This window comes from Thiobacillus denitrificans ATCC 25259, assembly GCF_000012745.1.
Taxonomy (GTDB): domain Bacteria; phylum Pseudomonadota; class Gammaproteobacteria; order Burkholderiales; family Thiobacillaceae; genus Thiobacillus; species Thiobacillus denitrificans_B.
The window spans coordinates 623,456-680,233 of sequence record NC_007404.1; the positions used below are offsets into that span (position 1 = coordinate 623,456).

Here is a 56,778-nt window from a genome sequence, read left to right on the forward strand (position 1 = left end):
ATCTGGCGCAGCCGCTACCCCGGGGTCGAAACCATGCAGGTGGCGGTCATGGGCTGCGTCGTCAACGGCCCTGGCGAATCCAAGCACGCGAACATCGGAATCTCGCTGCCCGGCACGGGCGAAGTGCCGGTCGCGCCGGTCTACGTCGACGGCGAAAAGACCGTGACGCTCAAGGGCGACCGCATCGCCGCGGAGTTCCAGGCGATCGTCGAAGACTACGTGCGCACGCGGTACGGCAGCGCCTGAGCCCGCCCTTGACCATCCAGAATTTATGAGTGAGAACATCCAATCCGTCCGCGGCATGAACGACTGCCTGCCCGACGCGGCCGACGCCTGGCAGGGTTTCGAGGCGATCGTGCGCGACTGGCTGCGGCGCTACGGCTACCGCGAGATGCGCACGCCGATCCTCGAACACACGGGCCTGTTCAAGCGCGCGATCGGCGAGGTGACCGACATCGTCGAGAAGGAGATGTATACCTTCGTCGACGAACTCAACGGCGAATCCCTGACCCTGCGTCCCGAGGGCACGGCGTCGAGCGTGCGCGCCGTGATCCAGCACAACCTGCTTTACGACGGCGGCAAGCGTCTCTGGTATAGCGGTCCGATGTTCCGTCACGAGCGCCCGCAGAAGGGTCGCTACCGGCAGTTCCATCAGGTCGGCGTCGAGGCGCTCGGCTTCGCCGGTCCCGACGTCGACGCCGAGCTGATCGTGATGTGCGCCGACCTCTGGCGCGAGCTCGGCATCGCGCCGACGCTGCAACTCAATACGCTCGGTGACCACGGCGCGCGCCAGCGCCACCGCAGCAAGCTGATCGCGTATTACGAGGCGCATCGCGACGTGCTCGACGCCGACGCCCAGCGGCGTCTGCACAGCAATCCGCTGCGCATTCTCGACAGCAAGAATCCGGCAATGCAGGCGCTGAACGCCGAAGCGCCACGCTTGCTGGACGAACTCGAGGACGAGGCCCTGAATCATTTCGACGCGCTGCAGGGCCTGTTGCGCGCGAACGGCATCGCCTTCGAGATCAACCCGCGCCTGGTCCGCGGACTGGACTATTACAATCGCACCGTTTTCGAGTGGGTCACCGACCAGCTTGGCGCGCAGGGCACCGTCTGCGCGGGCGGTCGTTACGACGGCCTGGTCGAGCAACTCGGCGGCAAACCCGCGCCCGCGGCGGGCTTCGCGATGGGCATCGAACGCCTGCTGGCGCTGGTTGAAACGAGCGGCAAGCCGATCGTCCCGGCCGTACCCGACGCCTACATCGTCCACGCCGGCGACACGGCCGACGCCTTCGCCTGGCAGGCAGCGGCTACACTGCGGGGCGCCGGCCTCGCGGTGGTCTTGCATTGCGGCGGCGGCAGCTTCAAGTCGCAGATGAAAAAAGCCGACGCGAGCCGTGCGCGCTACGCGGTCATCATCGGCGACGAGGAGGCGGCGGCGCAGCAGGTGAGCGTGAAACCGCTGCGCGGCACGGCGGAGCAGACCCGCGTCGAACTCGCGCTCGCAATCGAATATCTGAAAAAGGCATAAGCACCCATGGCAACCTACGACCTCGATGAACAGGAACGGCTCGACGAACTGAAAGCCTGGTGGAAACGCTGGGGCAGCGTCTCAATGATCGGGCTGGCGGTGTTGATCGCCGCCGCGGCGGGCTGGCGCTACTGGCAAAACCGCACCGTCACGCAGAGCCTCGAGGCCGCGGCGGTCTACGACCAGCTCGCGCGCTCGGTCGCGGCGAACGAGGTCAAGGGCGCACGCGAAGCCGGCGCGATGCTCATCGACAAATACAAGGACACGGCCTACGCTCCGCGTGCCGCGCTGCTTCTGGCCAGGCTCAACGTCGGCGCCAAGGACGCGAAGAGCGCGCAGACTCAGCTCGAGTGGGCCGCCAGCCACAGCAAGGAACCGGCGATCAGGGATTTGGCCCGCCTGCGTCTCGCCGCCGTTCAGCTTGACCAAAAGCAATACGACGTCGCGCTGAAGACGCTCGCGGCGCGTCACAGCGACGCCTTCGGCCCGCGCTTCGACGACCTCAGGGGTGACGTGCTCGTCGCACAGAACAAGCCTGCCGACGCGCGCAAGGCGTATCAGGCCGCCCTGGGCGCGATGAGCGCCGACAATCCCTACCGCAACGTGGTCGAACTGAAGCTCGACGGCGTAGGAGGAGAAGCCAAGTGAAAATTCGTCTGCTCGTCGTCGCCGGCATCGCGCTGGCCACCTCCGGCTGCACCACGATCGGCGGCTGGTTCGGCTCCGGTCCGTCCCGCCCCGAGCCGGCCGAACTCGTCGCGTTCCAGCCCCAGGCCGCCCTGGCCGAAGCCTGGAAGGTCAAGACCGACGACGCCGACGGCTACCTGTTGCGCCCGCAGGCGGAAGGCGACGCCGTCGTCGCCGCGGGTGGCAGCGTCATGGTGCGCATCGCTGTCGCCAACGGCGCCGCGACGTGGCGCAGCGAGCTCGGCGCGAAGCTCTCCGCCGGCGCCGGCGCCGGCGGCGGCGTCGCGCTGGCCGGCGGCGGCAAGGGTGAATTGCTGGCGGTCGACATGGCCAACGGGCAGACACGCTGGAAAACGACGCTGTCGAGCGAGGTGACCGGCCAGCCGCTCGTCGCCGCGGACATCGTGGTCGCGCGCACCGGCGACGGACGCGTGCACGGGCTCGCGCTCGCCGACGGCAGCCGCAAGTGGGTGTACAGCCGCAATCTTCCGGTCTTGAGTCTGCGCGGGTCGGGCGGCGTCACGCTGCGCGACGGCGTGTTGTACGCGGGCTTCCCTGGCGGCAAGCTCGTCGCGCTCAATGCGGCCAACGGCGCGCAGTTGTGGGAGGCGACCGTCGCGTTGCCGCGCGGTGCGACCGAACTCGAACGCGTCGCCGACGTCATGGGCGATCCGGCCGTCGACGAACGGCAGGTCTGCGCAGTCGCCTACCAGGGACGCGTCGCCTGTTTCGACCGCCGCAACGGTTCGCTGCTGTGGGCGCGCGATACCTCGAGCAACAGCGGCCTGGCGATGGACGAGCGCAACGTCTACGTCACCGACGACAAGGATGCCGTGACGGCGTACGACAAGGCGAGCGGTCGCGCCGGCTGGCGCCAGGACAAGCTGGCGCGACGCCAGGTCAGCGCGCCGCTCGCGCTCGGCGCCTGGGTCATCGTCGCCGATGGGGAAGGCTACGTGCACGTGCTTTCGTCCGACGATGGCAGCTTCGTCGCGCGCCACAAGGTGGACGGCCCGGTGCGCACGGCGCCCGTCGATATCGGCCCCGGCTTCGCGGTGCAGACGAGCGACGGCAGCGTCGTCGCGTTCAGGCTGCAATAGCGAGGTTCACACGGCCGCCGGTGCGCCGGCCGGCATGCTACAAGGACAGCCATGCTTCCCACTCTGGTTCTTGTCGGACGCCCGAACGTCGGCAAGTCCACGCTCTTCAATCGCCTGACCGGCACCCGCGACGCGCTCGTCCATGACCTGCCGGGCATGACGCGCGACCGCCACTACGGTCGCGGCCGCATCGGCGGCAAGCCCTATCTCGTGGTCGACACGGGCGGTCTCGAACCGGTCGTCAAGGATGGCATCCTGGCCGAGATGGCGCGCCAGACGCTGCAGGCCATCGACGAAGCCGACGCGATCATCTTCATGGTCGACGCGCGCGCCGGCGTGACCCCGCAGGACAAGGTCATCGCCGACCGACTGCGCCGCGTGACGTCGCCGGTCCTGCTCGCGGTCAACAAGGCCGAAGGCATGAATCGCGCCGTGGTGACCGCCGAGTTCCACGAACTCGGCCTCGGCGAGCCGCTCGCGATCTCGGGCGCGCACGGCGACGGCATCGCCGACCTCGTGGCCGAGGCGCTGGCGCCCTTCCCCGAAGAGGAAGAGGCGAGCGACGATTTCGGCGTGCCCAAGATCGCGCTGGTCGGCCGACCCAACGTCGGCAAGTCGACGCTCGTCAACGCGCTGGTCGGCGCGGAGCGCGTGATCGCCTTCGACCAGCCGGGAACGACGCGCGACTCGATCTACGTCGACTTCGAGCGGGGCGGCAAGCCCTATGTCCTCATCGACACCGCGGGCGTCCGTCGCCGCGGCAAGGTGTTCGAGACCGTGGAAAAATTCTCGGTCATCAAGACCCTGCAGGCGATTGAGGACGCCAACGTCGTGGTGCTCGTGCTCGACGCGCGCGAGAACATTTCCGAGCAGGACGCGCATCTCGCGGGCTTCGTGCTCGAAACCGGGCGCGCGCTGGTCGTCGCGATCAACAAGTGGGACGGTCTCTCGGCCGAACAGCGCGACGACGTCAAGCGCGACATCGGACGCAAGCTCGCTTTCCTCGACTTTGCGCGCTTCAATTACATCTCTGCGCTCAAGGCGAAGGGCCTGGAGAACCTGCTCAAGGATATCGAGGCCGCACACGCCGCGGCCTTCATCAAGCTGTCGACGCCCAAGCTCACGCGCGTGCTCGAAATGGCCGTCGAACAGCATGCGCCGCCGAAGAACGGGCTGTTCCGTCCGAAGCCGCGCTACGCGCATCAGGGCGGCAAGAACCCACCCGTCATCGTGCTGCACGGCAACGCGCTCGAAGGGCTGCGCGACGACTACAAGCGCTATCTCGAAAGCAGCTTCCGCAAGGCGTTCAAGCTGCAGGGCACGCCGCTCCGAATCCAGATCAAGGAGGACGAGGGCAAGAATCCGTTCGAAGGCAAGAAGCGCGCGCCGCTCAGCGAAAGCGAGGCGACGCGGATGCGGCGCAAGAAGCGCGTACGGCGCAAGGTCTACGGCGCCGACTGAACGCCGTCAGCGCTGGCGGGCCGGGGCGCAGCCGTGCTCAGGCTCAGTCCAGCCAACGCACTAGGTAAAACAGCCTGAACCCTTCGGACGAGCGCGACGGCCCGCTCGCGACCGCGGCGTGCCGGTGCTTCGCCGGATCGGCGTGCGCCAAGGCCTCGCCTTCACTGGCGTAGACCTCGACGACGCCCTCGGGGAAGCGCTTGCGGTTCTTGCCCGCAGGCGAATAGATCACCACCGCCGCGGTCCCGACGACCGTGGCTTCCACGTCGGAAAAGAGGCTGCTCGTCTGCGGCATTCGGCCGGCTTTAAACGATGCCGCGCTGAAGACGCTGCATCAGTGGGTCTTTTTCGGGATGCTGCTGATCTTGACCGCGTGACTGGTCGGCGTCTCATCGGTGAAATGCGGGCGCTCGTCGAGCGTGCGTCCGGTGAGCCGGGCGAGTTCGGTCTCGCGGCTCGAAATCACCACCAGACAATCCTTGATCCCGAGAACCGTGGCTTCGGAGAGCGGACTCGGGTTGCCGTCGCGCGGCGCGGTATCGCGCACGATAGACGTGAGGGTCTTGCGCATCATGCGCATGAGGCGCTGTTCGTCATGCAGGGCTTTTTCGTCCATGGGGGGACTCCGGGAATACGGCGGTGAACCGGCATTGTCGGCGTGGCGGCGCAGCCCGTCAACGCAAGCCCCCGATCGGTGCGAGGATAAACGGGCCGATTGGGGGCATAAGCAGATTGAACCGCGCGTGGGCGGCGTCTGTTTTATGCTTGCCGCTGAAGGAGAAGCAGCATGTCAGATGCATCAAAACCCGACAGCAACGAAGTCCGCGAGATCCGCATCAACCCCGTCGTGCCGGGCGAATCGGTCCTCGTTGCCACGGCGCGCAGCATGCGGCCGAAAAAGGCCGAAGAGCTCGCGCCGCGCGACACCCGCAAGCACGTCGAGACCTGCCCGTTCTGCCGCGGCAACGAGCACAAGACGCCACCTGCGATCCTGACCTGGCCCGACACCGGGGACTGGCAGATCCGCATGGTCGAGAACCTCTACCCCGTCCTCGGCGACGACCGCGCGCAGGCGGGATTCACGTTTGGCCTGCAGCAGACGATCGACGGCTACGGCCGGCACGAGGTCATCATCGATCACTCCGAGCATGGCATCGCGGTCCAGGACATGGCCGAGACGCATCTCGCCGCGCTGTTCGGCGTCTACCAGACGCGCATGCGCCAGCTCTTCGACTCCGACGAGCGCCTGAAATACGTGCTCGTGTTCAAGAATTTCGGCCCGGCGGCCGGGGCGTCGATCCCGCATACGCACAGCCAGGTCATCGCGATGCCCGTGGTCCCCGAAAACGTCGACGCCGAGGTCAGGAACAGCGCCACCCACTACGCCAAGCACCACCACTGCATCTTCTGCGCGCTCATCGATGAGGCGCTGACCTTCGAAGCGACGATCTACGACCGCAATTCCGGTGCGGTGCGGCGCAAGATCAACGTCGGCCAGTACGTCGTCGAGCGCGGCGAGAAGTTCATCGCCATCAAGCCGTTCGCGAGCCGCTACGAATGGGAGGTGCACATCCTGCCGCTCGCGCATCAGGCCGATTTCCTCGACGTCCGCGGCGAGGACCTCGCCGACCTCGCGCGCGTCATGAAACGCACGATGGCACGGCTCGACGCGGTCATCGGCGGCGCCCAGTACAACTTCTTCCTGCACTCGGTGCCGCACGATGCCCAGCAGGCGACGCACGCGCCGAGCTATCACTGGCACCTCGAGATTTGCCCGCGGACCTCGATCCCGACCGGCTTCGAGTTAGGGTCGGGCCTTTTCGTCAATACGATCAATCCCGAGGAGGCCGCGGAGCGGCTGCGCAGCGTCGAGCTGCCGGCGCGCTGAGGTCTGGCGGGGGGAGCGGCGCGGCGGCGGCCGCGCGCCGCCACTTCGACTAGAATGGGAGCCGCCCCGAATTTCGTTTCCCTGCGGCTCGATGAACGCCAAGCCTGTGTTTTTTCTCTCCCCCTTCCCGCTATCGCCTGTCGGTGCACCGGGCTCGAACGTCCCGTCCGACGCCTTCGGGAGGCCAGCGGGTGATGCCCGCTCGCGGATGAAGCAGCCGCGGAGGCGGGGAATCAGCGTTGTTTGATCGACACCAGGGTGGGGAGCGCGTCGTTCTCGCCGCGCTCGACCTGGGTGACCCCGATTTCGCCGAGAGCATGGCCGAACTGCGGCTGCTGGCGCGCGGCGCGGGCCTCGACATTCGCGGGGAAGTCCAGGGCAGACGCAGCCGCCCCGACGCGGCTCTCTTCGTCGGGAGTGGTAAGGCCGACGAAATTGCGGCGCTGGTCGCCGCGACCGATGCCGAAGTCGTGATCTTCAACCACGAACTCTCACCGGCGCAGGAACGCAACCTAGAACGCCGGCTGCATTGCCGCGTCATCGACCGGGTCAGCCTGATTCTCGATATCTTCGCGCGGCGCGCACGCAGCGCTGAGGGCAAGCTGCAGGTCGAACTGGCCCAGTTGCAGCATCTGTCGACGCGTCTCGTGCGCGGCTGGACCCACCTCGAACGCCAGCGCGGCGGCGTCGGGATGCGCGGACCCGGCGAAAAGCAATTGGAGACCGACCGCCGCCTGATCGGAATCCGCGTCAAGGCCTTGCGCGAACGGCTCGCCAAACTCGGCAAGCAGCGGCGGACCCAGCGTCGGTCGCGCAGTCGCCACCGCGTGCTGTCGGTCGCGCTGGTCGGCTATACCAATGCTGGCAAATCCACGCTGTTCAACGCCTTGACGCGCGCCGGCACCTACGCTGCCGACCAGCTGTTCGCCACGCTCGACACCACGACGCGGAAGATTTTCCTCCCGCGCCTGGCCGATGCCGACGAGCCGGGGAGCGGAGAAGTCGTGCTGTCCGATACCGTGGGCTTCATCACCCGTCTGCCGCACGATCTCGTCGCGGCCTTTCGCGCGACCCTCGAAGCGACGGCCGAAGCCGACCTTCTGCTGCACGTGATCGATGCCTCGAGTCCGGTCCGCGAGCGCCAGATCGAGGCGGTCGATCAGGTGTTGCGCGAGATCGGCGCCGACGCCGTGCCACAGCTCAGGGTCTACAACAAACTCGATCTGACGGCCGCCGCGCCGGGCGTCGGGCGCGATGAGTATGATAGACTGCAGAGCGTTTATGTGTCCGCGCAAACCGGCGCCGGGCTTGAACTTTTACGCGATGCCCTGTCAGAAACGCTGCTCGCGGCACGCGAAACGGGTGCATCGGAAACGCCTTCTTCCCCATCCACAGTTCACTCTGCATAACAACATATGGCCTGGAACGACCCGCAATGGGGCAACAAGGGCAACCGCAACAACAGCGGTCCGCCCGATCTGGACGAGCTTTGGCGGCGCCTGAACCAGCGCCTCGGCGGCATGTTCGGCAACCGCTCGCCGCGCGGAGGCGGGGGCGGCGACGGCCTGCCTTCCAACATGCCGGGGGGCGGCAACTTCGTCGGACTGCTCATCGGCGCGCTGGTGATGATCTGGATCGCGAGCGGGTTCTACATCGTCGACACCGGCCAGCGCGGCGTCGTCCTCCGCTTCGGCAAGTACGTCGAGACGACCGACCCGGGACCGCGCTGGCATCTGCCGTGGCCGATCGAATCGCGCGAGATGGTCAACGTCGACCAGGTGCGTACGGTCGAGATCGGCTATCGCAACAACGTCCGCAGCAAGGTGCTCAAGGAGTCGCTGATGCTGACCGACGACGAGAACATCATCGATCTGCAGTTCGCGGTGCAGTACATTCTCAAGGACCCGCAGGATTTCCTCTTCATCAACCGCGCCCCCGAAGACACGGTGCTGCAGGTTGCGGAAACCGCGATGCGCGAAATCGTCGGCAAGAACAAGATGGACTACGTGCTGTACGAAGGCCGGGCGGACATCGCCGCGCGCGCCAAGCTGCTGATGCAGCAGATACTCGACCGCTACAAGACCGGCATCAGCATCAGCCAGGTGACGCTGCAGAACATCCAGCCGCCCGAGCAGGTGCAGGCCGCGTTCGACGACGCCGTCAAAGCGGGCCAGGACCGCGAGCGCCTGAAGAACGAAGCCGAGGCGTATTCGAACGACGTCGTTCCGCGCGCCCGCGGCCTTGCCTCGCGCCTCAAGGAGGAAGCCGAAGGCTACAAGCTCGCGGTAATCGCCAACGCCCAGGGTGAGGCGAGCCGCTTCGCGCAGATACTCGACGAATACCAGAAGGCGCCGCAAGTGACGCGCCAGCGGCTCTACCTCGACACCATGCAGACCGTCATGAACAACAGCAGCAAAGTGCTCGTCGACCAGAAGGGCGGCAACAGCCTGTTGTATCTGCCGCTCGACAAGTTGCAGCAGATTGTCGGCCAGCCCGGCAGTGCGCTGCCCGAAGCCTTGGGATCGCCGACCGCGGCGCCGCCCGCGGCGGCTGCGCGTACGCGCGACAGCCTGGGCGGACGTGACCGGGAGGAGCGGCCATGAGCAGGAATATTGGTACGCTGCTGATCGCGCTGGTCGTGGCGCTGGTGATCCTGAGCGGAAGCATGTACACGGTCGACCAGCGGCAGAACGCGCTGGTGTTCCAACTCGGTGAAGTGGTGGCGGTGAAGAAGACGCCGGGCCTTTATTTCAAGCTGCCGCTCGTGCAGAACGTGCGCTATTTCGATACGCGCATCCTCACGCTCGACTCGGCCGATCCCGAACGTTTCATTACCTCGGAAAAGAAAAACGTCCTCGTCGATTCGTTCATCAAATGGCGCGTCTTCGATGCCAAGCAGTTTTACGTGTCGGTCGGCGGCGACGAGATGCGGGCGCAGATCCGGCTTAATCAGACGGTCAACGACGGGCTGCGCGCCGAGTTCGGCAAACGCACGGTCAACGAGGTCGTTTCGGGACGCCGCGAGGAGATCATGAGCATCATCCGCGCCAAGGCCGATACCGACGCGCGCAAGATCGGCGTGCAGGTGGTCGACGTCCGCATCAAGCGCGTCGACCTGCCCGAAAGCGTTTCGGAAAACGTCTATCGGCGGATGGAAGCCGAGCGCAAGCAGGTCGCCAACGAACTGCGTTCGACCGGTGCGGCCGAAGCCGAAAAGATCAAGGCCGACGCCGACAAGCAGAAAGACGTGATCGTCGCCGAAGCGTATCGGGACGCGCAGCGAGTGAAGGGTGAAGGTGACGCCAGAGCGGCCTCGGTGTACGCCGCGGCCTATGGCAGGAACCCCGAGTTCTATGCGTTCTACCGCAGCATGCAGGCCTATCGCGACAGCTTCAAGAACAAGAGCGACGTACTGGTGCTCGATCCCAGCGCCGACTTCTTCAAGTACATGAAGAACCCGCGGGCGTCCGGCGCGCAGTGAGCGGCATCGACTGGCTGGCGGCTGCCGGGCTGTTGCTTCTGCTCGAAGGTCTCCTGCCGTTCGCCGCGCCGGCGCTCTGGCGCGAGGGTTTCAGCAGGATGCTGGCACTGCGCGACGGTCAGCTGCGTTTCATTGGAGCCACCTCGATGCTGGGTGGCGTTTTTTTGTTGATGTTGTCGAATTGAAATGACTGCCTGGTTGCTGCCCGAAAACGTCGAGGATGTGCTGCCGCCACAGGCCTGGCGCCTCGAAGCGATGCGGCGCGCGCTGCTCGACCTGTTCCGCGAGCGCGGCTATCAGCTCGTGATCCCGCCGCTCATCGAGTACGTCGAGTCGCTGCTGACCGGCGTCGGCGCCGATCTCGACCTCAAGACGTTCAAGCTGGTCGATCAGCTCTCCGGCCGTCTCATGGCGGTGCGTGCCGACATCACGCCTCAGGTCGCGCGCATTGATGCCCACCTGCTAGGTGCCAACGCGATCAACCGCCTGTGTTACACCGGCAGCGTCCTGCACACCCAGTCCGACGGCTTTCACCGTTCGCGCGAACCGATCCAGATCGGCGCCGAGGTCTACGGCGACGCCGGCATCGAAGCCGACCTCGAAATCCTCAGCCTGATGCTGCAGGGGCTGGCGGCGTGCGGGGTCGAGGGCGTACAACTCGACGTCGGGCACGTCGGCGTCTACCGCGCGCTGGCGCAGGAAGCCGGGTTCGACAACGCGACCGAGCACGAGCTGTTCTGCGCGCTGCAGGCGAAGGACGCGAGTGCGGTCGACGTGCTCACGGCAGGTCTGCCGATGGCGCTGCGCGACGCGTTCGCGGCGCTGCCGCAGCTGTATGGCGGCCGTGAGGTGCTGGCCGAGGCGCGTGCCCGCTTGCCGCACCTCCCGGCCGTCGCCGCGGCGCTCGATACGCTGGTGTCGCTCGACCAGGCGCTCGGCGGTGTCGAACTCGCCTACGACCTTGCCGAGCTGCGCGGCTACGGCTACCACAGCGGCGTGGTGTTCGCGGCCTATACCCGCGGACGCAGCCATGCCATCGCACAGGGTGGGCGCTACGACGAGGTCGGCCGCGTGTTCGGACGGGCGCGTCCGGCGACCGGCTTCAGTATGGATTTACGCGAGCTGGTCGTTGCCGGCTCGGCTTCAGAATAAGGGAGATTCCAACCATGGCAGCAAAAAACGTCGTCGTCATCGGCACCCAATGGGGCGATGAAGGCAAGGGCAAGATCGTCGATTGGCTGACCGACCGCGCGCAGGGCGTCGTGCGCTTTCAGGGCGGCCACAATGCAGGCCACACGCTGGTGGTGGGCGGCAAGAAGACGGTGCTGCACCTGATCCCGTCGGGCATCCTGCGCGACAACGTCACCTGCTACATCGGCAACGGCGTTGTGCTTGCCCCGGATGCGCTGCTGAAGGAAATGGACATGCTCGAGGCCGCGGGCGTCGACGTCGCGAGCCGCCTGAAGATCAGCGAGGCCTGCCCGCTGATCATGCCGCACCACGTTGCGCTCGACCAGGCGCGCGAGATCGCCAAGGGCGCCGGCAAGATCGGCACGACCGGGCGCGGCATCGGGCCGGCCTACGAGGACAAGGTCGCACGCCGCGCGCTGCGCCTGCAGGACCTGTTCCATCGGGAGCGCTTCGCCGCCAAGCTCGGCGAGGTGCTCGACCACCACAACTTCATGCTGAAGAACTACTACAAGGTCGAAGTGGTGAGCTTCAACCAGACGCTCGACGGCATGATGGCGATGGCCGAGCGGCTGAAGCCGATGGTCGCCGACGTGCCGCGCAGCCTCTACGAGGCGAACAAGGCGGGCGGCAATCTCCTGTTCGAGGGCGCGCAGGGCACGCTGTTGGATATCGATCACGGCACGTATCCCTTCGTGACCTCGTCGAACTGCACCGCGGGCGGTGCCGCGACGGGGTCCGGCGTCGGCCCGTCGGCGATGCACTACGTGCTCGGCATCACCAAGGCCTACACGACGCGCGTCGGTTCCGGCCCCTTCCCGACCGAACTGTTCGACGACGTCGGCCAGTATCTGGGCGAGAAGGGCCACGAATTCGGCGCGACCACCGGCCGCCAGCGCCGCTGCGGATGGTTCGACGCCGCCGCGCTCAAGCGCTCGATCCAGATCAACGGCGTCTCGGGTTTGTGCGTGACCAAGCTCGACGTGCTCGACGGGCTGGAGACCGTGCGCGTCTGCGTCGGCTATAAAATCGACGGCGAGGCCTGCGACATCTTGCCGGTCGGCGCCGAGTCGATCACCAACGTCGAGCCGATCTACGAAGATCTGCCCGGCTGGAGCGACACGACGGTGGGCGTGCAGATGTTCGACAAGCTGCCGCAGAAGGCGCAGACCTATCTCAAGCGGATGGAAGAACTGTGCGAAGTGCCGGTCGACGTCGTCTCGACGGGGCCCGACCGTGTCGAGACGATCGTGCGTCGTCACCCCTACGAGGCCTGATGGCTAGAATAGAGTCCGAAAAAGTAAAAAGCCGACACGAGGTCGGCTTTTTACTTGCAGCGTCTGGTGCCCAGAAGAGGACTCGAACCTCCACAGTGTTGCCACCGCTAGGACCTGAACCTAGTGCGTCTACCAATTCCGCCATCTGGGCATGAAGGCGCGCATTTTAGAGAGCCATAAATCAATTGTCAACGAAGAAGATGTCTTCCAGTAAATCACGCAGCCGCGGCGCGAAACACCAGGTCCCCGCGATCCGTCTCGCCGATCCGTTCTATGCGCGCGAAACCGAGCGCTACGAATCACCGCTTCCGAGCCGCGAGTACATCCTGCAACTGCTGAGCGACGCGGGCTGCCCGCTCGACGTCGACGCGTTCGCCGAACAGCTCCAGATCACCGAAGCCGAGCGCGACTTGTTCCAGCGCCGTCTCGGCGCGATGCAGCGCGACGGCCAGCTGATGCTGAACCGCAAGCGCCAGCTCTGCCTGCCCGACAAGCTCGATCTGATCAAGGGCCGCGTCGAGGGTCACCCTGACGGCTTCGGCTTCGTCGTTCCCGAGGAAGGCGGCGACGACCTCTTCCTCTCGCCCAAGGAAATGCATCGCGTGCTGCACGGCGACAAGGTGCTCGTGCGCGTCGCCGGCTTCGACCGCCGCGGGCGGCGCGAGGCCAAGATCGTCGAGGTGCTCGAGCACGTCAACAAATTCGTCGTCGGCCGTTACTACCTCGAGGGCGGGGTCGGCTTCCTGATCGCCGAAAACCGCCGTATCAACCAGGACATCCTGGTGCCGCCCGAAAACGCGGGGAACGCCAAGTCCGGCCAGGTGGTGACGGTCGAGATCGTCAGCCAGCCCGGCGCGCACAACGAGGCCGTCGGCCGGGTCACCGAAGTGCTCGGCAGTTTCACCGGCCCCGGCATGGAAATCGAGATCGCGTTGCGCAAGCACGATCTGCCCTACGTCTTCCCACCCGAGGTCGAAGCGCAGGCGTCGAAGTTGCCGAACAAGGTGCTGAAAAAGGATCTTGCCGGGCGCGAGGACATCCGCCAGCTGCCGCTCGTCACGATCGACGGCGAGACCGCCCGCGACTTCGATGACGCCGTCTACTGCGAACCGCTCGGGCGCAGCGGCTACCGCCTGGTCGTCGCGATCGCCGATGTCAGCCATTACGTTCATCCGCGCGACGCGCTCGACAGCGAGGGCTTCAACCGCGGCAACTCGGTCTACTTCCCGCGCCGCGTCATTCCGATGCTGCCCGAGGCGCTGTCGAACGGCCTGTGCTCGCTCAACCCCGAGGTCGACCGCCTGTCGATGGTCTGCGACATGCGCATCACGACCGCCGGCAACATCAAGGAATACCGCTTCTATCCGGCGGTCATCCATTCGCACGCGCGCCTGACCTACAACCAGGTGTGGGACTGGCTCTCCGGCGCTGCCAAGCCGGAAAAGAAACACGCCGCGCTGATGCCGCACCTCGAAGCGCTCGACAAACTGTTCCGCACGCTGCTCAAGGCGCGCGCCAAGCGCGGCGCGATCGATTTCGGCTCGACCGAGACGCAGATCGTTTTCGACGACAACGGCAAGATCAAGGAGATCGTGCCGGTGATCCGCAACGATGCCCATCGCATCATCGAGGAATGCATGCTTGCGGCCAACGTCTGCGCGTCTGACTTCCTGCACGAGAACAAGCAGCCCGCCCTGTTCCGCGTGCACGAGGGGCCGACGCCCGAAAAGCTGACTGCGCTGCGCGGCTTTCTGGCGGAATTCGGTCTCGATCTCGGCGGCGGCGACAAGCCACACGCCAAGGATTACGCCGCGCTGCTCGAAAACATCAAGGACCGGCCGGACCACGGCCTGCTGCAGACCGTCATGCTGCGCTCGCTCAGGCAGGCGATCTACAGCCCCGACAACAAGGGCCACTTCGGCCTGGCCTACGAGGCCTACACCCATTTCACCTCGCCGATCCGGCGCTATCCTGACCTGCTGGTGCACCGTGGCATCAAGGCCGTGCTCAACGGCGAGAAACTGCCGGCCAAGGGCCTCGCGGAAATCGGCGCCCACTGCTCGATGACCGAACGCCGCGCCGACGACGCGACGCGCGACGTCGACGCCTGGCTCAAGACCTACTTCATGCAGGACCGCATCGGCGACGAATACGACGGCACCGTCAGCGCGGTGACGAGCTTCGGCATGTTCGTCGCGATCGACGAGATTTTCATCGAGGGCCTCGTCCACGTCTCGGAGCTCGGCCAGGATTACTTCCACTACGACCAGGCCAAGCACATGATGCTCGGCGAACGGACCGGAAAAAGATATCGGCTCGGCGACCGCGTGCGCATCAAGGTGATGCGCGCCGACATCGAGACCAGCAAGATCGACTTCAGCCTCGTCGAGACGATCGAGACTGCGACCCAGCCCGAGGAGAGCGTCGCGCCGAAGAAGAAACGCAGCAAGACACGCGGCGGCGGCAAGAAGAAATGAGCGAGAAGCCTGCCGAAAGACTCATCTACGGTTTCCATGCCGTGCTCGCCCGGCTCCGGCACGATCCGGCGGGCGTGCTCGAAATCTACCTCGATCTCACGCGGCGTGACGCCCGCGCCCGCGATCTCGTGCATCAGGCGCGCGACAGCGGAGTCAAGCTCGCCCAGGTCGAGGCCGACCGTCTCGGGCGCCTGGTCGGCAAGGCCGCCAAGCACCAGGGCGTCGTCGCCCGCGTCAAGCCGGTCGCGCTGACGCACTCGCTCGACGAAGTGCTCGAAAGCATCGAAGGCCCGCCGCTTCTCGTCATCCTCGACGGCGTCACGGATCCGCACAACCTCGGCGCGATCCTGCGCTCGGCCGACGCCTTCGGCGCGCATGCCGTCATCGCGCCGAAGGACAACGCGGTCGGCATCAACGCCACGGTCGAGAAGGTCGCCTCGGGCGCGGCGGACACCGTCCCCTACCTCATGGTGACCAACCTCGCGCGCACGATCGAGGAGTTGAAGGAACACGACATCTGGGTCATCGCGGCCGACATGGACGGCGAGCAGCCGCTGTCCGGCATCGACGTCAGGAGCGGCGTCGCATGGGTGCTCGGCGCCGAGGGCGCGGGCATCCGCCGCCTGGTCAAGCAGCGTTGCGATCAGGTCGCGCGCATCCCCATCGGCGGCACGGTCGAGAGCCTCAACGTGTCGGTCTCGGCGGCGCTCTGCCTGTACGAGACCGCCCGGCAACGAGGACACGCGTCGACGCGGCAGTAGACGGCGGCAGCTGCGCCGTCGCGCGGGGGCAGTCCTCCGATTCCGACTCCAAAAACGGACTATGTTGAAAGCTTGTCCGGCTCGTCAAACGAAGTCCGGGGTCGGACCCTGTGCCCGAAGGGCGTTCAACGTAAAGGAGAAGAGTGATGCGTACCCAGTGGACGATCGCAGGGATGACGGTGCTCGCGCTCGCCGCCCCCATGGCGGCTGCGCAAGCGCCGGCGAAATCAGGTAACGCGACCGCCGCAGCGCCCAGCGATGCGGAGATGGAGAAGTATTACGCGGCGATGCAGGAACGCTACAAGAAGATGCAGGACCAGATGCAGCGCCTGAGCAAGACCCAGGATCCGAAAGAACGCCAGAAAATCCTAGAGGAGCACTGGACGACCATGCACGAAGGCATGAACGCGATGATGGGCCGCGGAGGTATGGGGCGAGGCATGATGATGGGGGGGATGGGCATGCAGGGCGGAATGGGCCCCGGCGGAGCGATGGGGCCGGGCGGCCGCATGGGCCCGGGTGGCGGCATGGGCGCGGGAAGCGGCATGGGGCAGATGTCGCCCGAGATGATGGAACTGCGCCAGCGCCGCATGGAACAGCGCATGGACATGATGCAGATGATGATGGACCAGATGATGCAGCACCAGGGCATGAGCGGTCCAATGCCCCGCGCCAAGTAAACTGGGCTGAACCCGAGCCATACGCCCCGGCCGAACCGGGGCGTTTTTACGACAGTTCCTGCAAGCGCAACAGGCGCGCCGCCTCTTGCTCTCGCGCGTCGTCGATCTCCCGCATCACGCCTTCCAGATCGACCGGCGGCATTTCACACTCGAACTGGCCGCTGAGCGCGACCTCGGGATGCAGGCTGCCGTGCTCGTAGAGTGCCCAGATTTCCTCGGCGTAGCGCGTGGTGAGCAGCGCCGGCGCGAACTGCCCAAAGTATCCCCTTAGGTTGTGTACGTCGCGCATCAGCATCGCTTGCGCGTGGTTGTTGCCGGCCGCGTCGACCGCCTGCGGCAGGTCGATGATCACCGGGCCGTCGGCACCGACGAGGATGTTGAACTCGGACAGGTCACCGTGGACGACGCCCGCGCACAGCATGCGCACGACTTCCCTGATTAACGTTTGGTGGTGGGCGAGCGCTTCGCCTTCGGTGAACGACACGTCGTTGAGCCGGGGCGCGGCGTTGCCGTCGGCATCGGCGACCAGTTCCATCAGCAGCACGCCTTCATGGAAGTTATAAGGCGTGGGCACGCGTACGCCGGCAGCGGCGAGTCGGTATAACGCGTCGACTTCGGCGCTCTGCCAGGCGGCTTCCTGCATCTGGCGGCCGTACTTGCTGCCCTTGGCCATGGCGCGTGCCTGGCGGCTGTTCTTGGTCTTGCGGTTCTCGGTGTAGTCGACGGCCTGGCGGAAGCTGCGCTTGTTGGCTTCCTTGTAGACCTTGGCGCAGCGGATTTCGTCGCCGCAGCGCACGGCGAAGACCATCGCCTCCTTGCCGCTCATGAGCTGACGCACGACGCCGTCGATCAGGCCGTCTTCGAGCAGGGGTTCGAGCCGCCTGGGGATCTTCATTTGGGCTTTAGCCGCGCACCTTGCGGTACGCCTCCAGCAGGCGCCGGTGGATCGCGCTGCCCTCGAAGTCGTCGCCCAGCGTGGTCAGCCCGAAGAAACGCTCGTCCTGGTTGTAGAGCGCGAACGCCTGTGCCAGCGTCTCGCGGCCATACAGCAGCGCCAGCGCCGGCTCGAACGCACCCGGGTCGTCGAGCTGGACGAGGTCGGCGATGCAGCGGTAGACCTTGAGGCGCGTATCGCTGCGCTGGCCGTACTGGGCGATCCAGGCGCAGCCTTCGAGGATCGCGTCGTCGTCGCCGATCGCCAGCGCGAGCAACAACTTCAACTCGCCGACGCGCAGGTCGGTCCACGGCGAGTCGGGATCCGGGGCGAGGCCGATCAGCACGCTCACCAGGCGGTCGTCGGCGAGTTCGAGTTCGCCGATCAGATCGAGCAGCTCGGCGCATTCGTCGTCGGAAAGCTCGGGCAGGCGCGCGAGCGCCGGACGGATCAGGTTGCCGACGCTGTTGTTCTCGAATTCGAGTTCCTCGAAGGGGTAGATCTCGGATACCCCCGGCACCAGGATGCGACAGGCGTAGACGCCGAGGTGGGTGAAATCCGCGACGTAGATCTCGTGGCCTTCCGCATGCAGCGCGTCGACCGACCAGCGGTAATCCTCGTCGGTGGTGGTGGCGAAATTCCAGTCGACGAATTCGAAGTCGGGCGTGTCGCGCAGGAAGCGCCAGGAAATCACGCCGCTGGAGTCGACGAAGTGGATTTCCAGATTCTGCGGATCGGCGATCTCCGACTCGTCGAAGCCCGGCGCCGGGAAGCCCTCGAGCGAATCGAGCGCGCGGCCTTGCAACAACTCGGTCAAGGCGCGCTCGAGCGCGACCTCGAAGCGCGGGTGCGCGCCGAAGCTCGCGAAGCAGCCTTGGTCGTCCGGATGCAGCAGGGTGACGTTCATGACCGGGTAGCGGCCGCCGAGCGAGGCGTCCTTGACCAGAATGCCGAAGCCCGCTTCGCGCAGCCCGCGGATGCCGGCCGCGATGCGTGGATAACGGTCGATCACGGCCGCGGGGACGTCGGGCAGGCAGAGGCCATCGCGGATGATGCGGAACTTGACGTTGCGCTCGAAGATTTCGGCGAGCGCCTGCGCCCGCGCTTCCTTCAGCGTGTTGCCGGCCGACATGCCGTTGCTGACGTAGAGGTTGCCGATTAGGTTGACCGGGAAATACACGGTTTCGCCGTCGGCGAGCCGCTGGTAGGGGATGGCGCAGATGCCACGATCGGCGTTGCCGGAATTGAGGTCGATCAGTTGGGCGGCGCGCACGGCCCGATCCGGGTCGTAGAGCCTCTGCAGTTCGGGCGTGAGCAGGCCTTTCGGCCAGGCGTTGCCGTCGCCCAGTTCGAACCAGCGCTCCTCGGGGTGGTGGACGTAGTGCCGGTTGGCGATCGTGTCGCCCAGATAGAAGTGGGTCCAGAAATAATTGGTCGACAGCCGCTCGAAGAATTCGCCGAGTGCGCTCGCCCGCGCCGCGAGTTCCGAGCCGCCCTTGCCGTTGGTGAACAGCAGGGGGCAGTCGCGGTCGCGGATGTGCACCGACCACACGCCCTCGACCGGGTTGAGCCAGGAGCGCTCCTCGACATGGAAGCCGATCGCCTCGAGCTTGGCATGCAGGGTGGCGATCGAGGCTTCGAGCGAGGCGTCCTTGCCGGGAATGAAATGTTCGGGGGCGTTCATTGCGTCATCGATGGAAGTCATGACCGACAGCATAAGCGACGCGTCAAGCGCGGCGTAAAATCAAGCCGATCTCCAGGTCCGAGGAAGCTGATGTCCAAGCGATTGTTCGTGTTGCTGGCTCTGTGCGCGTTGCTCCCGGCCGCCCCGGCCGTGGCCGAGGTTCGCACCTTCGCGCTCGACGGCGACGAGGCCGCCCTGGCGGCCCGGCCGCAGGCGGAGTGGGTCCGGCACGCGCGGGTCTTCGAAAAACGCCGCGACTGGGCGGGCCTGTTGGCGTGGGGCGAGAATTGGGCGCGCGGCGACCCCGACAACCCGCTCGCGTGGTTCATACAGGGGCGAGCGCTCGCCGAACAGGGTCGCTACCCGGAGGCGATCGAGGCGTATCGGCAAAACCTGCGTCTCGCGCCGGGTGACGTCTTTGCCCTCAACAACCTCGGCAACGCCTACCGCGACAGCGGCGATTCGCGCGCGGCGATGCTCGCCTATCGCGCCGCGGCCGAGCGTGCGCCCGACTACGTCGCCGCGTGGCACAACCTCGGGCTCACCTTCTATCTTGCGAAGGGAGACGCGGGCGTCGCCCGCGCTCTCGACCGGCTGCACGCGACCGACCCGCAGCTCGCGGCCGTGTGGCACGCGCTCGCGCTCGAATACGCGATCACGCGCGACGAACGCGTCGCTCGCGACGCGCTGCGCGTGCTGCGCTCATTGAGCCGCGCCGAACGCAAGCGCATGTTCGATATCCTGCTCGAAACCGGCTAGGGACGCGGGCGTCTTCTCGGCTGCCGCTGCTCGAATTCGGCGACGACCTGGCGCAGGCGGCTCGCTTCGTGCTCCGGCCGCATCAGCGAACGGCGGCGGCGGGCGTGTTCGACGAGCGCCGAATAGAAGTCCGGATCGTTCTCGGCCTTCGACAGCAGCTTGGCGAGTTCGCGTTCGTCGCCCACCGGAAAATAGCCGGGATAGTCCTCGCCAAGCATGCCGATGTTGCCCGGCATGTAGGACGCGAGAACCGGTACGTCGGCGGCGAGCGCTTCGCAGATCACGTTGGCGCCGCCTTCCATCACCGAGCTGATGACCATCAGGTGCGCGCGCGCCAGGTGCTCGAGCACCGACCGGTGCGGTACCTCGCCGCGCCAGGTCCAGCGCGGGAGCTTGTATTGCGCCATTTCCGCCGTCGCCGCCATCTCCTCGCCGAGGGCGCTGCCGAGGTGAGTCACCCGCGCCTGCGAGTGCTCGGGCAGGTAGGCGGTGGCGAGCGCCGCCCGGAAGGGATCCTTTTCCGCGCGCAGGTGGCCGATCACGACGACGTCGAACACGTCGCGCGTCGCGCGGCGGCGGCTGATGTCCGGCGCGGACTGATAGATCACGCGCGTACGGGCCGTGAGATGCGGCGGGAGCTCGTCGGCGCCGCGCTCCTGCAGCACGATCAGGCGGTGCGCGAGCTCGAGCGACTGCTGGGCATTGGCGTCTTCGTGAATGTCTCGGTAGAGGTCGGTGCCGGTCAGGGCCACCAACAGGGGGCGGCTCGGAAAGCGGTCGGCGAACGCGCGGATCGAATCGAAACTGCGGCGCGCGTGCAGCGCCAGCATCAGATCGGCCGGACGGCCGTCCCAGGCGACCTGCACCCGGACCTCGTGTCCAGCCTCGCGCAGGAAGCGCGCCCAGCGCGCGGCCGTGTGCCAGTTGCCGTTGCGATGCTCCCGGCCGTAAGGGGTGATGAGGGCGATGCGCATGGCTTCCAGTGTAGCGTGCGCAACGGATCGCGGATAATTCGAGGATGACCGAAACCGCCATCCGCTCACGCGACAATCCGATCTTCAAACGCCTGAAGAAGCTCGCCGAATCGAGTCGCGCGCGGCGCGAGGCCAGGATGACGCTGCTCGACGGCGAACATCTGCTGGCGGCCTACCTCGCCGCGGGCGGCACGCCGCACACGCTGGTGCGCGCCGAGTCCTGCGACGCCGCGCGCCTCGCCGCCGTCGCCGACTGCCGGCAGGCCAAGACGGTCGTCGTGCCGGACGCGCTTTTCGCCGAACTCGCGCCGGTCGCGACGCCGACCGGCGTGCTGGCCGAGGCCGCCTGGCTGACGCCGCAGGCGCCCGTCGACCTTGCGCTCGTCGTCGTGCTCGAAGACATCCAGGACCCCGGCAACCTGGGCGCGATGCTGCGCACCGCTGCGGCCGCTGGCGCCACGCTCGCCGTGCTGTCGAAGGGCTGTCACGATGCCTGGTCGCCGAAGGCGCTGCGCGGCGGGCAGGGCGCGCAGTTCGTACTGCCGATGCAGCTTGCCGCCGACCCGGGCAGCTGGCTGCGCGATTTCTCCGGCACGAGCGTCGCGCTGGCGCCCGAGGCGGCGCACGATCTTTACACGCTGGACTACACTGGGCCTACGGCGCTAGTCGTCGGCAACGAGGGGGCGGGGCTGAGCGCGGCGACACTGGCGGCGGCGACGACGCGCGCACGCATCCCGATGCCGGGGCGGGTCGAATCGCTCAATGCCTCGGCCGCGCTCGCCGTCGCGGTGTTCGAGGCGCTGCGGCAGCGCGGCGTTCGCCGCTAGGCCACGGCGCCGCCGAGCACTTCGTGCCAGTCGCGGCGCAGCAGCGCGGTCAACTGCTCGGCCGCGACCGGCTTGCTGACGAGATAACCCTGGACGATGCGGCAGCCGAGCTGCCGCAGCCGCGCGAGCTGTTCGATGTTTTCCACGCCCTCGGCGACGGCGTCGAGATGCAGCCCGTCGCTGAGCGCCAGGATCGATGCGACGAGCGCTTCGTTGACCGAGGCGGTAGGCAGTTCGTTGATGAAATAGCGGTCGATCTTGAGGACGTTGACCGGAAAGCGCTTGAGGTGGGCGAGCGACGAATAGCCGGTGCCGAAGTCGTCGACCGCGACCGCGACGCCGAGCGCCTTGAGCGCCTGAATCCGCGCGACGGCATTGTCGATGTCCTTCATGAAAATGCTTTCGGTCAGTTCGATCTGCAGGAATTGCGCGGGCAGGCCCGACAGCTTCAGTGCCTCGCTGATCGAGCTGATCAGCGAACCGTGCCAGAATTCCTTGCCCGAGAGGTTGACGGCGACGTCGAGATCCTTGAAGCCGGCGGCGTGCCACTGTGCGGTCTGTTGGCACGCGGCGAGCAGAAGCGCACGGCCGACGTCGAGTATCTGGCCGGTCTCTTCGAGCATTTCGAGGAACGACGCGGGCGCCAGAACGCCTTTCTGCGGATGGTTCCAGCGGACCAGGGCCTCGACCGCACAGACGCGGCCGCTCGTGAGATCGATCTGCGGCTGGTAGTGCAGCACGAACTCGCCGCGTTCGAGCGCGTAGTGCAGGTCGGTTTCGAGTTGCAGCCGCTCCTCGGCCATCGCGTTCATGCCCGCGTCGTAAAGCTGGAAACGGTCCCGTCCGCTGCCCTTGGCGTGGTACATCGCGGTGTCGGCGTTCTTCAGCAGACTGCTGCAGTCGGCGCCGTCGTTCGGAAACACGCTGATGCCGATGCTGCTGCAGCAGAAGAGTTCGCGTTCGCCGACCCGATACGGGGCGGCGAGTGCCGCGCGGACCTTTTCGACGATATGGAGGATCTGGCCGACGCCGCGCGCATCGTTGGCGACGACGACGAACTCGTCGCCGCCGAGCCTCGCCACCGTGTCCTCGTCGCGCGCGATCGCGCGCAGGCGCTGGCCGACTTCGCAGATGAGTTCGTCGCCGCTGGCGTGGCCGAGGGTGTCGTTGACGCGCTTGAAGCGGTCGAGGTCGATGAACATCACGCCGACGAGCGTGCCGCGCCGACGGGCGCGTGCGAGTGCCTGCTCGAGGCGGTCGCGCAGCAGCATGCGGTTGGGCAGGCCGGTGAGCGTGTCCTTGGTCACCAGACGTTCGCGCTCGCGGCTGAAGCGCGCGGAATAGAACAGCACCGCGGCGGCGACGACGAGGCCCACGAGCAGCGCGATGCCGGAGAGGAAGTACATCCAGAAGCGCGCCACGCGATGCGCTTCGTAGGCCCTTTCGCTCGCCGCGATCGCGACCCGATGCACTTCTTCGTCGAGACGCGAGAGAAGCACCATGACGCTGTTCTGCGCCGGGATGGCCTGCCTGAGCGCGAGGTCGACGCCGTCCTGGGTGAAATCCGCGCTGATCAGCTCGATGACTTCCTCCTGGATCGGCTGGGCGAAAGCGATGCGTTCCTTATGGAGGTCGATCAGGTGCCGTTCGCGGGCGCTCAGCGGCAGTTCGAGCAGTTGCAAGCGCGCGGCGACGAACTCCGACCCCTTCTCGCGGAAGCGCAGCAGCAGCTGGTCGCGCTCGAACGGGTCGTCGATCTTGGTCAGCATGAACATGATCAGCGTGCGCTCGCGCGCCGTGAGAACCATGGTCTTGGTGAGGTTTTGCTTGCGCATGTGGACGTCGACCACGGTCTTCAGGTTTTCGGTGGTCATACGCAGTTGCTGCAGCCCGATCGCCGTGACGAACAGGATCAGGAACAACTGGATGACGAAGCCCGCGAGCAGCGCGAGCTTCCAGATTTCGGCGCGCTTGAAGCGTCCCCCGCACGGCGACGAGATGGGCTCGGTACACTCAGGCATGGGTATCCCGGGGAGTGGGGGAACGGCCCGGCGGGGTGGGGACGAGCCGGGCAATGGGCAGGCAGGCGCCCGCACGCGCCGCATGACCGAGCGTGACCCCTAGAAAATGCTTCTCCCCCATAGGGAGCTTATCGGCATGTCGGCGCGGAAATGAAGCCGCCCGACGATGAGGTGCGGTAGGCGCCGTTTTCCTCGGTCGGCTGGGGCGGCTAGGACGCTCTCAGGCGGGCTGCGATTTCCTCGACCGACATGCGGCTCGTGTCGATGAGGGGGATCGCGTGCGCGGCTAAAAGGCGTTCGGCGGCGTCGAGTTCGCTTCTGCATTGCGCGACGCTCGCATAGCGGCTACCTGGGAGCCGCGCCTCGCGGATCGCCGCGAGGCGCTCGGGGGCCAGCGTGAGGCCGCGCAGGCGCGGCAGGTGCGGTTGCAGCGCCCGCGGCAAGCCGTCGTTCGCGAGGTCGTCCGGGGTGAGCGGGTAGTTCGCCGCGCGCAGCCCGTAATGCAGGGCGAGATACAGCGCGGTCGGCGTCTTGCCGACGCGTGAGACGCCGACCAGGATGAGGTCGGCTTGGCCGAGGTGTTCCGGGCTCAGGCCGTCGTCGAGCCGGAGCGCGAAATTGACGGCGTCCATGCGCGCCTCGTAGTCGCTCGCCATGCCGTGCGTGTGGCCGCCGCTCGGCGTCGCCGGCTCGCCGAGCACACGTTCGACCGCGGGGCTGACGTGTTCGAACAGGTCGAACACGTGCAGCCCCGCGTCCTTGAAGTGCGCACGCAACGCGGGGTCGGTCAGCGAGGAAAACACGAGGGCGCGAGCGGTCACCGCGACCCGCCCGGCGGCGGCGCGGGCCTTGGCCGCGTCGTCGATGAAGGGCAGCGTAATCAGGCTAAACTCGATACGTGGGAACTGCGCCAGCACACTCTTGGCGACCGCCTCGATCGTGAGTCCCGTGTGATCGGACACGCAAAATACGCTGTAGCCATTCATGGAGTTCACCTATGTCTCGTGACTATATTGTGCCGCTGGATGCGCTGTCGATGGCGGACGTGCCGCGCGTCGGCGGCAAGAACGCGTCGCTCGGGGAAATGATTTCGCGGCTCGCCGATGCCGGGGTCAAGGTGCCGGGCGGCTTCGCGACGACCGCGCAGGCATTCTGGGACTTCCTGGATCACAACGGCCTGCGCGCACGGATCGGCGCCGTTCTGGACGCGCTCGACGTCACGGACGTAACGGCGCTCGCCGCCGCCGGCGCCGAAATCCGCGCTGCGGTCGAAGGCGGGCGTCTGCCGCCGGCGCTGGAAAGCGGGTTGCGCGAGGCCTACGCGGCGCTCGGCGACGACGTATCGGTCGCGGTGCGTTCGTCGGCCACTGCCGAAGACCTGCCCGACGCGTCCTTCGCCGGGCAGCAGGAGACCTATCTGCACGTCCGCGGCGCCGAGGCCCTGCTCGCGCACCTGAAGAAGGTCTTCGCCTCGCTCTACAACGACCGCGCGATCGCCTACCGTGTCCATCACGGCTTTGCGCACGCCGACGTCGCGCTCTCCGCCGGTGTGCAGCGCATGGTGCGCGCGGACACCGGCTGTTCGGGCGTGCTGTTTACGCTCGATACCGAATCGGGCTTCCGCGACGTCGTCTTCATCACGGCGGCCTACGGTCTCGGCGAAACCGTTGTGCAGGGCGCGGTCAACCCCGACGAGTTCTACGTCCACAAGCCGACGCTGGCGCTTGGTTTTCCGGCGCTCGTGCGGCGCGAGCGCGGCGAGAAGGCGATCCGCATGGTCTGGCGCGACGGCAAGACGGTGATCGAGGACACACCGCCCGAACTTCGGCAACGGTTCGCGCTGAGCGACGCCGAGGTGCTGGAACTCGCGCGCCAGGCCGTGCAGATCGAGCGCCACTACGGGCGGCCGATGGACGTCGAGTGGGCCAAGGACGGCGTGAGCGGCGAGTTGTTCATCGTCCAGGCGCGTCCCGAGACGGTCAAGGCGCGCGCCGCCGCCGGCGGCGAGCGCTACGTGCTCGGAGGGACCGGCGAGGTGCGCGTCAGTGGCCGCGCGATCGGTCAGAAGATCGGTGCGGGGCCGGTGCGGGTCATCGCGACCCCGGCCGAGATGAACCGCGTGCAGCGCGGCGACGTGCTCGTGACCGACATGACCGACCCCGACTGGGAACCGGTCATGAAGCGCGCCGCGGCGATCGTCACCAACCGCGGCGGGCGCACCTGCCACGCCGCCATCGTCGCGCGCGAACTCGGCATTCCTGCCGTCGTCGGCGCGGGCGACGCGACCACGGTGCTCAGGGATGACGAAGCGGTCACGGTCTCGTGCGCCGAGGGCGACACCGGGTTCGTCTACGCGGGCAGGTTGCCGTTCGAGGTCGAGACGCTGGCGAGCGAGTCGCTGCCCACGCCGCCGGTCAAGCTCATGATGAACGTCGGCAACCCCGAGCGCGCCTTCGAGTTCGCGCAGATCCCGAATCACGGCGTCGGCCTCGCACGGCTCGAATTCATCATTGCGCGCATGATCGGCGTCCATCCGCTGGCCTTGCTCGACCATGCCGGGCAGCCGCAGGGCGTGCGCGACGAGATCGCTGCGCGCGCCGCAGGCTACGCGGACCCGGTCGCGTTCTACGTCGACAAGCTCGCCGAAGGCATCGCGACGCTCGCCGCCGCCTTCTGGCCGCAGCCCGTGATCGTGCGCCTCTCGGACTTCAAGTCCAACGAATACGCCAATCTGGTCGGCGGCGAGCGCTACGAGCCGAAGGAGGAGAACCCGATGCTGGGCCTGCGCGGCGCGGCGCGCTACGTCTCGACATTGTTCCGCCCGGCGTTCGAGCTCGAGTGCCGCGCGCTGAAAAAGGTCCGCGAGACGCTCGGTCTCGGCAACGTCGAGGTCATGATCCCGTTCGTGCGCACGGTCGAGGAATGCGCCGCCGTCGTCGCGCTGCTCGCCGCGAACGGCCTCAGGCGGGGCGAACACGGCCTGCGTCTGATCATGATGTGCGAGATCCCGTCCAACGTGCTGCTCGCCGACGATTTTCTGCGTCACGTCGACGGTTTCTCGATCGGCAGCAACGACCTGACCCAGCTGACGCTCGGCATCGACCGCGACTCGGGCCTCGTCGCGGAAGGCTTCGACGAGCGCAACCCGGCGGTCAGGAAGCTGCTCGCCGAGGGGATCGCGGCGTGTCGGCGCAACGGCAAATACATCGGCATCTGCGGGCAGGGGCCGAGCGACCACCCCGACCTCGCGCAATGGCTCGTCGAACAGGGGATCGGGTCGATTTCGCTTAATCCCGACACGGTCGTCGCGACCTGGAAACGGCTCGCGCACGGCTGATGCGGGGGCGGCCATCGCGGGCGGTACGCTGCCCGCGCTGTCATTGAGCGCTCATCGGGGATGAAGTAAAATCCGCCATCACCCGCCCCCGCCCAGAAAATGACGAAGTATGTGTTTGTCACCGGTGGGGTGGTTTCTTCCCTCGGGAAAGGGATCGCCTCCGCTTCACTCGCTGCGCTGCTCGAATCGCGCGGCCTCCGTGTCACCCTGTTAAAGCTCGATCCCTACATCAACGTGGATCCGGGCACGATGAGCCCGTTCCAGCACGGCGAAGTGTTCGTGACCGACGACGGCGCCGAGACCGACCTCGACCTCGGTCACTACGAGCGCTTCTCGAGCGCGCGCATGAGCAAGCGCAACAACTTCACGACCGGACAGATCTACAAGTCGGTGATCGACAAGGAGCGCCGCGGCGACTACCTCGGCGGCACCGTGCAGGTCATTCCGCACATCACCGACGAGATCAAGCTCTCGATCCGCGAGGGCGCGAAGGGTGCCGACGTCGCGCTGGTCGAGATCGGCGGCACGGTCGGCGACATCGAGTCGCTGCCGTTTCTCGAAGCGATCCGCCAGATGGGTTTCGAGGACGGCCCGGCGAATACCTGCTTCATCCATCTGACGCTCTTGCCCTATATCCCGACTGCCGGCGAGCTGAAGACCAAGCCGACCCAGCACTCGGTCAAGGAGTTGCGCGAGATCGGCATCCAGCCCGACATCCTGCTGTGCCGCGCCGACCGCGAGATTCCGCTCGACGAGCGGCGCAAGATCGCGCTCTTCACCAACGTGCGCCCCGAGGCCGTGATCGAGGTGCTCGACGCCGATTCGATCTACAAGATTCCGGCCATGCTGCACGAGCAGATGCTCGACGAGATCGTCTGCCACAAGCTCAACATCCTCGCGCGCGCCGCCGACCTTTCGGTATGGAAGAGGCTCGTCGACGCACTCGAGCATCCCGAGCATACGGTCAACATCGCCTTCGTCGGCAAGTACGTCGACCTGACCGAATCCTACAAGTCGCTGTCCGAAGCGATGATCCATGCCGGCATGCACACCAAAAGCCGCGTCAAGATCCATTACGTCGACTCCGAGCAGATCGAGAAATCCGGCGTCGACTGTCTGCGCGGCATGGACGCGATCCTCGTGCCCGGCGGCTTCGGCAAGCGCGGCGTCGAGGGCAAGATCGCGGCGATCCGCTACGCGCGCGAAAATCGCGTGCCGTATCTGGGCATCTGCCTCGGCATGCAGCTCGCCGTGGTCGAGTTCGCGCGCGACGTCGCCGGCATGGCCGACGCGCAGTCGACCGAATTCGATCCGACTACGAACCATCCCGTGATCGGTCTCATCACCGAATGGCTCGACCGCACGGGTCAGGTCGAAAAGCGCAGCGAGCAATCCGACCTCGGCGGCACGATGCGCCTGGGCGGCCAGCCGTGCACGCTCAAGAACGGCACGCTGGCCCGCGAGATCTATGGCGCCGACAGCATCGTCGAGCGGCATCGCCATCGCTACGAGGTCAACAACACGCTACTGAGCGAACTCGAGGCCAAGGGTCTCGTCGTCGCGGGACGCGCGCCGGGTACCGAGCTGTGCGAAATGGTCGAGCTGCCGCCGGCCGTCCACCCCTGGTTCGTCGGCTGCCAGTTCCATCCGGAATTCACCAGCAACCCGCGCAACGGACACCCGCTGTTCATCTCGTTCGTGAGAGCCGCGCTGGCGCATCAGCAAAAGGACTCCGCATGAAGCTGTGTCATTTCGAGGCGGGCCTCGACCAGCCGCTGTTCCTGATCTCGGGCCCTTGCGTGATCGAATCCGAGCAGCTCGCGATGGACACCGCCGGCCAGCTGAAGGAAATGTGCGCCGGGCTCGGCATTCCGTTCATCTACAAATCGTCGTTCGACAAGGCCAATCGCTCGTCGACGAAGTCTTTTCGCGGCCTCGGCCTGGAAGAAGGGCTGCGCATCCTGGCGGACGTGAAGGCGAAGATCGGCGTGCCCGTGCTGACCGACGTGCACGAGGACACGCCGCTCGACGAGGTGGCGGCCGTGGTCGACGTGCTGCAGACCCCGGCCTTCCTGTGCCGGCAGACGAATTTCATTCAGAACGTCGCCCGCGCGGGGCGTCCCGTCAACATCAAGAAGGGCCAGTTCCTCGCGCCGTGGGACATGCAGAACGTCGTCGACAAGGCGCGCGAGGTCGGCAACGACCAGATCATGGTGTGCGAGCGCGGCGTCTCCTTCGGCTATAACACGCTGGTGTCCGACATGCGCGGCCTCGCGATCATGCGCGGCACGGGGTGCCCGGTGGTGTTCGACGCGACGCATTCGGTGCAGCAGCCGGGCGGCCAGGGCGCGACGAGCGGCGGGCAGCGCGAGTTCGTTCCGGTGCTCGCGCGCGCGGCGGTCGCGAGCGGCGTTGCCGGGGTGTTCGCCGAGACGCATCCGGACCCGGCGTGCGCCCTGTCCGACGGCCCGAACGCGTGGCCGCTCGGCATGATGCGCGAACTGCTGGAAACCTTGAAGGAAATCGACGCGCTGGTGAAACAGCGCGGGTTTATTGAACACAAGCTGATGAAGGCTTGAGCGCCGCGGCAGGCACGGGCTCGCGGCCCGTGCTGTTGCAGCGCGGACTGATAAAGACTGAGGAAAAAGATTGAGCGCCATTATCGATGTCATCGCCCGGGAAATTCTCGACTCCCGCGGCAACCCCACTGTTGAAGCCGACGTGCTGCTCGAGTCCGGCGTGATCGGGCGCGCCGCCGTGCCCTCGGGCGCGTCGACCGGCTCGCGCGAGGCGATCGAACTGCGCGACGGCGACAAGTCGCGCTACCTCGGCAAGGGCGTGTTGAAGGCGGTCGAGCACGTCAACACCGAAATCTGCGAGGCGATCATCGGCCTTGATGTCGAAGACCAGGCCTTCATCGACCAGACCATGATCGAACTCGACGGCACCGAGAACAAATCGCGTCTCGGCGCCAACGCGCTGCTCGCGGTATCGATGGCGTGCGCGCGCGCCGCCGCCGAGCAGGCGGGCCTGCCGCTGTACCGCTATCTGGGCGGCGCCGCACCGATGCAACTCCCGGTGCCGATGATGAACATCATCAACGGCGGCGCCCACGCCAACAACAACATCGACATGCAGGAATTCATGGTGATTCCGGTCGGCGCGCCGAGCTTCCGCGAGGCCTTGCGCTACGGTGCCGAAGTCTTCCACGCGCTGAAGAAGCTCCTGGACGACGCGGGTATGACGACGACGGTCGGCGATGAGGGCGGGTTCGCTCCCAACCTCGAGTCGCACGAGGCCGCACTAAAGCTGATCGTGCAGGCCATCGAGAAAGCCGGGCTGCAGCCCGGCATCGACGTCGCGATCGGCGTCGACTGTGCGAGCTCGGAGTTCTACAAGGACGGCCTCTATCACATCGATTCCGAAAACCTCAAGCTCACGTCGGCCGCGTTCACCGACTATCTCGCCGCCTGGTGCGACAAGTACCCGATCATCAGCATCGAGGACGGCATGGCCGAGGGCGACTGGGACGGCTGGAAGATCCTGACCGACCGGCTCGGCCGACGCGTGCAGTTGGTCGGCGACGATCTTTTCGTCACCAACGCGAAAATTCTCAAGGAAGGCATCGAAAAGGACATCGCCAACTCGATCCTGATCAAGGTCAACCAGATCGGCACCTTGTCCGAGACTTTCCAGGCGATCGAGATGGCCAAGCAGGCGGGCTACACCTCGGTGATCTCCCATCGTTCGGGCGAGACCGAGGACACGACGATCGCCGATCTCGCCGTCGCGACCAATGCGCGCCAGATCAAGACCGGCTCGCTGTCGCGCTCCGACCGCATGGCCAAATACAACCAGCTGCTGCGCATCGAAGAAGAACTCGGCGACACGGCAAGCTACCCCGGCCGCGATGCTTTCCGCCAGCGCGGCTAACCGGATTGCACGCATTCGAAGACGCAGCCTCACCTGGGGCCTGGCGGGCGCTGTCGTGTTGCTGCAATACCCGCTGTGGCTCGGCGAGGGCGGCTGGTTGAAAGTCCGCGAGCAGGCGCACAGGATCGAGTCGCAGCATGCGCTGAACCTGCGCCTGCAGAGCCGCAACGCCGGGCTGCAGGCCGAACTGGGCGACCTCAAGCAGGGGCGCGACGCGGTCGAGGAACGCGCGCGCAGCGAGCTCGGCATGATCGCGCCCGACGAATGGTTCGTTCGCATCGTGCCTACCCACTCCGTACGGTCGGGAAAAACGCATGAGTGATCTGCAAATCGGCTTGTTGGTGATCGGTGCCGCCGTCGTCATCGGCGTGCTGCTGTTCAACTGGCTGCAGGAACGCCGCTTCCGCAAGCAGATCGGCGCCGCTTTCCAGGCGCCGGTCGCCGACCCTCTGATGCAGCCGGCCGCCGCGCCGCACGAGTCCCAGGAGCGAATCGAGCCCGCGCTACGTGAGCCGGTCTTCGACGCCGCCGAGGAGGCCGTCGTGGTTCACATTCAGCGCCCGGTCGAACCCTCCGCGGCCGCCGCGCTGCATCCGGATCGTGCCGAGGCCGCCTTCCGCGACGTCACGGCGACGGCCGCGCCGTCGCCGGTGACCCACGCTGCCCCCGCGCCGTACGACGAACTGATCGAATACCGGGTCCGCGTTGCGGCGGACGGTGTCGCCGCGGCTGCCTTCGTCGACGCATTCAACAAGACGCGCACGCTCGGCAAGCCCGTGCGCTGGCTGGGCCTGCCGACCGGCGCGGCGGCGTGGGAAGACATGCAGCCCTGGCGTGACGTGCGCTACCAGGAGATCGTCGTCACGCTCCAGCTCGCCGACCGCAACGGCGCCGCGCAGGAAGACCAGTTGCTCGCGCTGTGCGAGCTCGTCAAGGCCGCGGCGCAGAGCCACAATCTGCGCGTCGCCTGCGACGACCTCGGCGAGGCGCTCGAGCGTGCGCAGGCGATCGACCGTTTCTGCGTCGATGTCGACGTCCTGATCGGTCTGAACGTCGTCGCGCGCGGCGAGGGCGCCGTCAACCTCGCCCGCATCGTGCGGCAGGCCGAGTCGAGTGGGATGGTGCTCGGCGAGGATGGCGTGTTCCAGTTGCTCGACAGTCGCGGCGAGCCACTCTACGCGCTGTGCAATCACGACGCCGAACCCTTCGGCGGCGAGCCCGTCGAGGGGCGCAATTCGCAGGGCGTCACCTTGCAATTCGACGTCCCGCGCGTGCCCGACGGCCTCAAGGTCTTCGACGGCATGGTCGCCTTCGGCCGCAGGCTCGCCAACGAGGTCGGCGGTGTTCTCGTCGACGACAACCTGCGTCCGCTGACCGACAGCGGTATCGAAAAAATCCGCAGCCAGCTCACCGAGATTTACGCGCGCATGGAGGCGCGCGGCGTCCCTTCCGGGTCCCGGCGTTCGCTGCGTCTGTTCTCCTGATGGCCGACCGCGATGTGCAGGCGCGCGCCGCCGCGCTGCGCCGCGAGATCGAGCGCCACAACTACGCCTACTATGTCCTCGACGCGCCGACCATTCCCGACGCCGAGTACGACCGGCTCTACCATGAACTCGAAGCGCTCGAAGCGGCGCATCCCGAGCTTGTCGCCGCCGACTCGCCGACGCGCCGCGTCGGCGGCCAGCCGCTGGCCGGCTTCAAGCCGGTGCGGCACGCGGTGCCGATGCTGTCGATCCGTACCGAGACCGACACCACGGCTGCCGGGGCGCGTGCCTTCGACGTGCGGGTGCGCAAGGAACTCGGCCTCGCGCCTGCCGACCCGCCCGTCGAATACGCCGCAGAACTGAAATTCGACGGCCTCGCCATCAACCTGCGCTACGAGGCGGGCGTGCTCGTCGCGGCCGCGACGCGCGGCGACGGCGAAACCGGCGAGGACGTCACGCAGAACGTGCGCACGGTGCGCACGATTCCCCTGCGCCTGCACGGCGACGCACCGCCTGCGGTACTCGAGGTGCGCGGCGAGGTTTTCATGCGCCGCGACGACTTCGAACGCTATAACGCGCAGCAGCGCGCCGCCGGCAAGCCGACGCTCGTCAACCCCAGGAACGGCGCGGCGGGCAGCATCCGTCAACTCGATCCGGCGATCGCGGGTCAGCGGCCGCTGTCCTTCTACGCCTACGGGCTCGGCGAGGTCGTCGGCTGGCCCGATGCCCCGGCGACGCACGGCGCGACGCTCGACGCGCTGCAGGGGCTCGGGGTTCCGGTCAGCGCCGAGCGCTGCGTCTGCAACGGGGTCGACGACCTGATCGCTTTCCACGACGACATCGCCGCGCGTCGAGACCAGTTGCCGTTCGACATTGACGGCGTCGTCTACAAGGTGAACGCGTTCGCCTTGCAGCGCGAACTCGGTTTTCTGACGCGCGAGCCGCGCTGGGCGGTGGCGCACAAGTATCCGGCGCAGGAACAGCTCACCACGGTCCTCGGCATCGGCGTCCACGTCGGCCGCACCGGCGCGCTCACGCCGGTCGCCCGGCTCGCGCCGGTGTTCGTCGGCGGGGTCACGGTCACCAACGCGACGCTGCACAACCAGGACGAAATCGACCGCAAGGACACGCGCGTCGGCGACACCGTGATCGTGCGCCGCGCGGGCGACGTCATCCCCGAAATCGTCGCGACCGTGCTCGAGCGCCGGCCGCAGCCCGAGCCGCCTCGCTTCAACATCCTGCAGAGCTATCCGGTCTGCCCCGAGTGCGGCTCGCACGTCGTCCGGCTCGAGGGCGAAGCCGTCGCGCGCTGCACCGGCGGCCTCTACTGCCCGGCCCAGCGCAAGCAGGCGCTGCTGCATTTCGCCAGCCGGCGGGCGATGGACATCGACGGCGTCGGCGAGAAGCTCGTCGACCAGCTCGTCTCCCGCGAACTCGTGCGCACGCCGGCCGATCTCTACCGGCTCCCGCTCGAGACGCTCGCCGGGCTCGAGCGCATGGCCGAGAAATCGGCGCGCAACCTGATCCAAGCGATCGAGACGAGCAAGTCGACGACGCTCGCGCGCTTCATCTACGCGCTCGGCATACGCAACGTCGGCGAAACGACGGCGCGCGACCTCGCGCGCCATTTCGGCGCGCTCGATGCGCTGCTCGGCGCGAACGAGACCGCTCTCCTGGGCGTGCGCGACGTCGGCCCCATCGTCGCGCAGTCGATCGCGCAGTTTTTCGCCGAACCGCACAATCTCGAGGTCGTCGGCAAGCTGCGCGCGCTCGGCGTGCACTGGCCCGAAACAACGGGTATGCAACAATCAGGGGGTATCCTCTCCGGCAAGACCCTCGTATTGACCGGAACGCTGCCGGCGCTGACGCGCGATCAGGCCAAGGAGCGGATCGAGTCGGCCGGCGGCAAGGTGGCCGGCTCGGTGTCGAAGAAGACCGACTACGTCGTCGCCGGCGAGGAAGCAGGCAGCAAGCTCGCGAAGGCCCGGGAACTCGGCGTCACGATCCTCGACGAAGAGGAGCTGTTGGCGCTGCTCGGATCGAATAAAAAGAACGGATAGCGCGGGGATTTTTGAACCAAGACCTTACCTGGGAAGAGACATGCAACAAGTCAGAAAAGCAGTATTTCCGGTTGCCGGCCTCGGCACCCGTTTTTTGCCGGCGACCAAGGCCAGCCCCAAGGAGATGCTCCCGATCGTCGACAAGCCGCTGATCCAGTACGCAGTCGAGGAGGCGATGGACGCGGGTATCACCGACATCATCTTCGTCAGCAGCCGCACCAAGCGCACGGTCGAGGACCATTTCGACAAGGCCTACGAACTCGAAACCGAACTCGCTGCGCGCGGCAAGAACCGTGATCTCGAACTCGTGCAGTCGATCCGCCCGGCCGGGGTCAATTTCATCTACATCCGCCAGGCCGAGGCGCTCGGGCTCGGCCATGCCGTGCTCTGCGCGCGCCCCGTCGTCGGCGAGGAACCCTTCGCGGTGATCCTGGCCGACGACCTGCTCGACGGCGCGACGTCGGTCATGAAGCAGATGGTCGACCAGTACAGCTATTACCAGTGCTCGGTCCTCGGCGTACAGCAGGTCGCGCCGGAAGACACGGCATCCTACGGCATCGTCGACGCGACTCCGCTCGCCGATCGGGTGTCGCGCGTCAACGCGATCGTCGAAAAACCCAAGCCCGAAGAAGCGCCGTCGACCCTCGGCGTCGTGGGTCGCTACATCCTGACGCCGCGCATCTTCGACCACATCCAGCAGATCACGCCGGGCGCGGGCGGCGAACTGCAGCTGACCGACGCGATCGCCGGGCTGCTGAAGGAGCAGCAGGTTCTCGCTTACGCCTACGACGGCGTGCGCTACGACTGCGGAAGCAAGCTCGGCTACCTGCAGGCGACCGTCGAATACGCCCTGAAGCACAAGGAAGTCGCAGCCGACTTCGAGGCCTACCTCAAGACGCGGATGTGCTGATGCTCGGGCCGGTCTGCGCCGTGCAGCCAGACCGCGGCCTCGAGCGCATTTCCGGTTTCCATTCCCTGCCCTAAAAGCGCGGCGACCATGCCGGTTAGGCGGTCTCCCGAGCCCGCCTGCGCGAGCCAGGGGCCGCCGCTCGTGTTGATCGCATAGCGCCCTCCCGGATGCGCGATCACGGTGCCGGCGCCCTTCAGCGCGACGTGGGCGCCAAAGCGCGTACTCAGTTCATGTGCTGCGCCGACGCGGTCGGCCTGGACCGCTTGCGTGTCGACGCCGAGCAGGCGGCCGGCTTCGCCGGGGTGGGGCGTGAGCACCGTGGCCGCGTTGCGCTGTGCCGCGGCGAGGCCGAGTTCAGGGTCGGTGGCGATGAGATTCAACGCGTCGGCGTCGAGCACGAGCGGGCAGTCCGCGCCCAGTGCCGTCTGCAAGAGTGCGCGGGCGCGCGGGCTGCGACCGAGCCCGGGGCCCAGGGCGAGAACGTCGAGCGATGCCTCGACCAGCGCTTCTGCGCTGGCGAACATCAAACGCGGCGCGCCGTAGTCGACCGCGACCCGATCGTCCAATACCGCCACGCTGACGCTGCCGGCGCCCTGCGCGAGCGCCGCGCGTCCGGCGAGCAGGCAGGCGCCGACCATGCCCGGCGCGCCGCCGACGATGGCGACGTGGCCGAACTGCCCTTTGTGGCTGTTCTGCGCACGCGGCGGCAGACGATGGCGCGCGTCGAGGCCGGTGAGCGCAATCCCCTTCACCGACGGCATGTCGGCCGGATCGATACCGAGGGTGTCGAGATGCACCTGCCCGGCGTAGTCGGGGCCGTCGGCGGTCAGGAGCCCGGGCTTGAGGCCGAGGAAGGTGAGCGTGTGGTCGGCCCGAAACGCGCAGCCGCGCGCGCGCCCGCTGTCGCTGTCGAGCCCGCTCGGCACGTCGAGCGCGAGTCTTGGACATCCGAGCGCGTTGGCCTGCGCGATCCAGTGCGCCTCGTTTCCCGCCACGTCGCGCTGCAGTCCCGCGCCGAACAGGCCGTCGACGACCAGACCGAAACGGCGTGACGGGATCTCGCGCTGCAGGGTCCCCCCTGCCTGCCGCCAGGCCGCGTGGGCGCGTGCCGCGTCGGCTGGCAGACGGGCCGGATCGGCGCCGCCGACTGCATGCACGGGCGAGCCCTCTGCGGCGAGCAGGCGCGCGGCGACCAAGGCGTCGCCGCCATTGTTGCCCGGACCGACGAGGACGAGGACCGGGCCGCCGGCCTCTCCCGCGAGCGAAGCCGCCAGTTCCGCCGCCGCGGCGCCCGCCCTTTCCATCAGCCCGTCGGCGGCGAATCTCGTCTCGACGGCGCGCAGCTCGGCGGTCGTGTAGAGCGGGGGCGAGAGCGGGGCGGACAGGGGCGACATGGCACGGCAGCGGGGCGGAGGTCGGAACATCTTAAACCCGCGTGACCGGCGCGCGTGTCCCGGCATGGTCCGAAATAACCATTCGCGTCAAGTCTCCAGCGACGGCGACAGGTGCCGTAGTAGTGAGATGCCCACCCGACCGGTCCGAGACATGCAAAGACGACGTTTCCTGGCAGGCCTCGCGCTGCTTCCCGTGCTGCCACTCGCCGCCCATGCCGGCAAGAGCGAATTGAACATCGGCATTTATCCCGGCACCGGCAAGGCCGACATCCTGACCGCCGACTTTCGTGCCCTCGCCGGGCCGTTTGCCACGGCACTCGGGGCAGCGCTCGGCCTGAGCGCGCACCCCATGCTGTTCCGCAGCATCAAGAGCGTGGCCCGATCGATGCAAGGGCGCCGTCTCGACGCCTATTTCGTGCCGCCGTCGGTCGCGGTGGCGGCGCTCGACAACGGCTATTCGCCGGTCGTGCGCGTCCGTGACCAGGCGAGCGGGGCGCTCGTGCGGCGCAAGGACGCCGCCCAGGTCGCGACCGTCGCCCTGACCGAGAAGGAGTCGTGGCTCGACGTCATGGCGCGCTACACGCTCAAGCGCCAGGCGCCGGAGGCGGCCCGCGTCCTCAACTTCAAGACTCAGGAAGAGGTCGCGTTGGCCATGCAGCGCGGTTTCGCCGAGGCCGGCAGCCTGCGCGCCAAGGCCGCCGACGCGCTCGTTGCGAGCGGCAGCTTCGAGGTCTGGCACGCGCTGCCGACGACGCCGGACTTCACGCTCATGGCGAGCGACCGCATGAGCGCGGCCGACCGTGACAAGATCGGCGCGGCCGCCGTCGCGCTCGACGCCGCGGCCATCCAGGCGCTGCAGAAGACCATCCACAGCAGGGTCAGCGGCTTCGTCGTCGACAAGGAGGCCGATTACAAGGTGATCAAGCAGGCAATCGAAGAAGCCGGCTACTGAGCTTGCATGGCCGGTCGACGGGCGTACACTCTGGAACCATAGCAAGCTGCAGGAGACTCATCATCATGGACAAGCCGCATCGCTCCGTCACCGGCGCCGTCGTGGCCCCGTGCTCCGACGACGACACGTGCGAGATCTCGCAGTGTGAACTGTGCCTGAAGGAACTTCCCGCCGACGCGGTCAAGGTCGCCGACGCGCAGGACTACGTGCACCATTTCTGCGGTCTGGATTGCCTCGCCGCGTGGCAGAAGCGGGCCAAGGCCCGCCAGTAACCGTCCCGCCAGCAAGCGCCGGGCGGGCGCCTCGATCAGGCTAAAATAGCGTCTTTGCCTCGTTCGCAAAGACGCCATGTCTTCCATTGTTTCGCTCCCCGGCAGTGCCGCGCTGTCCGCTTTCCGTATCGACAAAATCCGCGCGCAGGCCGCAGCCATGGGAGTGGCACTCGGTGAACTGAGCGCGCGCTACTGGCACTTTCTCGAACTCGACGGCGAACTCGACTCCGCCGCCGATCGGCAGCTCGCGGCGACCCTCGACTACGGCACCCCGACCGACGCGCCGGCTGCCGACGCGGTGCATCTGCTCGTCACGCCGCGTCCCGGCACGATTTCGCCCTGGTCGTCGAAGGCGACCGAAATCCTGCGCAACAGTGGCCTCGGCATGCTGCGGCGTATCGAGCGCGGCGTCGCCTATCGCCTGTGTAATCCCGACGGCGAGGTGCTCGCAGCCGCTGCGCGACAGATGCTGCTGCCGCTTCTGCACGACCGCATGACCGAGGCCGTCATGGCCGGGCTCGGCGACGCCGCAGCGCTGTTCCAGCACGTGCCGCCGCGCCCGCTCGAGACGGTCGACCTCCTCGCGGGTGGGCGCGGCGCGCTCGTCGCCGCCAACCGCAGCCTCGGCCTTGCGCTGTCCGACGACGAACTCGATTATCTGGTCGAGAATTTCGTCCGCCTTGGACGCAACCCGACCGACGTCGAACTGATGATGTTCGCGCAGGCCAATTCGGAACACTGCCGGCACAAGATCTTCAACGCGTCCTGGGTCATCGACGGCGCGGCGCAGGACAAGTCGCTGTTCGGCATGATCCGCGACACCCATGCCGCGCATCCGGCCGGCACGGTCGTCGCCTATTCGGACAATTCGTCGGTCATCGAGGGGGCGGACATCGACCGCTTCTATCCGCACGCCGACAGCAGCTACGGCTACAACCGCGAACGCACGCACGTCCTGATGAAGGTCGAGACGCATAACCATCCGACCGCAATCTCGCCGTTTCCGGGCGCGGCGACCGGCAGTGGCGGCGAGATCCGCGACGAGGGCGCGACCGGCATCGGCTCGAAGCCGAAGGCCGGCCTGTGCGGTTTCTCGGTATCCAATCTCGATATTCCCGGGTATCCGCAGCCCTGGGAGAGCGGGGCCTACGGCAAGCCCGAACGCATCGTCACCCCGCTCGCGATCATGCTCGAAGGCCCGATCGGTGCGGCGGCGTTCAACAACGAATTCGGCCGGCCCAATCTGGCCGGCTACTTCCGTACCTTCGAGGAGACCGTCGCCGGGGAGCGCCGCGGCTATCACAAGCCGATCATGCTCGCCGGCGGCGTCGGCAGTATCCGCGACGAGCACGTGCACAAGAAGCTGCTGCCGACCGGCACGCTGCTGATCCAACTCGGCGGCCCCGGCATGCTGATCGGCCTCGGCGGCGGCGCCGCGTCGTCGATGGATACCGGCGCCAACGCCGCCGACCTCGACTTCGATTCGGTACAGCGCGGCAATCCGGAAATGGAGCGGCGCGCGCAGGAGGTGATCGACCGTTGCTGGCAGCTCGGCGAGCGCAATCCGATTCTGTCGATTCACGACGTCGGCGCCGGCGGCCTGTCGAACGCCCTGCCCGAGCTCGTGCACGGTGGCGGTCGCGGCGGCCGTTTCGAATTGCGCGCCGCGCCGTCCGAGGAAAGCGGCATGTCGCCGCGCGAGATCTGGTGCAACGAGGCGCAGGAGCGCTACGTGCTCGCGATCCCGCCGGCGCGGCTGGCCGAGTTCCGCGCGATCTGCGAGCGCGAGCGCTGCCCGTTCGCGGTGCTCGGCGAAGCGACCGAAGCGAACCATCTGCTCGTCACCGACACGCATTTCGACAATGCACCGGTCGACGTCAGTCTCGACGTCATCCTCGGCAAGCCGCCGCGCATGACGCGCGAGGTTGCACATCAGCAGGCGTTGCCCGCGCCTCTCGCGCTCGACGGCATCGAACTCCGCGACGCGGTCTATCGCGTGCTCGCGATGCCCGGGGTCGCGTCGAAGATGTTCCTGATTTCGATTGGCGACCGCAGCGTCGGCGGCCTGACCGCGCGCGACCAGTGCGTCGGCCCCTGGCAGGTCCCGGTCGCCGACTGCGCGATCACCCTCGCGGGCTACCGGACGACGCAGGGGGAAGTCTTTTCGATCGGCGAGAAGGCGCCGCTCGCCTTGATCGACGCCCCCGCGTCGGGTCGGATGGCGATCGTCGAGGCGATCACCAACCTCGCCGCCGCGCGCGTGGAGGGCCTCGGCGAGATCAAACTGTCGGCGAACTGGATGGCGCCTGCCGGCCATCCGGGCGAGGACGCCGCGCTGTTCGATACGGTCGCCGCGGTGTCGCAGTATTGCCAGGCGCTCGGCGTCTCGATTCCGGTCGGCAAGGACTCGATGAGCATGAAGACCGTGTGGCAGGACGGCGACGAGAGGAAAGCCGTGATATCGCCGATTTCGCTGGTGGTCTCGGCCTTCGCCACGACACCCGACACGACCGCTCACCTCACCCCGCAGTTGCGCGTCGACGCCGGCGAGACCGATCTCGTGCTGATCGACCTCGGGCTCGGCCGCAACCGCCTCGGCGCCTCCAGCTTCGCCCAGGCCTACAAGCAGGTCGGCGACCGCTGCCCGGACGCGCCGAGCCCCGATGCGCTCAAGGCCTTTTTCGACACGGTCCAGTCGCTCAACGCGGCCGGCCGGCTGCTCGCCTACCACGACCGCTCCGACGGCGGCCTCTTCGCCGTGCTGTGCGAAATGGCCTTCGCCGGCCACTGCGGGGTCGAGGTCGACGTCGACGAACTCTGCTCGGAAAAAATCCGCCTCGACGTCGAGGACGAAGGCCTGCCCGAGCCCGATCTCAAGGACCCCTGCGGCTACTCCGAGCGGATCTTCAACGTCCTCTTCAGCGAGGAGGCCGGTGCCGTGCTGCAGGTGCGCCGCGCCGACAGCGCCGCCGTGATGCAGGCGTTCTTCGACGCCGGCCTGCGCGGCGAGTTCTACATCATCGGCCATCCCGCCGCCAGCGACCGCGTGCGCGTGCTGCGCCGCGGCCGCGTGATCCTCGACGAGGCGCGCAGCGATCTGCAAAGCGCCTGGGCCCGGACCAGCTACGAAATGGCGAAACTGCGCGACAACCCGGTATGTGCGGAACAGGAATTCGCGCGCAACGCCGACGCCGACGAGCCCGGCCTCTACTACGCGCCGAGCTTCGATGTCGATGACGACATCGCCGTGCCCTTCGTCGCCAGCGGCAAGCGTCCGCGCGTCGCCGTGCTGCGCGAGCAGGGCGTCAACGGCCAGGTCGAGATGGCGGCGGCCTTCGACAGCGCGGGTTTCAGCGCGGTCGACGTGCACATGAGCGACATTCTGGCCGGACGCGTTGACCTGGCCGATTTCGCCGGCCTCGCGGCCTGCGGCGGCTTCAGCTACGGCGACGTGCTCGGTGCGGGCGGCGGCTGGGCCAAGTCGATTCTGTTCAATGCGCGGGCGCGCGACGCGTTCGCGGCGTTTTTCGCGCGTCCCGACAGCTTCGCCCTCGGCGTGTGCAACGGCTGCCAGATGATGAGCCAGCTGCACGACCTGATCCCCGGCGCGGCGTCGTGGCCGCGCTTCGAGCGCAACCTGTCGGAGCAGTTCGAGGCGCGCTTCGCGCTGGTCGAGGTGCTGCCGTCGCCGTCGATCTTCTTCGCCGACATGGCCGGATCGGTGATGCCGATCGCCGTGTCGCACGGCGAGGGCCGGGTCGTGTTCCGCGACCCGGCGCACGCTGCGAGGGCGCAGGCGACGCTGCGTTACGTCGATCACCGCGGCGCGCCGACCGAGACCTACCCGTTCAATCCGAACGGTTCGGCCGCCGGCCTGACCGGCTTCACGACCGCCGACGGCCGCTTCAGCATCCTCATGCCTCATCCGGAGCGGGTCTACCGCGCAGCGCAGCTTTCCTGGCGGCCGCCAGGCATGAACGCGGCGTCGCCCTGGCTGCGGATGTTCCGCAACGCGCGCCGCGCGGTTGGGTGATCCCCTCGACTATGCGAAAATAGCGGGCTTTGTCGTTTTGAAGCCTGCTGTCCGGGCACCCCTCGATCCGCCATGAACGCACCCCAGAATCTCTTGACCGACGACGATCTGCGCGCGCAGGTCAAGCTTCTCGGCACCCTGCTCGGCCAGGTGCTGCTGCAGTTCGCCGGGGAAGACGTGTTCGAGGCGGTGGAAACCCTGCGGCGCGGCTTTGCCGACTTGCAGCAGCAGGAAGACCAGCAGCGGCGCAGCGAACTGATGGCCATGATCGACGCGATGCCGGCCGGCAAGATCGAGCTGGTCGTACGCGCGTTCTCGAGCTATTTCATGCTGGTCAACGTAGCCGAGGAAAGCTTCGCGCACCGCAACCGCCGTCGCATGCTGTCGCACGGCATGACGCTGTGGGAAGGCTCGTTCGACCACACGCTCGCCGATCTCAAGGCGCAGGGCCTGTCGGCGGGCACGCTGCAGGGGCTGATCAACCGCCTGCACTTCGCGCCTGTCTTTACCGCGCATCCGACCGAAGCCCGGCGCCGCGCCGTGATGGAGGCCATGCGCAGGATATTCCTGATCTGCGACCAGCTCTACAGCCCGAGCCTCGGCGTCAACGACCAGCGCGAGCTCGAGGCGCAGCTCGCGGCCGAGATCCAGATCATGTGGCGCACCGACGAACTGCGCAGCGCCAAGCTCGAGGTGCGCGACGAAGTGCGCAACGGCCTCTATTACGTGCGCGAGAGCCTGTTCGAGGCGGTGCCCAAGGCCTACAGCTTCTTCGAGCGCGCGCTGCGCAAGCACTACGGCGTGAACGGCGACGGCGCGGCGCCGATCAGCGTGCCGAGCTTCATCCGCTTCGGCTCGTGGATCGGCGGCGACCGCGACGGCAACCCCTTCGTCACCGCCGACGTGACCGAATGGACCGTGCATACGCAGATGCAGGCGGCGCTCGACGAATACCGCGCGCGCGTGCGCGAGTTGCGGCAGACACTCACCCACAGTAGCGGCTGGTGCACGCCGTCCGCGCCGTTTCTCGAGCGCCTGGCCGAATACGAGGCCGAGTTCGGCGAGCAGGTGTTCCGCGGCACCGCGGTGCAGATCTACAGCCGCGAACCTTACCGCCGCATGGCCGCGATGATGCTCGCGCGGCTCGACGCGAATCTCTCGTACGTGCACCAGTGCCTCGCCGACGTGCCGAGTTTCACCTCGCATCTCGCCTACGAAGACGCAGCGGCCTTCCTCGCCGACCTGTATCTGATCCGCGACTCCCTGATCAGCCACGGCGACCGCATCATCGCGATGCAGGACCTGCAGGCACTGATCCGCCTGGTCGAGAGTTTCGGCTTTCACCTGCTGCAGCTCGACATCCGCCAGGAATCGACGATCCACACGCGGACCGTGGCGGCGGTGCTGCAGCAGATCGACCCCGACTTCGACTACAAAGGCGCCGATGAAGCCGAGCGTCTGAAGCGCCTGTCGGCGTGGACCGGGCACATCGATCCGATCGAGATCGATGACAGCCTGCTCGACGACGAGGCGCGCGAGACCGTCGCGGTCTTCCGCCGCATGGCCAAGCTCAAGAGCGAAGTCGGCGACGAAGTCTTCGGCACCTACATCATTTCGATGACCCACAGCGCGTCGCATGTGATGGAAGTCATGTTGCTCGCGCGCCTGGTCGGGCTCTGCGGCCACAACGGCGACGCGTGGTTCTGCCGCATCCTCGTCGCGCCGCTGTTCGAGACCGTCGACGACCTGCAGCGCAGCCAGGCGATCCTCGACGAGTTGCTGTCGAACAAGGTTTATCGTGCGCTGGTCGCGGCCGACGGCAACCGCCAGGAGGTCATGCTCGGCTATTCCGACTCGTGCAAGGACGGCGGCATCCTCGCGTCGAACTGGAACCTCTATCAGGCGCAGCTTTCGATCATCGCACTGACCCGGCGGCATGGCGTCGAGTGCCGGCTGTTCCATGGCCGCGGCGGTACGGTCGGACGCGGCGGCGGCCCGACCCACGAGGCGATCCTGTCGCAGCCGCCGGGTACGGTCAACGGCGAAATCAAGTTCACCGAGCAGGGCGAAATGCTGTACTACAAATACAGCAACCCCGAGACGGCGAACTACGAAATCGGCATGGGTGTGACGGGTCTGCTGAAGGCCAGCGCCACCCTGCTGAAGAAATGCGAAGTCCGGTATCCGCAGGACTATCTCGACTGGATGCGCGACATCGCGGCGGCGGGCGAGACGACTTATCGCGCGCTGATCGCGACGCCCGGCTTCATCGATTACTTCTACGAAAACACGCCGGTCACCGAGATCGGCACGCTCAATATCGGCAGCCGGCCTTCGCATCGCAAGAAGGCCGACCGCTCGCTCGGCTCGATCCGCGCGATTCCCTGGGTGTTCGGCTGGGCGCAGTCGCGGCACACCCTGCCCGCCTGGTATGGCATCGGCAGCGCGCTCAAGTCCTTCGTCGACCAGCATCCGGAGGGGCTTGCGCACCTGCGCGCGATGTACGCCGAGTGGCCATTCTTCCGCGGCCTGCTGTCGAACGTCCAGATGGCGCTGACCAAGGCCGACATGGAAATCGCCGAGGAATACGCGCGGTTGTGCGACCACCCGGGGACGCCCGACATCTATCGCGCGATCGCCGACGAGTTCGCCCTCACGGTCGCCGGCGTCAAGCAGGTCGCGCAGATCGAAAACCTGCTCGAGGACAACCAGCCGCTGGCCCTCTCGATCTCGCGTCGCCGCCCCTACATCGACCCGATCAACCACATCCAGGTCCGGCTACTCAAGCGCTATCGTTCCGAGAGCGTGTGGGAATCCGAGCAGGACTCGTGGCTCACGCCGCTCAAGCGCTCGATCAACGCGATCGCAGCGGGTATGCGCAATACGGGCTGAGAACGAGCCGGCGATGACGCCTCCCGCCCCCCGCCCGCCCAAGCGACGCGCACTGATCGCCTCGATCGCGATCAATGTCGTCCTCGCGCTGCTGGCGGGCGGTCTGGTGTTGTACGCGTTCATGCTCAACGTCGACCTCGGCGACGTCAAGCGGCGCCTGTCGAAGGAGGTCGAGACGCGGCAGCAGACCGAGCGCTATCTGATCGAGACACGCAACAAGCTGACCGAGAGCGTGCGCGAAATCGAACAGCTCAAGGCGCAGCTCGCGTACAAGGAGAGCGACTACCAGGCCGGGATCGCGGTCAAGCCGGCGCTGCCGGTCGTGGTCGGGTTCCGCTCGTCGATGCTCGGCAAGGGACTGGTCGCGGTGCTCGAGAACACGAGTGACCGCTACCTGACCGTCATGCTGAGCGCGCGCAACCCGACGCTCGCGCAGGCCAAGCGCTTCCAACTCGACCTCGAGCCGCGCTCACGCGTCGACTTCGGCCACTTCGAGGGCTGGGAGTTCGCCTCGGGCGACGAGATCGCGCTCTTCCGCGACGAGTTCCGCCCGATCAGGCTGACCGTGCCTTAGCCCGCCGCGGCACGCGCAGGCCGAGCAGCGCAGGCATCAGCAGCAGCTCGAAGACCTGGCCCGCGAACAGGCCCACCGCGCAGAGCACGCCGAAATGCGCGGTGGGCCGAAAATCTGAGGTTCCCAGCAGGCTGAACTGCGCGATCAGGACGACCGAGATCGCGACGACCGCGCGCCCCGAGCTCTCGACGCTGCGGATGATCGCGAAGACCGGGCTGACGCCGCGGCGGATGCGGTGCAGATAGCCGTGATAGAGGTGGATCGTGTCGTCGACCGTGATGCCGAGAATGACGCCTGCGATCAACACCGTGGCCACGTCTAGCCAGATGCCGAAGGCGCCCATGACGACGAAGATGAAGAAGAGCGGGGCGAGATTGGGGACGAGACAGATCAGTGCGCCGCGGAAGGAACGGAAGAGCAGCGTCAGTAGCACCAGGATTTGCAGGAAGGCCGAGGAGAAGCTCTTGACCTGGCCGTCGACGATGCGGTCCTCCTGATCCGAGAAGAGCCGCCCGTAGCCCGCGAGTTCGACGGCGACGCCCGGAATCGGCTGCGCGGCGACGCGTTGACGCACGCGCTCGATCACCTGGCTGATTTCGTTGGCGCCGTGGACGTTGAGACTGAGCGTGATGCGGCCGCGCTGGAACTCGCGGTTGACGAGTTCGTACAAATCCTCGCCGTCATAGATCAGCAGGAGTTGCTCGACCAGCCGCCGGTTGTCGGGCAGGGCGTTCCCACCCAGATCCTCGTCGTGGAACGCGCGGTTCATTTCCTCGAGCACGTCGACCAGCGAAAAGGCGCGGTCGACCTCCGGTTGTTGCGTCGCCCAGGTCTGCAGCGCCTTGATGCGGGCCAGCGTCGCCGGGTCCTTGAGGCTGTCGCGCGTGGCGCCGGTCAGCACGATTTCGAGGCCTGTCACGCCGGAAAGCCGGTCTTCGACGCGGCTCGTGCTGCGGCTGATGCGGTGCTCGGGGGCGAAGAATTCGATGATGTTGGACTCGACCTTGACCTGCATGACCAGCGGGATCGTCGCCACCACGAGTACCGCTGTCGTCGCCAGCACCGCGCCCGCGTGGCGCAGGCTGAATACCGCGACCGCCGCGGCGATGCGCCGGGCGTGCGCGAGGCCCGAGCGCCGGCGCGGCCAGCGCGGCGTGTCCCACTTGAGCAGGATCGGCGGCACCAGGACGAACACGACCAGGAACACCATCAGCGTGCCGACCGCGCCCGCCAGGCCGAAGGCCTGCACCGGGGGAATGTCGACCCACAGCAGACTGAGCAGCCCCGCCCCGGTCGTCAGCACGTTGAAGAGACCGGGGGTGAAGGTGTCCTTGAGGGCGCGCGCGATGCGCTTGGGGCGCGGCAGAAGCGCGATGCGCGCACGCTGGACCGCGGCGTAGAAATGCAGCAGCGTCGCCGTGGTGTAGGCCGCCATCAGCGTCGGAATCATTGCCGTGATCGGCGTGTAGGGCTGGCCCGTGATGACGAGCCCGGCGACGCTGGCGCAGACGACGGTGGCCATCGCGAGTCCCCCGACGATGACCGGCCGCACGCGGCCGACGACCCATCCCATCAGCGCGAGACCGATCACGATGGTGAGCGGGATGAAGACTGCACTGTCGCGCCAGATCGAGCGCAACTCCTCGACCGTCTGCGCGACCGTACCCGCGGTCGCCGTCTGGTAGGGCGCGAGCTTCTCCGCCGCGATCGCGGCCTCGAGCGCCACGGCGATGTCGCGGCGGGCGAGGCTTTCCTTGAGGATTTTCGGCCGCACGACGAGGGCGACGGCGCGCCCGTCGCGCGACGCGATCAGCCCCGGCGCGAAGGCGTCGCCGAGCACCCGTGCTTTCCATTGGGCCGGCGTGCGCGTGTCGAGCGCGTCGGCGTCGACCAGCGGCGAGACCGCGAAGCCGTCGTCGCTCGCGTCGACGTGCTCGACCGTCGTCAGCGTGAGGACACGGTCGACGGCCGGATGCCGCGCCATCGTCCGCGCCGCGCGGTCGAGCGCGGCGAGAAAGGCCGGGGTGTAGAGCGCATCGCCCTCGAATAGCGCGATGACGGCTTCGTCGTTGGGAAATTCGCGGAACAGCGATTCGCGCAACGCGATGGTCGGCGAATCGGGCGGGGAATAGATGTCCGGCGCGTTGTTGAAATGCAGCTTGAGGACGAAGGGGATCGACGCGAGCAGGATGCCGAGCAGCAGGGCCAGCGCCACCCAGGGCGGCAGCAAGGGAACCCGGCTGCCGCTCGCCAATGCCTTGAGCGTCTGCATAGGCGCGCGGCGCTCAGAAGCGCGTACGCACGCCCAGCGAGATCAGCGAATGGTCCTCGTGGAAGCCGCCCAGCGTGCGCGCTTCGCCGTCGAAATAGTGCGCCGCGACGTAGAGTTCGTGCGGTTCCCAGCCGACGTAGCTGAGGCGCGGGCTCAGGTAGACGTCCTCGACGTTGAAGCCGCTCGCGAAGCGCAGGCCGGCCTTCCAGCGGCCCTGGCCGAAGCTCGTCTCGATCTCGCCGTTCGCGCCGTAGTACTCGTCGAGTTCGAGAACGGTCTTGTCGGTCTGTAGGGCGTGGGCGACGAGTTGCAGGTTGACGCGCGTGTCGCCGCCGCCGGGGAAGAACTCGACCGCGCCGACCCAGTCGAGCGACTGCGTCTTGTCCATGACCGTGCTCGGTAAGGTGACCGGCACGTCGTCGGTGTAGCCGAGTTCGGTGCGCCAGGTCAGCCCGCCGCGCACAAACTCGAGGTCGGCGCCGACGAAGGTGTTGAAGGGGTGGATCGCGGTGAGCGAGAGGTTCGCGAGGTCGAGCCGGTAATAGGGCAGCGACTGGCGGGTGCGGGCGAGCGTCACGCCGAAGTCGACCGGCCCGCCCGCCTGGCTCAGGCGCAGGGCGCCGCCGCCGCTGCCGTGCTCGTCTTCCTCGATGCGTGCGTCGCCGAGCCAGGGCGTGAGCGCCGGGTCGATGCCGACGATCTGGCGGGTGGTGCGGTTGATCGGGCTCCACACGCTCGCCGGATCGGGTAATTGTGCCGCGCGGAAGACCGGCAACCAGACCGCGTCGAGCTTGGTGTCGCCGAAGCTCTGCTCCCAGCGCGCGGCGAGTTGCGCGCGCCGACGGTCGGGCAACTCGTCGAGCATGAAACGGGTGAGGTCGACGCGGCTCACGCGGTCGGCGAGCGGAACCTCGTCGACGCGGCCCCAGACGATCGTTTGCGCGCCGAGCGTCAAGCGCGTGTCGCCGTTGCGATAGCGTACGTAGGTGTCGGCGTAATCGGCCAGGAGTTCGTCGTGATCGGCGCTGCCGCCGGCCTGCTTCATGCCGTCGACGCGGGCACCGGCGCGCAACTCCCAGTTGCGGCTCGGCTGCCAGAGCAGGTAGGCGGCCGTGCGCAGGGTCGTATAGCTGTCGGCTTCGGGCGCGTCGGGCAGCACGCCGGTCTCGAGCAGCAGGTCGTCGACGCCGGCCTTGAGCGTCGGCTGGAAGCCGCGGGCGGCCGTCCTGCGGCTTCGTGTCGTCGGCGGCGGCAGTTCGTCCGCCACGTCCGCCGGGGCTTCGGCCGCGGGTGGGGCGGCGGCCGGCGTGCGCGTCGTCGCACGCGGCGGGGGGAGGTCGTCGACCGGGTCCTCGATCTCGGAACGGGGGGGCGGCAATTCGTCGGCGGCATGGGCGGCGGTCGACGCGAGGGCGGGCAGGGCGGCGAGCGCGAGGCTCAAGGGCAGCAGCAGGTTTTTCATGGGCGGTATTCCGATTCCAGGCTTTCGTCGGAGAGGGCTTGCGAAGTGAAGAGTTTGGCCGGAAGTTTCTGATCGTAGAGCGCGGCGTCGACGACCATGCGCGTCTGGTGGCCGCTTTCGAGGTCGATCATGCGGCTGTCGGTCAGCGTCCAGTAGCCCTGGTTGCGCTGCTTGCCGCGCAGCAGCCAGCGTTTGGCCGGCTGCTCGGCGCCCTTCTCGAAATAGTCGATGCGTTGCGGGATCGCGGTCGCCGGATCGATCCAGCTGATGCGCTTGCTGTAGACCGAATCGTCGGCGTCGCGCGGCACGCTCTCGAGCACGTCGCAGAGGATGCCGTTTTCGCTCTGCCGGCCGAGCACGCGATGCCGGTCGCGCGAGGGCTTGCGCTCCTGCAGGTCTTCGAAATAGAGGTCGGATCCGACGAAGCGCCCGCCCTTGCGCTCGCTCGAGATGCGGCGCACCCGGTCGAGCGCAGGCAGGTAGAGCCACTGGTCGGTGCCGCCGTCGGCCTTGTCGATGCTGAGCAGGCCTGTCCCGGCGATGTCCTGGGGATCGACGAAGCGGATCAGGTTCGCGGTCTCGCCGCCCGACTTGTCGAGCCGATAGGTCACCATCTCGCGGATGCGCGGTGCGCGTCCCTTTTCGCTCAGCACCATGCGGCCGAGCGTCGTGAGGTCGCGCCCGTTCGGCCGGTCGTAGACCCGTTGCGCCAGCGCGGACGCCTCGTCCGCACGGGCGCCTCCGACGCAGACCAGCGCGAGCACAAGAAAACGGGCGAGTGAGATCAGGACGGCACGTGACATGGGCGGGTTCCGGAACGGCAGCGCAATACTGGGCGGGCGGGCAGCTTTGAACTTTAACCCAAAAAACGCGGGCCGACGGCGACGGCTGGATTTCGGCGCGCGTCTATGATAAAAAAGATATTGCCATCTGTTATAGGGCGCTTTGATGTCGTCGACCCCCCTCGAATTGCTCCAGAAATACAGCGTGCCCGGGCCGCGTTATACGTCCTACCCGACCGCGCCCTATTTCCACACCGGCTTCGGCGAGACCGACTGGCGCGAGGCGCTCGCGCGCGCGCGCAGCGATCGCGCCTTGTCGCTGTACGCGCACGTGCCGTTCTGCGACTCGCTCTGCTACTACTGCGGCTGCAACATGGTCGCGACGCGGGACTACAGCAAGACCGTTCCCTATCTTGCCGCGATCGAGCGCGAAATGGAGCGCACGGCCGCCCTGGTCGACCCGGGCCGGGTCGTGCGCCAGCTGCACTGGGGCGGCGGCACGCCGACCTACCTCAACCCCGACGACATCCGCCGCCTGATGGCGATGATGCAGCGCAATTTCACGATTGCGCCCGACGCCGAGATCAGCTGCGAGGTCGATCCGCGCGAACTGACCTACGAGCATCTGGCGGCCTTGCGCGAGACCGGCTTCAATCGACTGTCGTTCGGCGTGCAGGACATGGACTCCGACGTGCAGCAGGCGGTCAACCGCATCCAGTCCGAATTCCTCATCCGCCAGGTGCTCGACTGGGCGCGCGAACTCGGTTTTTCGAGCATCAACCTCGACCTGATCGTCGGCCTTCCGAAACAGACCGTCGAGAGCTTCAGCCGCACGCTTGAGCGCGTCACGAACTGGGCGCCCGACCGCCTCGCGGTCTTCGCCTATGCGCACGTGCCTTGGATCAAGAAGCACCAGAACCTGATCAACGAGGCCGACCTTCCCGACGCCGCCACACGGCTCGGCCTGCAGCAGGCCGTGAACGACGCGCTCGCCGCGGCCGGCTACGTCAATATCGGACTCGACCATTTCGCGCGGCCCGAGGACGAGCTCGTGCGCGCGCAGCAGAACAAGACGCTGTGGCGGAATTTCCAGGGCTACACGACGCACAAGGACTGCGACATCCTGGCCTTCGGCGTATCGAGCATCAGCCAGACCGACGATGTCTACATGCAGAACGACAAGAATCTCAAGCGCTACCAGGATCGCGCGGCTGCGAACGGCTTCGCGGTCGAGCGCGGGCTGAGGCTCACGCGCGACGACCAGGTCCGTCGCGACGCGATCACGCGCGTGATGTGCGACCTCGAACTCGATTTCGCCGCCTTTGGGAAGGAATGGGACGTCAGCTTCGGCGACTACTTCGCCGACGCCCTGGTCCAGCTACGCCCGCTGGCCGACGACGGTCTGGTCGACATCGCGGCGGACCGGATCAGCGTCACCGCGACGGGCCGCCTTTTCCTGCGCAACATCGGCATGTGCTTCGACCGCTACCTCAAGGAGGCGGCCGGTGAGCGGCCGCGCTATTCCCGCACGGCCTGAACCGCCCGCCGGCGTGTCCGGCGTCGCGCATCCCTGATCTCCGCTCCGGTTGACAAAGCAGCTGCCGCTTCGCGATAGTGGCTGCATAACGAGCGGAGGACGGCAAAATGCCCACCGAAAGGATCGCCGCAGGCGATCGGTCGCCTCGTCGCGCCCACCTCGAGCCGACGGCTGCGTGAGTCAGTCGCTGCGGCACATGCTGTTGCTTCCGCTCGCGACCGGGCTCGCGTATTACCTGGGCGCGGTGCTCGGCGTCGCCGCCTCCGCGATGTCGGAAGGCATCGCCATTTTCTGGCTGCCGAACGGCATCCTGCTGGTCGTGCTGCTCTCGACGGCACGGCACCACTGGCCGCTGCATCTCGCCGCCGCGGTGCTCGCCGAAATCGCGGCCGACCTTCCGACTTTCACCCTCCTCCAAGCGCTCGGTTTCGCCGCTGTCAACGTCGTCGAATGCCTGCTCGCCGCGCTCCTGCTCGAGCGCCTCGCGCGGCCGTTCAGGCTCGAGAGCCTGCGCCACGTCATCGCTTTCGGTGGCTACGTCTTGGTCATCGCCTGCGGCCTCGCCGCCTTGCTCGGCGCCGCGATCTATTCGCTGACAGGGCAGGCGACGACCGCGTTCTGGACCTACTGGCGGATATGGTGGTTCGGAGACGGACTGGGCATGCTTCTGGTCGCGCCGCTCGCGCTGGGCTGGCTGCAGCCCCGGAGTCGGCCCGGCGAGCGCCGGTCTTTCGAAGCGACCGCCTTGTTCGGCCTCACCCTGCTGTTCTCGCTATGGGTTTTTTACCCGTCCGCCGCCCATGTCGAAGCGGCCTTTCCGCGGCGCGCCTTCCTGCTGCTGCCGTTCGCGCTCTGGGCGGCGGCGCGCTTCGGCGTGTGGGGCACGGCCAGCGTCGCACTGCTGCTCGCCGGCATCGCGATCCCCGCGACGCTCACCGATCGCGGCCCCCTTGCGCTGGCGGCGCCCGAGGCCACGGTGCTGTTGTTGCAGGAATATCTTGTAGTGCTGAGCCTGCCGGCACTCGCGCTGGCGGCGCTCCTGCAGGAGCTGCGCGACCGGAACGCGCGCCTGCAGTCACGGGAGACCGAATTGCGCATGACGCACGATGCGCTCGATCGAGTCAATCGCGAACTCGAAACGCGGGTGCGCACACGGACCGAAGCGCTCGAGGTCGCGAACCGTCGTCTCAAGGCGCTGGCCTCGGTCGACTCGCTGACGGGGATCAGCAACCGCCGTCATTTCGTCGAGCAGGCCAAGGCCGAAATCAGCCGTGCCAGACGCCAAGGCCTGCCGCTGTCGGTGATCATGTTCGACATCGATTTCTTCAAGACGGTCAACGACCGCTTCGGCCACGAGGCCGGGGACCAGACCTTGAAGGCGCTGACGAGCACGGTCAGCGGGAACCTTCGTGCCGGCGACATTTTCGCGCGGCTCGGCGGCGAGGAGTTCATCCTGATGCTGCCGGGGCAGGGCCTCGGTGACGCCGTGCAGACCGCCGACCGTGTGCGCGCGTTGGTCGCAGAGACGAGTCGCACCCACTACCCAGTGCCGATCACGCTCAGTGCGGGTGTCGCCGGGCTGGCCGGATCGGAAGATCTCGACGGCCTGCTGCGCCAGGCGGACCGCGCGCTCTACGCGGCGAAGCACCAGGGACGCGACCGCGTGTGTGTCGCGCCGGCGGCGGGTGCGCCCGAAACCCTGCCGAGCGCTGGGCCGTTCATGGGCTGAGCGTCAACAACAGCCGCCGGTGTCGCGCTTGGGACAGCCTTCGGGCCGGTCGGGCGGCGGCAGTGGACAACGATTGATCTCGTCGGCGCTGCGCTGGAAGTAGCAGGTCGTCGCGCTCGACGCGATGCCGAGCAGCCAGAACACGAAGAAGCCGAACGTGTAGGCCCCGATGCGGTCGTCGAAGAGCGCTTCGCCGTCGTAGACGAGGTTCAGTGGGTCGAACAGGGTCGTGAAGACGATGTCGGCGACCCCGGCGACGAGGAAGGACGGCCAGAGAATATGGATCAGGCGCTGCATCATCGCGGGTCCTCCGCTGGCGACGTTCATTCCTTGGGGTCGTTCATCCTGCACTTGACCCAGGCCGACATGAAAAAGCCCATCCCGATGATGAACACGATCGTGAACAGGCTCAAGAGTCCGATCGGACTCGTCAACAGCAGGTTCAGTGCAGCTTCCATCTTAGTCTCCCTGTGCAGTGGATGTGACGCCCGCGCCGAGATCGGCCGGACGGGTGAAAGGGCTGTAGACCACCCCCGACAGGCGCCACGCCCTGGTGTCGTCGCTGAGCTGCGCGTGCCATTTGCCGGCCGGCAGGGCGGGCAGGGCGGTGCGGTAGCGGCCGGCCCCGGCGTGGTGCAAGACCAGCGTCTGATCCATACCGGCACGGGTCGGGTGCGCGAGCACGAGCGTGAGCCGTTCGGGATGCATCGCGAGCCGTCCGCCGAGGCTCAGTGCGAGGCTTCCGTCCTCGGTTTGCAGCGTCGCGCGGAGGTCGAGCCTGCGCGCCTCTTCGTCGCGCGCAAGCACCTGGTTGATCGCGAGGCCGGCCTTGTAATAGTCGCCCACCACGAGGCCGTCGGCGTTGGTCGCCGCGATCCACACGGTCGCGATCCCTCCGACGACGGCGGCAGCCGGCAGGCTGATCAGAAACCACGGCCAGGGCTCGCGGTACCAGGGTTTGCTCGGAGGATCGCTCGGACGGTTCATGCGCTCACCGGTTGAAGAATTTGGTCTCGACTGCGGCCCTGATGCGGGGGTCGTCGGTCGCCTGGACGACGAAGCTGACCTCGATCGAGCGGCCTTGCAATTCGGTCGGGTCGGCGATCAGGCTGACCGGCACGTCGATCGTCTGCAGCGGCGCGGCCACGATCTGGCGGGTCGCCGTCGCGACCTCGAGGCCTTTGATGCCCGTCGCGCCGATCGTGTAGCGGTGCGGCGCGCCGTCCTTGTTGATGATCTGCAGGCGATAGACGTTCTCGATCAGTCCCTCGTCGGTTTCCTTCGACAGCGCGACGCGGTCGCGCACGACGTCGACGCGCAGCGGCACCCGGGTCGCGAGGCTGAAGACGAAGGCCCCGGCGCTCGCCAACAGCAGCACGCTGTAGATGACCGTGCGCGGGCGCAGCACGTGGCGAAGGATGCCGGCGTCGGGGTATTTACCCTTGACGACGTTTTCCGTCGTGTAGCGGATCAGCCCGCGCGGGTAGCCCATCTTGTCCATGATCTGGTCGCAACCGTCGATGCACGCCGCACAGCCGATGCATTCGTACTGCAGGCCGTTGCGGATGTCGATGCCGGTCGGGCAGACCTGGACGCAGACGCCGCAGTCGACGCAGGTGCCGAGCCCGGCCGCCTTGTAATCGGTCTTCCTGCTGCGCGGTCCGCGCGGCTCGCCGATCGAGTTGTCGTAGGTCACGGTCAGCGTGTCGGAATCGAACATCACGCTCTGGAAGCGCGCGTAGGGACACATGTACTTGCACACCTGTTCGCGCATGAAGCCGGCATTGCCCCAGGTGGCGAAGGCGTAGAACAGGATCCAGAAGGTTTGCCAGGGCGTCAGTGCAGCGTTCAGGACCTCGGTGGCGAGCGTCTGGATCGGCGTGAAATAGCCGACGAAGGTGAAACCGGTCCACAGCGCGATCGCGATCCAGACGACGTGCTTGAGGCCGCGTTTTCTGAGCTTGGTCGCGTTCCACGGCGACTTGTCGAGCTTGCGGCGCGCGACGTGGTCGCCCTCGAGCCAGTTCTCGACCCACATGAAGATTTCGGTGTAGACGGTTTGCGGGCAGGCGTAGCCGCACCACAGCCGTCCCGCGACCGCGGTGAACAGAAACAGCGCGAGCGCGGAGAGGATCAGGATGGCCGTCAGATAAACGAAATCCTGCGGCCAGAACACGAGGCCGAAGATGTAGAACTTGCGCGCGGCAAGATCGAACAGCACGGCCTGCCGATCGTCCCAGCGCAGCCAGGGCAGGCCGTAGTACACCGCCTGGGTCAGCAGCACGAGCGCGATGCGCCAGTTGGCGAACACGCCGTGCACGGCGCGCGGCTGGATTTTTTGCCGGATCGCGTAGAGCTGCTGCTCGATCGGGGCCTCGGGGGCCGTCTGCTTGTCGTCGGTCAATGGGGTTCCAGTGTCGGGTTCTGAGCCGCGTGAGCGCACCGCGCGATGCGCTCACGCGGCCCGCCGGGCATGCCCCGGCGAGCCGTCGGTCACTCCGCGGTCGACCCCTGTGGTGCCGCGGCGCCGTCCTGCCGCGACAGGCCGTACACATAGGCCGCGAGCAGGTGCAGCTTGGCGTCGCGGTTCGAGGTCGTGCCCAGCGTCTGCGTCATCGCCGGCATCACGCCGTTGCGTCCCTTGGTGATGGTCTCGATGATCGTCGCCTCGCTGCCACCGTACAGCCATACCTTGTCGGTCAGATTGGGCGCGCCGAGCGCCTGCATGCCGGTGCCTGCAGGCGTGTGGCAGGCGGCGCAGTTCTGCTCGAACTTGGGCTTGCCGGCGGCCGCGAGCGCGGCGTCATGCTTGCGTCCGGAGAGCGAGAGCACGTAGTTCGCGACTTCGCGCGTGCCTTGCGGTCCGAGCGCCGCGCCGAGCGCCGGCATCACGCCCGAGCGGCCGTCGGTCAGCGTCGCCTTGATCGTGTCGGGGTCGCCGCCATACAGCCAGTCGGAGTCGGTCAGGTTGGGAAAGCCCCGGGCACCGGCCGCGTCCGAGCCATGACACTGCGAGCAGTAGGTCAGGAACAGATGCTTGCCGATCGCGCGCGCATCCGGGTCGGCGGCGACCGTGGCGATGTCCTGCTTCATGAAGCCGGCGTAGACGGGGCCGAATTTCGCCTCGGCCGCCTTGACCTCGGCCTCGTATTCGCCGAGCGAGGTCCACTTCAGGAGGCCGGCGAAGTTGCCGAGGCCCGGCCACAGCGCGAGGTAGACCAGCGCGAAGATCATCGTGCCGTAGAACAGCCCGAGCCACCAGCGCGGTAAGGGGTTGTTGAAGTCCTGCAGGTCGCCGTCCCAGGTGTGCTCCATGAGTTCGGCCTTCTCGCCGGGCGCGAGCCGCCGCGTGGTCTGCTTCTTGAGAAAGATCCAGGTGCCGACGATGCTCGCCAGGGTGAGCACGCTGATGTAGATCGGCCAGA

48 protein-coding genes and 1 tRNA gene (2 of these 49 only partly in view) are annotated in these 56,778 nt (G+C 67.2%); 32 read left to right on the forward strand and 17 right to left on the reverse strand.

The features are described 5' to 3' along the window. The 5 genes in view from ispG to der are tightly spaced (at most 51 nt apart) and all read left to right on the forward strand, a layout consistent with a single transcriptional unit that may run on beyond the window. A protein-coding gene (gene ispG, locus TBD_RS03000) for a flavodoxin-dependent (E)-4-hydroxy-3-methylbut-2-enyl-diphosphate synthase (RefSeq protein WP_011311106.1) crosses the window boundary here: on the forward strand, positions 1-246 show its final stretch. It extends 978 nt beyond the left edge of the window; 246 of the gene's 1,224 nt are visible here — the last part of the coding sequence; its start codon lies beyond the left edge, outside the window; it ends in the stop codon at positions 244-246. 25 nt (positions 247-271) lie between these two features. Beyond that, on the forward strand, positions 272-1,531 hold the full coding sequence (gene hisS / locus TBD_RS03005) for a histidine--tRNA ligase (RefSeq protein ID WP_011311107.1): 1,260 nt from the start codon (positions 272-274) through the stop codon (positions 1,529-1,531). Positions 1,532-1,537: 6 nt separating this feature from the next. Next, positions 1,538-2,179 carry a YfgM family protein gene (locus tag TBD_RS03010; RefSeq protein WP_011311108.1) on the forward strand — a complete coding sequence of 214 codons (642 nt, stop codon included), beginning with the start codon at positions 1,538-1,540 and terminating at the stop codon, positions 2,177-2,179. Next, positions 2,176-3,318 (forward strand): outer membrane protein assembly factor BamB, encoded by a 1,143-nt coding sequence (bamB, locus tag TBD_RS03015; RefSeq protein ID WP_011311109.1) that lies wholly within the window; start codon positions 2,176-2,178, stop codon positions 3,316-3,318. The genes TBD_RS03010 and bamB overlap by 4 nt, the downstream gene beginning before the upstream one ends. A 51-nt stretch (positions 3,319-3,369) precedes the next feature. Then, positions 3,370-4,779, forward strand: coding sequence for a ribosome biogenesis GTPase Der (der, locus tag TBD_RS03020; RefSeq protein ID WP_011311110.1), 1,410 nt, complete (start codon positions 3,370-3,372; stop codon positions 4,777-4,779). A 43-nt stretch (positions 4,780-4,822) separates the two neighbouring features. Here the strand turns inward: der and TBD_RS03025 are convergent, their stop codons facing one another. Together TBD_RS03025 and TBD_RS03030 are read right to left on the reverse strand one after the other, a co-directional pair. After that, positions 4,823-5,074, reverse strand: coding sequence for a hypothetical protein (locus TBD_RS03025; protein ID WP_011311111.1), 252 nt, complete (start codon positions 5,072-5,074; stop codon positions 4,823-4,825). A gap of 39 nt (positions 5,075-5,113) precedes the next feature. Beyond that, on the reverse strand, positions 5,114-5,395 hold the full coding sequence (locus TBD_RS03030; RefSeq protein ID WP_011311112.1) for a hypothetical protein: 282 nt from the start codon (positions 5,393-5,395) through the stop codon (positions 5,114-5,116). A gap of 171 nt (positions 5,396-5,566) precedes the next feature. Between TBD_RS03030 and TBD_RS03035 the strand changes: the two genes are divergently transcribed. The 7 genes from TBD_RS03035 to TBD_RS03065 all read left to right on the forward strand — a co-directional run bounded on the left by TBD_RS03035 (position 5,567) and on the right by TBD_RS03065 (position 12,613). Further along, positions 5,567-6,667 (forward strand): galactose-1-phosphate uridylyltransferase, encoded by a 1,101-nt coding sequence (locus tag TBD_RS03035; protein ID WP_011311113.1) that lies wholly within the window; start codon positions 5,567-5,569, stop codon positions 6,665-6,667. 239 nt (positions 6,668-6,906) lie between these two features. Further along, entirely contained in the window at positions 6,907-8,076 is a 1,170-nt protein-coding gene (gene hflX, locus TBD_RS03040) for a GTPase HflX (protein WP_011311114.1), read from the forward strand. A 6-nt stretch (positions 8,077-8,082) separates the two neighbouring features. Further along, positions 8,083-9,270, forward strand: a complete 1,188-nt coding sequence (gene hflK / locus TBD_RS03045; protein ID WP_011311115.1) for an FtsH protease activity modulator HflK — start codon at positions 8,083-8,085, stop codon at positions 9,268-9,270. Next, a complete protein-coding gene (hflC, locus tag TBD_RS03050) occupies positions 9,267-10,148 on the forward strand; it encodes a protease modulator HflC (protein ID WP_011311116.1) in 882 nt (293 codons plus the stop codon). Before hflK ends, hflC begins: the two co-directional genes overlap by 4 nt. Next, a complete protein-coding gene (locus tag TBD_RS03055) occupies positions 10,145-10,333 on the forward strand; it encodes a DUF2065 domain-containing protein (RefSeq protein WP_011311117.1) in 189 nt (62 codons plus the stop codon). Before hflC ends, TBD_RS03055 begins: the two co-directional genes overlap by 4 nt. Position 10,334: 1 nt before the next feature. Beyond that, positions 10,335-11,300, forward strand: a complete 966-nt coding sequence (locus TBD_RS03060; RefSeq protein ID WP_011311118.1) for an ATP phosphoribosyltransferase regulatory subunit — start codon at positions 10,335-10,337, stop codon at positions 11,298-11,300. A gap of 14 nt (positions 11,301-11,314) precedes the next feature. Next, entirely contained in the window at positions 11,315-12,613 is a 1,299-nt protein-coding gene (locus tag TBD_RS03065) for an adenylosuccinate synthase (protein WP_011311119.1), read from the forward strand. Positions 12,614-12,677: 64 nt separating this feature from the next. Here the strand turns inward: TBD_RS03065 and TBD_RS03070 are convergent. After that, positions 12,678-12,764 (reverse strand) — tRNA-Leu (locus TBD_RS03070). A 49-nt stretch (positions 12,765-12,813) separates the two neighbouring features. Here TBD_RS03070 and rnr point away from each other — a divergent pair. The 3 genes from rnr to TBD_RS14730 all read left to right on the forward strand — a co-directional run bounded on the left by rnr (position 12,814) and on the right by TBD_RS14730 (position 16,531). Continuing rightward, positions 12,814-15,090 (forward strand): ribonuclease R, encoded by a 2,277-nt coding sequence (gene rnr / locus TBD_RS03075; RefSeq protein ID WP_011311120.1) that lies wholly within the window; start codon positions 12,814-12,816, stop codon positions 15,088-15,090. Then, on the forward strand, positions 15,087-15,851 hold the full coding sequence (rlmB, locus tag TBD_RS03080) for a 23S rRNA (guanosine(2251)-2'-O)-methyltransferase RlmB (protein WP_011311121.1): 765 nt from the start codon (positions 15,087-15,089) through the stop codon (positions 15,849-15,851). Before rnr ends, rlmB begins: the two co-directional genes overlap by 4 nt. A gap of 146 nt (positions 15,852-15,997) precedes the next feature. Then, a complete protein-coding gene (locus TBD_RS14730) occupies positions 15,998-16,531 on the forward strand; it encodes a hypothetical protein (protein ID WP_011311122.1) in 534 nt (177 codons plus the stop codon). Between the two features lie 46 nt (positions 16,532-16,577). On the opposite strand, the gene TBD_RS03090 is transcribed toward TBD_RS14730, so the two are convergent. Next, the gene (locus TBD_RS03090) at positions 16,578-17,426 is read right to left on the reverse strand and encodes a PA4780 family RIO1-like protein kinase (RefSeq protein WP_011311123.1); all 849 of its coding nucleotides are present in this window, start codon (positions 17,424-17,426) and stop codon (positions 16,578-16,580) included. A gap of 7 nt (positions 17,427-17,433) precedes the next feature. Further along, complete coding sequence (gene ycaO / locus TBD_RS03095; protein WP_081430022.1) at positions 17,434-19,149, reverse strand: 30S ribosomal protein S12 methylthiotransferase accessory factor YcaO; 1,716 nt, start codon at positions 19,147-19,149, stop codon at positions 17,434-17,436. Positions 19,150-19,239: 90 nt separating this feature from the next. Here ycaO and TBD_RS03100 point away from each other — a divergent pair, with 90 nt between their 5' ends. Further along, positions 19,240-19,908, forward strand: coding sequence for a tetratricopeptide repeat protein (locus TBD_RS03100; protein WP_011311125.1), 669 nt, complete (start codon positions 19,240-19,242; stop codon positions 19,906-19,908). Here the strand turns inward: TBD_RS03100 and senB are convergent. After that, positions 19,905-20,882: a selenoneine biosynthesis selenosugar synthase SenB gene (gene senB, locus TBD_RS03105; RefSeq protein ID WP_011311126.1), complete on the reverse strand. Its 978-nt coding sequence runs from the start codon at positions 20,880-20,882 to the stop codon at positions 19,905-19,907. The two genes, TBD_RS03100 and senB, sit on opposite strands and share 4 nt — an antisense overlap. Before the next feature lie 44 nt (positions 20,883-20,926). Here senB and TBD_RS03110 point away from each other — a divergent pair, with 44 nt between their 5' ends. After that, a complete protein-coding gene (locus TBD_RS03110; RefSeq protein WP_011311127.1) occupies positions 20,927-21,709 on the forward strand; it encodes a TrmH family RNA methyltransferase in 783 nt (260 codons plus the stop codon). On the opposite strand, the gene TBD_RS03115 is transcribed toward TBD_RS03110, so the two are convergent. After that, positions 21,706-23,730: a putative bifunctional diguanylate cyclase/phosphodiesterase gene (locus TBD_RS03115; RefSeq protein WP_011311128.1), complete on the reverse strand. Its 2,025-nt coding sequence runs from the start codon at positions 23,728-23,730 to the stop codon at positions 21,706-21,708. The two genes, TBD_RS03110 and TBD_RS03115, sit on opposite strands and share 4 nt — an antisense overlap. 209 nt (positions 23,731-23,939) lie before the next feature. Continuing rightward, positions 23,940-24,716 (reverse strand): pyruvate, water dikinase regulatory protein, encoded by a 777-nt coding sequence (locus TBD_RS03120; protein ID WP_011311129.1) that lies wholly within the window; start codon positions 24,714-24,716, stop codon positions 23,940-23,942. A gap of 11 nt (positions 24,717-24,727) precedes the next feature. Here TBD_RS03120 and ppsA point away from each other — a divergent pair, with 11 nt between their 5' ends. The 8 genes from ppsA (at position 24,728) to galU (ending at position 35,454) form a co-directional block, all read left to right on the forward strand. Continuing rightward, on the forward strand, positions 24,728-27,067 hold the full coding sequence (ppsA, locus tag TBD_RS03125) for a phosphoenolpyruvate synthase (protein ID WP_011311130.1): 2,340 nt from the start codon (positions 24,728-24,730) through the stop codon (positions 27,065-27,067). Positions 27,068-27,166: 99 nt separating this feature from the next. Next, entirely contained in the window at positions 27,167-28,807 is a 1,641-nt protein-coding gene (locus tag TBD_RS03130; RefSeq protein WP_011311131.1) for a CTP synthase, read from the forward strand. Next, positions 28,804-29,646, forward strand: a complete 843-nt coding sequence (kdsA, locus tag TBD_RS03135; protein WP_011311132.1) for a 3-deoxy-8-phosphooctulonate synthase — start codon at positions 28,804-28,806, stop codon at positions 29,644-29,646. The genes TBD_RS03130 and kdsA overlap by 4 nt, the downstream gene beginning before the upstream one ends. Positions 29,647-29,716: 70 nt before the next feature. After that, a complete protein-coding gene (gene eno / locus TBD_RS03140; protein ID WP_011311133.1) occupies positions 29,717-31,000 on the forward strand; it encodes a phosphopyruvate hydratase in 1,284 nt (427 codons plus the stop codon). Then, positions 30,978-31,322, forward strand: a complete 345-nt coding sequence (ftsB, locus tag TBD_RS03145; RefSeq protein ID WP_011311134.1) for a cell division protein FtsB — start codon at positions 30,978-30,980, stop codon at positions 31,320-31,322. The genes eno and ftsB overlap by 23 nt, the downstream gene beginning before the upstream one ends. Then, positions 31,315-32,484 (forward strand): cell division protein ZipA C-terminal FtsZ-binding domain-containing protein, encoded by a 1,170-nt coding sequence (locus tag TBD_RS03150; protein WP_011311135.1) that lies wholly within the window; start codon positions 31,315-31,317, stop codon positions 32,482-32,484. Before ftsB ends, TBD_RS03150 begins: the two co-directional genes overlap by 8 nt. Continuing rightward, a complete protein-coding gene (gene ligA / locus TBD_RS03155) occupies positions 32,484-34,544 on the forward strand; it encodes an NAD-dependent DNA ligase LigA (protein ID WP_011311136.1) in 2,061 nt (686 codons plus the stop codon). Before TBD_RS03150 ends, ligA begins: the two co-directional genes overlap by 1 nt. A 40-nt stretch (positions 34,545-34,584) precedes the next feature. Beyond that, a complete protein-coding gene (gene galU, locus TBD_RS03160; protein ID WP_011311137.1) occupies positions 34,585-35,454 on the forward strand; it encodes a UTP--glucose-1-phosphate uridylyltransferase GalU in 870 nt (289 codons plus the stop codon). Here galU and TBD_RS03165 read toward each other — a convergent pair. Further along, on the reverse strand, positions 35,430-36,848 hold the full coding sequence (locus tag TBD_RS03165) for an NAD(P)H-hydrate dehydratase (RefSeq protein ID WP_148202998.1): 1,419 nt from the start codon (positions 36,846-36,848) through the stop codon (positions 35,430-35,432). The two genes, galU and TBD_RS03165, sit on opposite strands and share 25 nt — an antisense overlap. 151 nt (positions 36,849-36,999) lie before the next feature. Here TBD_RS03165 and TBD_RS03170 point away from each other — a divergent pair, with 151 nt between their 5' ends. The 5 genes from TBD_RS03170 (at position 37,000) to TBD_RS03190 (ending at position 45,571) form a co-directional block, all read left to right on the forward strand. After that, entirely contained in the window at positions 37,000-37,800 is an 801-nt protein-coding gene (locus TBD_RS03170; RefSeq protein WP_041432294.1) for a PhnD/SsuA/transferrin family substrate-binding protein, read from the forward strand. Between the two features lie 65 nt (positions 37,801-37,865). Next, entirely contained in the window at positions 37,866-38,072 is a 207-nt protein-coding gene (locus TBD_RS03175) for a DUF3330 domain-containing protein (RefSeq protein ID WP_011311140.1), read from the forward strand. 76 nt (positions 38,073-38,148) lie between these two features. Next, a complete protein-coding gene (gene purL / locus TBD_RS03180; RefSeq protein WP_011311141.1) occupies positions 38,149-42,105 on the forward strand; it encodes a phosphoribosylformylglycinamidine synthase in 3,957 nt (1,318 codons plus the stop codon). A gap of 72 nt (positions 42,106-42,177) precedes the next feature. Further along, positions 42,178-44,997: a phosphoenolpyruvate carboxylase gene (gene ppc, locus TBD_RS03185; protein WP_011311142.1), complete on the forward strand. Its 2,820-nt coding sequence runs from the start codon at positions 42,178-42,180 to the stop codon at positions 44,995-44,997. 13 nt (positions 44,998-45,010) lie between these two features. Then, on the forward strand, positions 45,011-45,571 hold the full coding sequence (locus TBD_RS03190) for a hypothetical protein (RefSeq protein WP_011311143.1): 561 nt from the start codon (positions 45,011-45,013) through the stop codon (positions 45,569-45,571). Here TBD_RS03190 and TBD_RS03195 read toward each other — a convergent pair. The 3 genes from TBD_RS03195 to TBD_RS03205 are packed head-to-tail and all read right to left on the reverse strand — an operon-like array spanning position 45,552 to position 50,108. Next, positions 45,552-47,843: an efflux RND transporter permease subunit gene (locus TBD_RS03195; protein ID WP_011311144.1), complete on the reverse strand. Its 2,292-nt coding sequence runs from the start codon at positions 47,841-47,843 to the stop codon at positions 45,552-45,554. The two genes, TBD_RS03190 and TBD_RS03195, sit on opposite strands and share 20 nt — an antisense overlap. 13 nt (positions 47,844-47,856) lie before the next feature. Next, positions 47,857-49,305 carry a DUF1302 family protein gene (locus TBD_RS03200; RefSeq protein ID WP_011311145.1) on the reverse strand — a complete coding sequence of 483 codons (1,449 nt, stop codon included), beginning with the start codon at positions 49,303-49,305 and terminating at the stop codon, positions 47,857-47,859. Beyond that, positions 49,302-50,108 (reverse strand): outer membrane lipoprotein-sorting protein, encoded by an 807-nt coding sequence (locus TBD_RS03205; RefSeq protein WP_011311146.1) that lies wholly within the window; start codon positions 50,106-50,108, stop codon positions 49,302-49,304. Before TBD_RS03205 ends, TBD_RS03200 begins: the two co-directional genes overlap by 4 nt. A gap of 145 nt (positions 50,109-50,253) precedes the next feature. Between TBD_RS03205 and hemN the strand changes: the two genes are divergently transcribed. Further along, positions 50,254-51,624, forward strand: coding sequence for an oxygen-independent coproporphyrinogen III oxidase (gene hemN, locus TBD_RS03210; protein WP_011311147.1), 1,371 nt, complete (start codon positions 50,254-50,256; stop codon positions 51,622-51,624). A 175-nt stretch (positions 51,625-51,799) separates the two neighbouring features. Then, on the forward strand, positions 51,800-53,353 hold the full coding sequence (locus TBD_RS03215; RefSeq protein ID WP_238376489.1) for a GGDEF domain-containing protein: 1,554 nt from the start codon (positions 51,800-51,802) through the stop codon (positions 53,351-53,353). Between the two features lie 3 nt (positions 53,354-53,356). On the opposite strand, the gene TBD_RS03220 is transcribed toward TBD_RS03215, so the two are convergent. The 5 genes from TBD_RS03220 to ccoP all read right to left on the reverse strand — a co-directional run. Then, the gene (locus tag TBD_RS03220) at positions 53,357-53,680 is read right to left on the reverse strand and encodes a hypothetical protein (protein WP_238376490.1); all 324 of its coding nucleotides are present in this window, start codon (positions 53,678-53,680) and stop codon (positions 53,357-53,359) included. Continuing rightward, on the reverse strand, positions 53,677-53,811 hold the full coding sequence (locus TBD_RS14445; protein ID WP_081429989.1) for a DUF3149 domain-containing protein: 135 nt from the start codon (positions 53,809-53,811) through the stop codon (positions 53,677-53,679). The genes TBD_RS03220 and TBD_RS14445 overlap by 4 nt, the downstream gene beginning before the upstream one ends. Position 53,812: 1 nt before the next feature. Next, complete coding sequence (locus TBD_RS03225; RefSeq protein ID WP_011311150.1) at positions 53,813-54,340, reverse strand: FixH family protein; 528 nt, start codon at positions 54,338-54,340, stop codon at positions 53,813-53,815. Positions 54,341-54,344: 4 nt separating this feature from the next. Beyond that, positions 54,345-55,757, reverse strand: coding sequence for a cytochrome c oxidase accessory protein CcoG (ccoG, locus tag TBD_RS03230; RefSeq protein ID WP_041432295.1), 1,413 nt, complete (start codon positions 55,755-55,757; stop codon positions 54,345-54,347). A gap of 89 nt (positions 55,758-55,846) precedes the next feature. Next, positions 55,847-56,778, reverse strand: the 3' portion of a protein-coding gene (gene ccoP / locus TBD_RS03235; RefSeq protein WP_011311152.1) for a cytochrome-c oxidase, cbb3-type subunit III. It continues 22 nt past the right edge of the window; only the last 932 of its 954 coding nucleotides appear in the window; its start codon lies off the right edge, out of view; the stop codon is at positions 55,847-55,849.

What these genes read in the sequence shown, in the direction of transcription:
- hisS (WP_011311107.1), top strand. Translation starts at nt 272, where the DNA reads ATGAGTGAGAACATCCAATCCGTCCGCGGCATGAACGACTGCCTGCCC.
- TBD_RS03010 (WP_011311108.1), top strand. Translation starts at nt 1,538, where the DNA reads ATGGCAACCTACGACCTCGATGAACAGGAACGGCTCGACGAACTGAAA.
- der (WP_011311110.1), top strand. Translation starts at nt 3,370, where the DNA reads ATGCTTCCCACTCTGGTTCTTGTCGGACGCCCGAACGTCGGCAAGTCC.
- TBD_RS03025 (WP_011311111.1), bottom strand. Translation starts at nt 5,074, where the DNA reads ATGCCGCAGACGAGCAGCCTCTTTTCCGACGTGGAAGCCACGGTCGTC.
- TBD_RS03030 (WP_011311112.1), bottom strand. Translation starts at nt 5,395, where the DNA reads ATGGACGAAAAAGCCCTGCATGACGAACAGCGCCTCATGCGCATGATG.
- TBD_RS03035 (WP_011311113.1), top strand. Translation starts at nt 5,567, where the DNA reads ATGTCAGATGCATCAAAACCCGACAGCAACGAAGTCCGCGAGATCCGC.
- hflK (WP_011311115.1), top strand. Translation starts at nt 8,083, where the DNA reads ATGGCCTGGAACGACCCGCAATGGGGCAACAAGGGCAACCGCAACAAC.
- hflC (WP_011311116.1), top strand. Translation starts at nt 9,267, where the DNA reads ATGAGCAGGAATATTGGTACGCTGCTGATCGCGCTGGTCGTGGCGCTG.
- TBD_RS03060 (WP_011311118.1), top strand. Translation starts at nt 10,335, where the DNA reads ATGACTGCCTGGTTGCTGCCCGAAAACGTCGAGGATGTGCTGCCGCCA.
- TBD_RS03065 (WP_011311119.1), top strand. Translation starts at nt 11,315, where the DNA reads ATGGCAGCAAAAAACGTCGTCGTCATCGGCACCCAATGGGGCGATGAA.
- rnr (WP_011311120.1), top strand. Translation starts at nt 12,814, where the DNA reads ATGTCTTCCAGTAAATCACGCAGCCGCGGCGCGAAACACCAGGTCCCC.
- rlmB (WP_011311121.1), top strand. Translation starts at nt 15,087, where the DNA reads ATGAGCGAGAAGCCTGCCGAAAGACTCATCTACGGTTTCCATGCCGTG.
- TBD_RS14730 (WP_011311122.1), top strand. Translation starts at nt 15,998, where the DNA reads ATGCGTACCCAGTGGACGATCGCAGGGATGACGGTGCTCGCGCTCGCC.
- TBD_RS03090 (WP_011311123.1), bottom strand. Translation starts at nt 17,426, where the DNA reads ATGAAGATCCCCAGGCGGCTCGAACCCCTGCTCGAAGACGGCCTGATC.
- ycaO (WP_081430022.1), bottom strand. Translation starts at nt 19,149, where the DNA reads ATGAACGCCCCCGAACATTTCATTCCCGGCAAGGACGCCTCGCTCGAA.
- TBD_RS03100 (WP_011311125.1), top strand. Translation starts at nt 19,240, where the DNA reads ATGTCCAAGCGATTGTTCGTGTTGCTGGCTCTGTGCGCGTTGCTCCCG.
- senB (WP_011311126.1), bottom strand. Translation starts at nt 20,882, where the DNA reads ATGCGCATCGCCCTCATCACCCCTTACGGCCGGGAGCATCGCAACGGC.
- TBD_RS03110 (WP_011311127.1), top strand. Translation starts at nt 20,927, where the DNA reads ATGACCGAAACCGCCATCCGCTCACGCGACAATCCGATCTTCAAACGC.
- TBD_RS03115 (WP_011311128.1), bottom strand. Translation starts at nt 23,730, where the DNA reads ATGCCTGAGTGTACCGAGCCCATCTCGTCGCCGTGCGGGGGACGCTTC.
- TBD_RS03120 (WP_011311129.1), bottom strand. Translation starts at nt 24,716, where the DNA reads ATGAATGGCTACAGCGTATTTTGCGTGTCCGATCACACGGGACTCACG.
- ppsA (WP_011311130.1), top strand. Translation starts at nt 24,728, where the DNA reads ATGTCTCGTGACTATATTGTGCCGCTGGATGCGCTGTCGATGGCGGAC.
- TBD_RS03130 (WP_011311131.1), top strand. Translation starts at nt 27,167, where the DNA reads ATGACGAAGTATGTGTTTGTCACCGGTGGGGTGGTTTCTTCCCTCGGG.
- kdsA (WP_011311132.1), top strand. Translation starts at nt 28,804, where the DNA reads ATGAAGCTGTGTCATTTCGAGGCGGGCCTCGACCAGCCGCTGTTCCTG.
- ftsB (WP_011311134.1), top strand. Translation starts at nt 30,978, where the DNA reads ATGCTTTCCGCCAGCGCGGCTAACCGGATTGCACGCATTCGAAGACGC.
- TBD_RS03150 (WP_011311135.1), top strand. Translation starts at nt 31,315, where the DNA reads ATGAGTGATCTGCAAATCGGCTTGTTGGTGATCGGTGCCGCCGTCGTC.
- ligA (WP_011311136.1), top strand. Translation starts at nt 32,484, where the DNA reads ATGGCCGACCGCGATGTGCAGGCGCGCGCCGCCGCGCTGCGCCGCGAG.
- galU (WP_011311137.1), top strand. Translation starts at nt 34,585, where the DNA reads ATGCAACAAGTCAGAAAAGCAGTATTTCCGGTTGCCGGCCTCGGCACC.
- TBD_RS03165 (WP_148202998.1), bottom strand. Translation starts at nt 36,848, where the DNA reads ATGTCGCCCCTGTCCGCCCCGCTCTCGCCCCCGCTCTACACGACCGCC.
- TBD_RS03170 (WP_041432294.1), top strand. Translation starts at nt 37,000, where the DNA reads ATGCAAAGACGACGTTTCCTGGCAGGCCTCGCGCTGCTTCCCGTGCTG.
- TBD_RS03175 (WP_011311140.1), top strand. Translation starts at nt 37,866, where the DNA reads ATGGACAAGCCGCATCGCTCCGTCACCGGCGCCGTCGTGGCCCCGTGC.
- purL (WP_011311141.1), top strand. Translation starts at nt 38,149, where the DNA reads ATGTCTTCCATTGTTTCGCTCCCCGGCAGTGCCGCGCTGTCCGCTTTC.
- ppc (WP_011311142.1), top strand. Translation starts at nt 42,178, where the DNA reads ATGAACGCACCCCAGAATCTCTTGACCGACGACGATCTGCGCGCGCAG.
- TBD_RS03190 (WP_011311143.1), top strand. Translation starts at nt 45,011, where the DNA reads ATGACGCCTCCCGCCCCCCGCCCGCCCAAGCGACGCGCACTGATCGCC.
- TBD_RS03195 (WP_011311144.1), bottom strand. Translation starts at nt 47,843, where the DNA reads ATGCAGACGCTCAAGGCATTGGCGAGCGGCAGCCGGGTTCCCTTGCTG.
- TBD_RS03200 (WP_011311145.1), bottom strand. Translation starts at nt 49,305, where the DNA reads ATGAAAAACCTGCTGCTGCCCTTGAGCCTCGCGCTCGCCGCCCTGCCC.
- TBD_RS03205 (WP_011311146.1), bottom strand. Translation starts at nt 50,108, where the DNA reads ATGTCACGTGCCGTCCTGATCTCACTCGCCCGTTTTCTTGTGCTCGCG.
- hemN (WP_011311147.1), top strand. Translation starts at nt 50,254, where the DNA reads ATGTCGTCGACCCCCCTCGAATTGCTCCAGAAATACAGCGTGCCCGGG.
- TBD_RS03220 (WP_238376490.1), bottom strand. Translation starts at nt 53,680, where the DNA reads ATGAACGTCGCCAGCGGAGGACCCGCGATGATGCAGCGCCTGATCCAT.
- TBD_RS14445 (WP_081429989.1), bottom strand. Translation starts at nt 53,811, where the DNA reads ATGGAAGCTGCACTGAACCTGCTGTTGACGAGTCCGATCGGACTCTTG.
- TBD_RS03225 (WP_011311150.1), bottom strand. Translation starts at nt 54,340, where the DNA reads ATGAACCGTCCGAGCGATCCTCCGAGCAAACCCTGGTACCGCGAGCCC.